Source organism: Streptococcus canis (assembly GCF_900636575.1).
Classification (GTDB): domain Bacteria; phylum Bacillota; class Bacilli; order Lactobacillales; family Streptococcaceae; genus Streptococcus; species Streptococcus canis.
Genome location: NZ_LR134293.1, coordinates 195001 through 252671, shown reverse-complemented (window position 1 = coordinate 252671; position 57671 = coordinate 195001). Strand labels below are relative to the sequence as shown.

Sequence of the window (57671 nt, the reverse complement as noted above, 5' to 3'; positions counted from 1 at the left end):
AGTTTAATTTATTCTTGATTAACTCTGATACTTGTTTATAACTCTTGAGAGACTCAAAGAAGAAAACACCGTGTTTATGAGCCTTTTTTAGCTCTCCAGTTTGTCGATTGATATCCTTGTCATGCCACGGACTCAAGATAAAGGGGACGTGTAATTCTTCAAGTACTTCAAGATAGTCAGCAGTGGCGCTTTCCTTGTAGAATAGGAACGTCCACTTGCTAGAACGTTGTTCTTTTGCCATTATTATCTCATTTCTATGATTACTGATTATTGGATAATTGGGGGGTCGTATTAACCCCCAATTATCTTTTTAAATGGGAAAGAGGGAGCTATTTGGCTACTGCTTAACGCAAGCCATAGCCCCCTCTTTTACCGTTTCTTGCCAATCAACCATAGGTTGTTACGTACCCGATTAGGTGCAGAGAAGTAGTAATCGGGATGTTGGCTAGCGACCTCTTCTTTGAGTTGGAAGGTCATATCACTCAAGACTTTTTGCCCCTGCTGGCCTCTTGGCACTTTGATGAAAACTTTGATTTCATCTTTTCGGATATCTACCACACTCTTATGAGCACAGCGATTGAAGCTACCATTGATTGGGTTATAGGTCGCAATAGTTTGGTTGTCAATCGTTGTAACCTTTTTTGATTTCTCCCGTTGTGTTAGAAAGTTGCGGAGCTTAAAGGTGTGGTAGATGGATTTGAAATGGTTGACTAGACTATCAAATCGCACACGCTTCATAACTTCAATCATTACGGATACAAATAATACTGTGAGTAGGTAGGTCATAGCCGTATAAGAGTAATAGCTTCCCATAGCTAGATAGATATTAACTTGTGAGAGGTTAAGAGCGATAGGAAGGGATAGGTTAAGTGAGTTTGCTAGAAAGTCGAGTAACCATCCGAGGAATCCTGTTAAAAGTGAAAACAGAATTAAGTAAATATTAAGGTTGTAAGTCCTCATGAAGAAAGATTTTTTTATCATCAGAGACTGCCTTTCTTAGTGTAATAGGTGGGACAGAGCAGTGGCAGAACTTGATAAGGATGTTCATTGTCAATCACCTGAATCAGTCCAGTGCCGTGTCCGATAGGTATAACAATAATTGGAATCTGATTTTTTAGTAGGTTAGTAGTGTACTTGTCAAGGTCGGGGATAACCAAGCGTTTTGAAATACCGACTTTCCACGGAAATAAGAGCCCACGCTGAACATGGATGTCATCAGTCTTGAGTGGGACAAAGTAAGTGGCATTCTGCTTTAATAGTGTGTAATGTGGATAGAGTGAAGCGTTGGCAATCAAAAAGATTTTGTTGTAGAGTTCATCATCTAGAATATAGGCACAGGGAAGTCTAGGAACAAAGATGAAACCATCCTCTTGAATCATGATATTGAAGCTATTTGTATAGCTCGTTTCTCCTTGCATGATAGCCCCGAGCCCCATATTGAGACTTTGAAGGAGATATTGAGCTAATTCTTTATTTGTTATTATTTGACCTCCTTGATTCTATCTGCTTTAAAGTAGACATTGTAGCGAACTTCTACGGCTTGGAGATTCTCAAACTGAACCAAACTCATGAAGACAGGAAGTTTTACCTTTTCTTCGAATTTGACTTGGAATGGTTCAAGTCCTTCTTGGGTAAACCATGCTTTATAAGCAATAATTTCTCCAGTAAGTTGCCCGTCTTCGAATTTGATTTGTGGCTCTAGTTCAGTGCTTAAACTGTGAACCGCTTGTTTGAAATCGATATACTCTTTTGCGGTAACAGCTGAATATCCAGCTTTACGTTTACGTGTTTTCATGACTAATACCTCTTTAATTAGTAAATCAGTAATCAGCAACTTACTGATAGTAAACTCATTTATTTGCAACTAAATGAGTAGTCATCAATAATCAAAGTTTTGCTGAGCTTTGATTTATTTCATTTTACAACAGTTTTTAGTTGTAAAAAATAGAGAGTTTTCATAAAATAATTACAATAAAACAACCACCAAATGGAGTTAGTATGTTTAATTACACAGTAGACTTAATTTACGAATCTTTAGTGCAAAGGTTAGAGAATCGAAGAGAAACTATTGCCTATGGAGAAGGGAAGGCACATCTTACATTTGATGACCTGTCAACTTGTATCGAACCAAACGGTAATGAAATTTCATACGATAAAGCTATGGTAAAGCACGTATTCGGTAAAAAGATATATAAAGATAAGAATCCGTACTTACTTCCACATTCGTGTGCAAGTCATTTGACTAATAGGCTTAGATTTAAGAGTGAAACACACCTTATTTGGGGTGAATTTGAAAAGGGAGAAAATTTTTTCGATATATTTTCTTCCCTATTTTATGATTGTATCTATGGTGAGGATGAATCTTTAAAGGAGATGGCAAATCGAATTTTGATTGATTATGTACCTTATGCTAAAACGTTATCACTATATGAGATGGCATTGAAACCCTCCAAATATGATATGGTGAAAATGGAAGGTACAGATTATTATATTCCTCTTCTCTTTTATGGTATTCCAGAGGACAAGGTTTTTTCAGACTATCCGAAACACCTAGACGAGGCAATAAATTTTCTGTATAAAAAATGTTCTATTGAATTTGAGAGAGAGTTTAGAGATTTCGTTGTAACAGATGGAGATACACTGAAGAAGATTGATAAGAAATTACTAAAGTTTATCAACGACAGATTACAACCATTACTATTAAAATATCAGCCGACCGAGTCATCACTCGGTCTTAGGGTAAAAAATATAATGGTCACTGATTGGCTTCTTATAGGAAAGCTGGTAACAGGACAAGTGGATAATAGGAATTATTATGGACGACTTTTACAGTCTTCCCTTCCCTATATTGATGAATTGGCCAAATTACAAGAAATGTTGAGATAGCAGACAAAACCACCTCGTTCAAAAATAAGGTGGTTACTAATTGTCTTCATTAACATATTCAAGTATTTCCTCTACTCTACGATCTAAAATAAAGCAGAGAGTATCTAATGTTTTTGTTGTTATTGATTCCCCCTTTTTTATTCTATGAAAGTCTTGCTCGAGATACCATGTTTAAAAATGAGTTCGTACTCTGTAATGTTTTCCCTACAACAAGAGAGACAAAAATATATTGATAAGAACTACTTTAAACTCAATAAGGAAAAATCAGTCGATGGACGAGACCATTATTTCTATTTTACTATTGATTTTAGTAAGGTAGAAGCGGAAGTGAGGAAATCCAGGTTAGTGTAAAATAAATCTCGGAAATGCTTTACAAAAGCAAAAAAGCTCTATATCCTAGGAAAATACCACATTAACCTAGAGGGATATAGAACTTATGACTATTATACCAGAGATTTCCGAGATTTTAAAGTCTAGTAAGCATTTATCTGAACTTGAAGAAGCCATTATATCTTTGATGAGAGATGAAATCAGTGCTAGTTTAAGTGCTAGTTTAGAAAGTTTGGATAAGGAACTGGTCCAAACTCATCTGTCAGAGGGCTGGGAGATAGACCGTCTTGAAGAGCGTCAACTAACGTTTTCGTTTGGAATGGTCAGTTTTAAAAGACGTCGTATTCGTAAGGCTGGTGAGAAGAGTTTCTTACCCTTAGATAAAGCTCTAGGCTTAGAACAACGTCAACGCTTTAGTCCAGAGATTAAAGAAAAAATCAGTGAGTTGGCAACAGGAATGCCCTTTCGTAAAGCCAGTGAGACGCTAGAGTTACTGACTGATATTGCCATGAGCCATCAAACGGTTCACAAAATCACTCAAGGTGTCGCTGAGAAGGTTTCTGACAGTCGTCTGGCTGATGTTCAACAGTTGAAGAAACCTAAAGTACTTTATATTGAAGCAGATGGTGTTTGGATTGGGAGTCAGGAAAAACAGAAGCCATTACTTATAGACACAAGAAAATCAAAGGAAGACGTCAAGCTATTCTAGCTCAGTTTGAACCTGAGCTTGTTCACCACGAATTAATTGGTGACAGCTGTACTTGTCCGGATTGTCATGGAACATTGACAGAGATTGGCTCGGTGGTTCAACGTCAAGAATTAGTCTTTATCCCAGCACAATTGAAACGTATAAATCATGTGCAACACGCTTATAAGTGCCAAACGTGTAGCGATAATAGCCTCAGTGACAAGATCATCAAAGCGCCTGTTCCCAAGGCACCATTAGCTCATAGCCTAGGCTCTGCTTCCATTATTGCCCATACCATTCATCAAAAGTTCACCCTTAAAGTTCCTAACTACAGTTAGGAAGAGGATTGGAATAAGTTAGGACTGTCCATTAGTCGCAAGGAAATCGCTAACTGGCATGTCAAGTCTAGCCAGTATTATTTTGAACCTCTTTATGACTTGCTTCGTGACATCTTATTAAGTCAAGAGGTCATTCATGCGGATGAAACTTCTTATAGAGTTCTTGAAAGTGACACACAGCTGCCTTATTACTGGACGTTTTTGTCTGGTAAGCATGAACAGAAAGGGATCACCCTTTACCATCATGATAAAAGGCGCAGTGGCTTAGTTGCCTAAGAGGTTCTCGGTCATTACTCAGGTTACGTGCATTGTGACATGCATGGGGCTTATCGTCAATTAGAGAGTGCCCAGCTCGTTGGTTGTTGGGCACATGTGAGACGGAAGTTCTTTGAGGCAAGTCCAAAGCAAGCTGATAAGACTTCTCTAGGGCGTAAAGGGTTTGTTTACTGTGACAAGCTGTTCGCCTTGGAAGCTGAATGGCGGGACTTATCCCCACAAGAGCGTCTGGTTAAACGCAAAGAAATCTTGACGCCATTAATGATCACCTTCTTTGATTGGTGTCGCGAGCAAGTTGTCCTTTCAGGATCGAAGCTGGGTCTCGCTATCGCTTATAGTCTCAAGCATGAAAGAACCTTTAAAACAATTTTGGAGGATGGCCATCTTGTCTTGTCTAACAATATGGCAGAGAGCTATCAAATCCTTAGTGATGGGCCGAAAAAATTGGTTGTTTTCTCAAAGTTTTGAAGAAGCCAAAGCGACAGCTATCGTCATGAGTTTGCTTGAAACGGCTAAGCGACATGGACTGAACTCGGAAAAATATATGAGTTACCTTCTAGACCACCTTCCTAATGAAGAAACTCTCGCAAAAAGAGAAGTGCTAGAAGCTTATTTGCCATGGGCTAAAGAAGTACAAACAAATTGTCAATAATCAAAACCTCCAGAGTCAATTGGAAATTTTGGAGGTTGTCAATATACCCTGTTATTGGACGGTTACGATTCAATAGTGGCACATTAGCTAGCTCATATTTCATAAGAAGATTTTCAAGAATGAAATGGAGAAATTAGAAGGCTTTAACATAGATTTATTAAGATGATAAGCAACTCCAACAGAACTGTAAAAAAGTATTGACAGGTAGGTATGAAATATCGTATACTAATAAAGCTGTCAGCGATGAATCTGCAAGGGAGTCAGTTGAAAAAACTTTAAAAAAAGGGTTGACAAACGGTCAGGAAGTTGATAGAATAAAATAGTTGTCTCGAAAGAGATGCAAGACCTTTGAGAACTGAATAAGACGAACCAAACGTGAGGGTGATATGGAGACATATTACCCGTCAAAGAAACGAGAAATAAATCTGTCAGCGACAGAAAGACGAGACAGAACAAACAGAAATTAAAGAGAGTTTGATCCTGGCTCAGGACGAACGCTGGCGGCGTGCCTAATACATGCAAGTAGAACGCTGAGGACAGGTGCTTGCACTAGTCTAAGGAGTTGCGAACGGGTGAGTAACGCGTAGGTAACCTACCTGATAGCGGGGGATAACTATTGGAAACGATAGCTAATACCGCATAAAAGTGCTTAACACATGTTAAGAACTTAAAAGGGGCAACTGCTCCACTATGAGATGGACCTGCGTTGTATTAGCTAGTTGGTGAGGTAAAGGCTCACCAAGGCGACGATACATAGCCGACCTGAGAGGGTGATCGGCCACACTGGGACTGAGACACGGCCCAGACTCCTACGGGAGGCAGCAGTAGGGAATCTTCGGCAATGGGGGGAACCCTGACCGAGCAACGCCGCGTGAGTGAAGAAGGTTTTCGGATCGTAAAGCTCTGTTGTTAGAGAAGAACGGTAATGGGAGTGGAAAACCCATTATGTGACGGTAACTAACCAGAAAGGGACGGCTAACTACGTGCCAGCAGCCGCGGTAATACGTAGGTCCCGAGCGTTGTCCGGATTTATTGGGCGTAAAGCGAGCGCAGGCGGTTCTTTAAGTCTGAAGTTAAAGGCATTGGCTCAACCAATGTATGCTTTGGAAACTGGAGAACTTGAGTGCAGAAGGGGAGAGTGGAATTCCATGTGTAGCGGTGAAATGCGTAGATATATGGAGGAACACCGGTGGCGAAAGCGGCTCTCTGGTCTGTAACTGACGCTGAGGCTCGAAAGCGTGGGGAGCAAACAGGATTAGATACCCTGGTAGTCCACGCCGTAAACGATGAGTGCTAGGTGTTAGGCCCTTTCCGGGGCTTAGTGCCGGAGCTAACGCATTAAGCACTCCGCCTGGGGAGTACGACCGCAAGGTTGAAACTCAAAGGAATTGACGGGGGCCCGCACAAGCGGTGGAGCATGTGGTTTAATTCGAAGCAACGCGAAGAACCTTACCAGGTCTTGACATCCCGATGCCCGCTCTAGAGATAGAGTTTTACTTCGGTACATCGGTGACAGGTGGTGCATGGTTGTCGTCAGCTCGTGTCGTGAGATGTTGGGTTAAGTCCCGCAACGAGCGCAACCCCTATTGTTAGTTGCCATCATTAAGTTGGGCACTCTAGCGAGACTGCCGGTAATAAACCGGAGGAAGGTGGGGATGACGTCAAATCATCATGCCCCTTATGACCTGGGCTACACACGTGCTACAATGGTTGGTACAACGAGTCGCAAGCCGGTGACGGCAAGCTAATCTCTGAAAGCCAATCTCAGTTCGGATTGTAGGCTGCAACTCGCCTACATGAAGTCGGAATCGCTAGTAATCGCGGATCAGCACGCCGCGGTGAATACGTTCCCGGGCCTTGTACACACCGCCCGTCACACCACGAGAGTTTGTAACACCCGAAGTCGGTGAGGTAACCTATTAGGAGCCAGCCGCCTAAGGTGGGATAGATGATTGGGGTGAAGTCGTAACAAGGTAGCCGTATCGGAAGGTGCGGCTGGATCACCTCCTTTCTAAGGAAAAGGAACACGTTAGGGACGTCTTATTTAGTTTTGAGAGGTCTTGTGGGGCCTTAGCTCAGCTGGGAGAGCGCCTGCTTTGCACGCAGGAGGTCAGCGGTTCGATCCCGCTAGGCTCCATTAGGATAGAGATATCCTAAAAACTGTCCATTGAAAATTGAATATCTATATCAAATTCCACGATCAAGAAATTGATTGTAAGAATAGTAACAAGAAATAAACCGAAAACGCTGTAAGTATTAAAGAGTTTTTTCTAGTTAAGATATACTAGTAAAAGATAAGGTTAAGTTAATAAGGGCGCACGGTGGATGCCTTGGCACTAGAAGCCGAAGAAGGACGTGACAAACGACGAAATGCTTTGGGGAGCTGTAAGTAAGCGCTGATCCAGAGATGTCCGAATGGGGGAACCCACTAACTAATGGTTAGTATCCATAACTGTTAAGGTTATGAGAAGGAAGACGCAGTGAACTGAAACATCTAAGTAGCTGCAGGAAGAGAAAGCAAAAGCGATTGCCTGAGTAGCGGCGAGCGAAACGGCAGGAGGGCAAACCGAGAAGTTTACTTTTCGGGGTTGTAGGACTGCGACGTGGGACTTTAAAAGGATAGAAGAATTACCTGGGAAGGTAAGCCAAAGAGAGTAAAAGCCTCGTATTTAAAATTTTTTTGAGCCCTAGCAGAATCCTGAGTACGGCGAGACACGCGAAATCTCGTCGGAATCTGGGAGGACCATCTCCCAACCCTAAATACTCTCTAGTGACCGATAGTGAACCAGTACCGTGAGGGAAAGGTGAAAAGCACCCCGGGAGGGGAGTGAAATAGAACCTGAAACCGTGTGCCTACAACAAGTTCGAGCCCGTTAATGGGTGAGAGCGTGCCTTTTGTAGAATGAACCGGCGAGTTACGATATGATGCGAGGTTAAGTTGAAGAGACGGAGCCGCAGGGAAACCGAGTCTTAATAGGGCGACTTAGTATCATGTTGTAGACCCGAAACCATGTGACCTACCCATGAGCAGGTTGAAGGTGCGGTAAGACGCACTGGAGGACCGAACCAGGGCACGTTGAAAAGTGCTTGGATGACTTGTGGGTAGCGGAGAAATTCCAAACGAACTTGGAGATAGCTGGTTCTCTCCGAAATAGCTTTAGGGCTAGCGTCGATGTTAAGTCTCTTGGAGGTAGAGCACTGTTTGGGTGAGGGGTCCATCTCGGATTACCAATCTCAGATAAACTCCGAATGCCAAGGAGATATAATCGGCAGTCAGACTGCGAGTGCTAAGATCCGTAGTCGAAAGGGAAACAGCCCAGACCACCAGCTAAGGTCCCCAAATATATGTTAAGTGGAAAAGGATGTGGGGTTGCACAGACAACTAGGATGTTAGCTTAGAAGCAGCTATTCATTCAAAGAGTGCGTAATAGCTCACTAGTCGAGTGACCCTGCGCCGAAAATGTACCGGGGCTAAAACATATTACCGAAGCTGTGGATTACCTTAAGAGGTAATGGTAGGAGAGCGTTCTATGTGTGAAGAAGGTGTACCGTGAGGAGGGCTGGAACGCATAGAAGTGAGAATGCCGGTATGAGTAGCGAAAGACAGGTGAGAATCCTGTCCACCGTAAGACTAAGGTTTCCAGGGGAAGGCTCGTCCGCCCTGGGTTAGTCGGGACCTAAGGAGAGACCGAAAGGTGTATCCGATGGGCAACAGGTTGATATTCCTGTACTAGTGTATATAGTGATGGAGGGACGCAGAAGGCTAACTAAAGCGTGCGAATGGAAGAGCACGTCTAAGCAGTGAGGTGTGATATGAGTCAAATGCTTATATCTATAACATTGAGCTGTGATGGGGAGCGAAGTTAAGTAGCGAAGTTAGTGATGTCACACTGCCAAGAAAAGCTTCTAGCGTTTAACTATACACTACCCGTACCGCAAACCGACACAGGTAGTCGAGGCGAGTAGCCTCAGGTGATCGAGAGAACTCTCGTTAAGGAACTCGGCAAAATGACCCCGTAACTTCGGGAGAAGGGGTGCTGACTGATGTCAGCCGCAGTGAATAGGCCCAAGCAACTGTTTATCAAAAACACAGCTCTCTGCTAAATCGTAAGATGATGTATAGGGGGTGACGCCTGCCCGGTGCTGGAAGGTTAAGAGGAGGGTTTAGCGTAAGCGAAGATCTGAATTGAAGCCCCAGTAAACGGCGGCCGTAACTATAACGGTCCTAAGGTAGCGAAATTCCTTGTCGGGTAAGTTCCGACCCGCACGAAAGGCGTAATGATTTGGGCACTGTCTCAACGAGAGACTCGGTGAAATTTTAGTACCTGTGAAGATGCAGGTTACCCGCGACAGGACGGAAAGACCCCATGGAGCTTTACTGCAGTTTGATATTGAGTATCTGTACCACATGTACAGGATAGGTAGGAGCCATAGAAATCGGGACGCCAGTTTCGATGGAGGCGATGTTGGGATACTACCCTTGTGTTATGGCTACTCTAACCCAGATAGGTAATCCCTATCGGAGACAGTGTCTGACGGGCAGTTTGACTGGGGCGGTCGCCTCCTAAAAGGTAACGGAGGCGCCCAAAGGTTCCCTCAGATTGGTTGGAAATCAATCGCAGAGTGTAAAGGTATAAGGGAGCTTGACTGCGAGAGCAACAACTCGAGCAGGGACGAAAGTCGGGCTTAGTGATCCGGTGGTTCCGTATGGAAGGGCCATCGCTCAACGGATAAAAGCTACCCTGGGGATAACAGGCTTATCTCCCCCAAGAGTTCACATCGACGGGGAGGTTTGGCACCTCGATGTCGGCTCGTCGCATCCTGGGGCTGTAGTCGGTCCCAAGGGTTGGGCTGTTCGCCCATTAAAGCGGCACGCGAGCTGGGTTCAGAACGTCGTGAGACAGTTCGGTCCCTATCCGTCGCGGGCGTAGGAAATTTGAGAGGATCTGCTCCTAGTACGAGAGGACCAGAGTGGACTTACCGCTGGTGTACCAGTTGTCTTGCCAAAGGCATCGCTGGGTAGCTATGTAGGGAAGGGATAAGCGCTGAAAGCATCTAAGTGCGAAGCCCCCCTCAAGATGAGATTTCCCATGATTTTATATCAGTAAGAGCCCTGAGAGATGATCAGGTAGATAGGTTAGAAGTGGAAGTGTAGTGATACATGAAGCGGACTAATACTAATAGCTCGAGGACTTATCCGAAGAAAGAGATTGACAAGCGTAGAAGGTTCTTGTTAGAATATAGGTATTCAATTTTGAGTGGACAGCCCTTATGAGAATAAGGAAGTTCAAAAGTTAAGTGACGATAGCCTAGGAGATACACCTGTACCCATGCCGAACACAGTAGTTAAGCCCTAGAACGCCTGAAGTAGTTGGGGGTTGCCCCCTGTTAGATACGGTAGTTGCTTAGCATTTATCCGCCATAGCTCAGTTGGTAGTAGCGCATGACTGTTAATCATGATGTCGTAGGTTCGAGTCCTACTGGCGGAGTAGTCGAAGAAGATAGGAAGAATCCTATCTTTTTTTGCATTTTGAGAGGAGTTATGGTAAGATAAGATAGGAAGTGTTGGGAAGCACCCTTAGCTCAACTGGATAGAGTACCTGACTACGAATCAGGCGGTTAGAGGTTCGACTCCTCTAGGGTGCATGATGAGAAAAGCACAACAGGACATTTTTGTCCTGTTGCTTTTTTGATGTTCTCTTTATACTAGGGATAGTAAAAAAGAAAAGGAGAATGGACATGTCGATAGAGACAGAAGTAGTGTTTGAGAAGGTGAAACCCATTATCTTGAAGTTGAAGCGTCATTATTATATTCAATTGTGGGAGAGAGAGGATTGGTTACAGGAAGGGTATTTGATATTGGTGAGTCTTCTAGAGCAGCATCCTGAATTACTTTGGGAAGACGAACGGTTGTATCGTTATTTTAAGACTAAGTTTTCCTCGTATTTGAAGGATGTCTTGCGTCAGCAAGAAAGTCAGAAGCGTCAGTTTCATAAAATGGCTTATGAGGAGATAGGTGATGTAGCACATGCGATTCCATCAGGTGGGTTATGGTTGGATGATTACGTGGCCTATAGGGAGGTGGTTGAGGTGTTAGAAGGGCAGTTGGGTGAAGAGGAGCGGTTACAGTTTCAGGCCTTGGTGAGAGGGGAACGGTTTAAGGGAAGGCAGGCCTTGCTTAGGAAGTTGCGTCCTTATTTTGAGGGATTTGAGAGAAGTTAGGGTAGGAGATAGGAGTGTTATAGGTTGGAGAGGGATCTCCAGCCTTTTGAGGTGTGTGGGACTAGGCTTGGTAAGGGACATCAGAGACCATCTATTTTGAAAACCACTTTTGTTACTGTTTGACTAAGGTAGTTTTGGGGATATTCATTTTGGAGTTGGAAAAGGTGTTGTATAGTACTCAGATAGCTTTATGTTCATCTTGACTGTCCATAACAAACATAACGGAAACTTCGCTTGAACCTTGGAAACCATTGAGAGATTTACATAATTCTCAGGAAGGGATTTTGTGGTGTTGCGGGAATCCCGATTTTCTTTATGCTCTAAGACAATTGGTACCAGGGTGAGAAAGGGGATGGTGTTTTGTATGATAATGAGGATGTTTCCTCGATAGGTAAGGAGTAGGATTTCATCATGAAAGACTGAGAAGCCTGCATAGGGCAGTTTCTGCCTTTCTTTGTAGGTGAATTTTTTAATGGAATGGGGATTGTGAATAACTCTTGAATGGACGACAAATATACTAGTAAAGTCCAGTGAATTTTTGTCCGCTTCGGCTGCCAGTCTGGCTCTATAAGAGACCCTATGATGTCAGAATCTCCCCATGAAAAGGTACGGATGTGGTTATCATGTGTGACACTAAAGAAGCTTGGGATAACTAAAATTCCATCTCGTTGATTTAGCTTTTCAATATGGCCATCACTGACAAGTAAGATTCTTGCATTTTGTCCTTCTTTGTTAACGAGTAAGCTGATTTCTCGAGGATGAAGATAGATAACTGTCAAGACAGCAGCTTGAAAGTAAGTGGCAATAAGTTTGGTGTTGTTATCTTCGCCAGTAGAAAGAAAGGTATCGTATCAAAAGAGATTCTCATCAATGGGGAATTTTACTAGGTTTTTTAAGGGGTTGATGATGCTAACACTAGCATTGCTATCTAAATCCTAAATTTTGGTAAATGGTCTGGCAGCGGTGACTAATCCAAGTAAGAGGTTTTTGAAAAACTTGTCTGAATTTGTAAGTTTAGTAGTAAGCAATTAAAGCATCTGTGACTTTGGTGTCATCTGGGGCTCGCTTTTCAGGTGCTGAGACCACCACTACTTTATGAGCTTTATTTTTCTACGATGGATAATATACTGGGCTGGGTTGATGCTAGGGAACTACCCTAAAATTTGATGATTTTCATAAGAGAAACTTTATAATGTTTGAATATTAGAAAAATAAGATTTGTCAGTAGTTTTTTGAAAGAAATAGTGATATGATAATTGTATGGGGACAGTTTGGAGAAAAATGGTTTCTCTTGCTTTTAAGAAATGATAAAATAGTAACATGACAAGATATAAAGCAACGATTTCTTACGACGGAACTCTCTTTTCTGGTTTTCAAAGACAGAGCCATGTGCGTACGGTACAAGAAGAAATTGAAAAGACCCTCCAAAAGTTGGCCAGTGGGCAACAAATCCTAATTCATGGAGCGGGACGGACGGATACTGGTGTGCATGCCTATGGTCAGGTGATCCATTTTGATTTGCCCCAGAAACGGGATTTGGAAAAATTGCGTTTTGCCTTGGACACGCAAACTCCAGATGATATTGATGTGATTAAACTAGAAATAGTGGCAGATGATTTTCACTGTCGTTACCAAAAGCATTCGAAAACTTATGAATTTCTGGTGGATTGTGGTCGGCCTAAAAACCCAATGATGCGTCATTATGCGACTCACTACCCGTATCCTCTTGATATGTCCAAGATGCAAGAGGCCATTAAGGATTTAGTGGGAACCCATGATTTTACAGGTTTTACGGCAGCAGGAACATCGGTAGAAAATAAGGTTCGCACAATTACGGAGGCAACTTTGATTCAGGATGACAAAACAGGTTTTTTGGTCTTTACCTTTTCAGGAAATGGTTTTCTTTATAAACAAGTCAGGAATATGGTAGGTACTTTACTAAAAATTGGAAATGGTCGCATGCCAGTTGAGCAGATTAAGGTGATTTTGACCTCCCAAAATCGTCAGCTAGCAGGTCCAACGCCCGCAGGGAACGGTCTTTATCTAAAGGAGATTCGCTATGAAGACTAATTACATTTTAGCCATGTCGGGGAATGACATTTTTAGTGGAGGGGGCTTGTATGCCGATTTGGCAACTTATACGCGGCATGATTTACACGGCTTTGTTGCAGTGACTTGCTTGACTGCCATGACAGATAAGGGGTTTGACATTTTTCCAACTCAGGGAGATATTTTCCGTTACCAATTGGAGAGTTTAAAGGATGTTCCTTTTTCTGCTATTAAAATTGGTCTTTTACCCAATTCAGAAATTTGTCAATTAGCACTGGACTTTGTCACGTCTCATTCAGATATTCCTCTGATATTGGATCCTGTGTTAGTTTGTAAGGAGACGCATGATGTGGAGGTCGCTGCTTTGTGTCAGGAGTTATTGCAGTTTTTCCCCCGTGCAACTATTGTAACGCCGAACTTGGTAGAAGCGCAGCTATTATCCCAAAAAGAGATTACTTGTTTAGAAGATATGAAAGCAGCTGCTAAAATCCTTTATCAGTTTGGGGCAAAGCATGTGGTTATTAAAGGTGGGAACCGTTTTAGTCAGGAAAAGGCTCTTGATCTTTTTTATGATGGTAAATCCTTCGAAGTATTGGATTATCCAGTACTTAAGCAAAATAATGTGGGTGCGGGCTGTACCTTTGCTTCGAGTATCGCTAGTCAGTTAGTTGTGGGGCAATCCCTATTAGAGGCTGTTCGGGCTGCAAAAGACTTCGTTTACCAAGCCATTTTACAATCGGATAGATATGGAGTGAAACAAGGAAATGCAAAAAAATAAGATAAGACAGCTGAGTTTATTGGCAGTGTTGACGGCCTTGACAGTTGTTTTAGGGCGATTTGTGATGGTTCCAACACCAACGGGATTTTTAACCCTTTTGGATGCTGGTATTTATTTTACCAGTTTCTATTTGGGAGCCACTCAAGGAGCTATTGTAGGCGGTTTATCAGGCTTTTTAATTGATTTATTGGCAGGTTATCCTCAGTGGATGATCCATAGCTTGATTGCGCATGGTGCTCAAGGTTACTTTGCTGGTTGGAGAGGTTATAAACGCTGGTTAGGTATTCTTTTAGGCTCTGCTATCATGGTTGTTTGGTATTTCTTAGGGTCTTTAATGCTTGGTTATGGCTTGGCAGGTTCTTTAGCTGGTATTTGGGGAAACGTGTTACAAAATACTTTTGGACTCTTAATTGGTTACCTTATTGTTAGAGCCATGACAAATTACCCAAAGAAGTAAGGAGGGAATGCTATGAACTTAGGCCTTTTAGAAGAAGAAACTAGGGCAATTATAATTGATATCATTGAGCGCTCTGCTATTCAACCAGGACAACTTTTTGTTTTAGGCCTGTCTTCCAGTGAAGTGCTGGGTGGTCGGATTGGTCAGCACTCTAGCTTAGAAGTGGGTCAGGTGATTGTTAAGACCGTTTTAGATGAGCTCAATAAGCGGGGGATTCATTTGGCAGTTCAAGGTTGTGAGCATGTCAATCGTGCTTTGGTTGTGGAATGTCAGGTGGCAGAAGCTAAGCAGTTAGAAATTGTGAATGTGATTCCCAATCTCCATGCTGGAGGTAGTGGTCAAGTAGCTGCTTTTCAATACATGGAAAATCCTGTGGAGGTAGAAACGATTGTTGCTCATGCTGGGATCGATATTGGAGATACTTCCATCGGTATGCATGTCAAGCGGGTTCAAGTTCCCTTGATTCCTTGCCAACGTGAGTTAGGTGGTGCTCATGTCACTGCCTTGGCCAGCCGTCCCAAATTAATTGGAGGTGCCAGAGCTGATTATTACCAGGATCCTATTCGAAAACACTAAAACCCATCTCTCTAAGCATGGAACAGGCCTTGTTCTTTTCTTGGAGAAATGGGTTTTTATGCTAATAGGTTACGGTTGGGGAGTGATAGGATAACTGATAGCCGTTGGCAAGTGAATACCTTCTTTGAGGAGAGCCTCTTGATAAAATTGGTAAAAAGTGTGGTAAATCATAAATTGTTGACCATTTTCGGTGAAAATGGTGATACGGAAAGTAAATTGCCCATTAGGGCTTGTTTGAGGCCCTAAAATATTTGGCTTGCCGACGATTTGAGGATAATTGGGTAATTCTCTCTCATTGACTGCTTCGATAATGCGAGTAACCTGGTTCAGGTCAACTGTTGAGTACAGAGGAATTTCAATTAAAGCTCGCATATTGCCACGTGATTTATTGCTAACAACGGTGATGCTTCGATTTGGAATGAAATGCAAGGTGCCGTCAAACCCTCGAATTTGAGTGGTACGAATCCCAACACCTGAGATACTTCCTTCGATGCCAGTAATTGCGACATTATCTCCCACTTCAAACTGATTTTCAAAGAGGATAAAAAAGCCATTGACCACATCGGATAAAAATCCTTGAGCGCCAAGACCAATAGCGACTCCAGCAATTCCAGCTCCGGCAAGGAGACTAGAAACAGGAATGCCAAACAGGCTGAGAATCCAGTAAATTAAGAGAAAATACAGGACGTAATTTAGCATGTTATGGGTTAGTTTGGACAAGGTTTTTTTTCGAGCCTCACTTTGTCTAGAATAGGAAAATGACTTGGTAATGGTTTTCTCAAAGAGGTAATTGCTGACGCGTTTGAGGACAGCGAAAAAGAGGAGGAGTAGGATAAGAGAAACCAATTTTGAAAAAATGGTTAAGCTGATGTTCTCAATGTGAAATTGCTCTAAATAATGCAGTATAAATGTCATAGCAAATCCTTTCTTCTAGTTAGTTTACCAAAAAAGAGGTAAACTTGAAAAGAGATAAGGGTGATTTCGTTTTTAATCTGACAAGTGGTGAATACAATTTATGGAGAAATCGTTTCTTGATTTATTTACCAAAAGTGTTACCAGTTTTCTATTATGATTTCACGCATAAAAAACTTTAAAAACGCTTTAAATTATGGTAGAATGAACTGTATCGAAATTATTTTAAGGAGAAATGACTTAATGTCTACATCATTTGAAAACAAAGCTACAAACCGTGGCGTGATTACATTTACAGTTGGTCAAGATAAAATTAAACCAGCTCTTGATCAAGCTTTTAATAAAATCAAAAAAGACTTGAATGCACCAGGTTTCCGTAAAGGACACATACCTCGTCCAGTCTTCAACCAAAAATTTGGTGAAGAAGTTCTTTATGAAGATGCTTTGAACATTGTATTGCCAGAAGCCTATGAGGCAGCTGTGGCAGAACTTGGACTTGATGTGGTTGCACAACCAAAAATTGATGTTGTGTCAATGGAAAAAGGTCAAGAGTGGACACTTACTGCTGAAGTGGTAACAAAACCTGAAGTAAAACTTGGCGACTACAAAAACCTTACTGTAGAAGTTGAAGCATCTAAAGAAGTAACTGATGAAGAAGTTGATGCTAAAATCGAACGCGAGCGTGCGAATCTTGCTGAATTAGTAGTTAAAGAAGATGCCGCTGCTCTTGGTGACACTGTTGTGATTGACTTTGTTGGGTCAGTTGACGGTGTTGAATTTGACGGTGGTAAAGGAGATAACTTCTCTCTTGAACTTGGTTCAGGACAATTTATTCCAGGCTTTGAAGACCAATTGGTTGGCGCTAAAGCTGGTGATGAAGTAGAAGTTAACGTGACTTTCCCAGAAGCTTACCAAGCAGAAGACCTTGCAGGTAAAGATGCTAAGTTCGTGACAACTGTTCATGAAGTTAAAGCAAAAGAAGTGCCAGAACTTGATGATGAACTTGCTAAAGACATCGACGAAGAAGTTGAAACACTTGCTGACTTGAAAGCAAAATACCGCAAAGAACTTGAAGCAGCTAAAGAAATCGCTTATGATGATGCGGTTGAAGGAGCTGCTATCGAATTGGCAGTTGCTAATGCTGAAATCGTTGAATTGCCAGAAGAAATGGTACATGACGAAGTTCATCGTTCAATGAATGAATTCATGGGCAACATGCAACGTCAAGGTATTTCTCCTGAAATGTACTTCCAATTAACTGGTACAAGCCAAGAAGACCTTCATAACCAATACCAAGCAGACGCTGACAAACGTGTGAAAACAAATCTTGTTATCGAAGCGATTGCTAAAGCAGAAGGTTTTGAAGCTTCTGACGAAGAAATCGAAAAAGAAATCAATGACCTTTCTACAGAATACAACATGCCAGTTGAGCAAGTACGTTCTCTTCTTTCAGCTGATATGTTGCAACACGACATCACAATGAAAAAAGCTGTTGAAGCTATCACAAGCTCAGCAACTGTTAAATAATGGCTTATTAAGAACTAGATTAGGAGTTGTTTCCTAGTCTGGTTTTTCTTTATCTGATAAAATGTATCCGTTAGGATTACGGAGGTTCTTTGGTTTTTAGCACTTTTTTAAACAAAGGAGAAGGAAGCTAAATTGGGTGATAAAAGCTTTGACGAATCACCTTTTTTAGCGTAAAATAGTAAGGAATGATAGAATAAGGAGAACTGCCTTGAAATTAGACGTATTTGCAGGACAAGAAAAAAGCGAACTTTCCATGATTGAAGTGGCACGTGCCATTTTGGAAGAGCGTGGTCGCGACAATGAGATGTACTTTAGCGATTTAGTCAATGATATTCAAAATTATTTAGGAAAATCTGATGCAGATATTCGTCATGCATTGCCATTTTTTTACACTGATTTAAATACGGATGGCTCATTTATTCCTCTTGGTGACAACAAATGGGGTCTTCGCTCATGGTATGCCATTGATGAAATTGATGAAGAAATCATTACTTTGGAAGATGATGAAGATGGCGCACATAAACGCAAAAAGAAACGTGTGAATGCCTTCATGGATGGTGATGAAGATGCCATTGACTACAATGATGATGATCCAGAAGATGAGGATTTCACAGAAGAAACAACTGAGATTGAATACGACGAAGAAGGTCCAGATGATGAAAAATCAGAAGTGGAATCTTATGATTCAGAATTGAACGAAATCATTCCAGAAGATGACTTTGAAGAAGTGGACATCAATGAGGAAGATGAAGAAGAGGAAGAAGACGAAGAGGAATAAGCGTCTGACTGGTTGAAGAGTATAAACTATCAAAAAAGGGTAATATGATTTGACAAAGTGCTCATTATAGTTTATATTATTATTCGGGCACCTCTTTAAGAGGTCAGGTAAAGCTCCCTAGTTAATAGGGGGCTATTTTTGTTTTTTCTACGATAATTAATCCTTGGTTTAAGATTGGTGTTGCCTTAGGGAACTAGGGTGCCCCCAGCCAGTGTTAAATCAGGTGAAAAGTTGGTTAATAGAAATAGTAGGTCATGCTTACTATTGGAAAATAATGAAGGAGTGTTATGACAAAATACATTTTTGTAACTGGTGGTGTGGTGTCATCAATCGGTAAAGGAATTGTAGCAGCAAGTCTTGGCCGTTTGCTTAAAAATCGTGGGTTAAAGGTGACGATTCAAAAATTTGATCCCTATATTAATATTGATCCCGGAACAATGAGTCCTTATCAACACGGAGAAGTGTATGTAACAGATGATGGTGCTGAAACTGACTTGGACTTGGGTCATTATGAGCGTTTTATTGATATTAACCTCAACAAATATTCTAATGTCACAACTGGTAAGATTTATAGTGAAGTTCTTCGTAAAGAACGTAAGGGTGAATATCTTGGAGCAACGGTTCAGGTAATTCCTCATATCACAGATGCACTGAAAGAGAAAATTAAACGCGCTGCCTCAACAACAGATTCTGATGTGATTATTACTGAAGTCGGTGGTACTGTTGGTGATATTGAAAGTTTGCCATTCTTGGAAGCTCTTCGTCAGATGAAAGCAGATGTTGGTTCTGAAAATGTGATGTACATTCACACCACCTTGTTGCCTTATCTAAAAGCAGCAGGAGAAATGAAGACCAAACCAACCCAACATTCGGTTAAAGAATTGCGTGGCTTAGGGATTCAACCGAATATGCTGGTTATTCGTACGGAAGAACCAGTTGAGCAAGGGGTTAAAAATAAATTGGCTCAGTTCTGTGACGTGAATCCAGAAGCAGTTATTGAATCGCTTGATGTGGAACACTTGTATCAAATTCCATTGAACTTGCAGGCCCAATCAATGGATCAAATCGTGTGTGATCATTTGAAACTGAATGCGCCACAAGCCGACATGACTGAGTGGTCAGCTATGGTGAACAAGGTGATGAACCTGACGAAAACAACAAAAATTGCCTTGGTTGGTAAATATGTTGAATTGCCAGATGCCTACTTATCTGTTGTTGAAGCCTTGAAACATTCTGGTTATGCCAACGATACAGCTATTGACCTTAAATGGGTCAATGCTAACGATGTGACGGCTGATAATGCAGCAGACTTGTTGGGAGATGTTGATGGTATTATTGTGCCAGGTGGTTTTGGTCAACGTGGGACAGAAGGTAAAATTCAAGCAATTCGCTATGCCCGTGAACATGATGTGCCAATGCTCGGTATCTGTTTGGGAATGCAATTGACCTGTGTTGAATTTGCTCGCCATGTCCTCAATATGGAAGGTGCTAATTCTTTTGAGTTGGAACCAAACACTAATTACCCGATTATTGATATTATGCGTGATCAAATTAATATTGAAGATATGGGGGGGACACTTCGTCTTGGTTTATACCCATGTAAATTGAAGCCAGCGTCAAGAGCAAAAGCAGCCTATCATAATCAAGAAGTAGTGCAACGTCGTCATCGTCACCGTTACGAATTTAACAACAAATTCCGTCCAGAATTTGAAGCAGCTGGCTTTGTTTTCTCAGGGGTGTCACCTGATAATCGCTTGGTTGAAATTGTAGAATTGCCAGAGAAAAAATTCTTTGTGGCAGCTCAATACCATCCAGAATTGCAAAGTCGTCCAAATCGTCCAGAAGAATTATACACAGCATTTGTAACAGCGGCTGTTGAAAATAGCAAAGAACTGTGATTAAGGTTTAACGCATTATATGTGGAGGTAGTTGTTTATGACAGCTATCGCTGAAATGAGGTCTCGTATGATGTCATTGTTATTACCCTTGCTTGAACGGGTAGGACTCATTATTTTGTTGGCTAATCTATTGATGATTAGCCCTTTTTATAAACGGTTGATGTATGACCGCCAATCCATCAAGGTAAGATGGGTTCTCATTGTGACCTTTAGTGTTTTTGCTATTATTAGTAATTTCACAGGGGTCTTGGTTTCTGAACAATTGGGCCTTGATAATGGGGGGCTGGTCAGCTTATCCTCCCATAATTCCATCGCTAATACAAGAACATTAACCATTGGGATGTCAGGGCTTATTGGTGGACCGTTTGTTGGTTTCTTTGTTGGTCTAATTTCGGGAACTGTGCGGTGGCTCCAAGGGGGAAGCGCACCGTATACCTACTTTATCTCTTCTTTGTTGATTGGTGGTCTGTCTGGTTTAGTCGGGCGATTAAGTCTGGCTCATAAACGTTATCCTCAAGTATGGCAGGGGAGCTTATGTGGTGCCTTGATGGAAGTGATTCAGATGCTTTGTATTTTGACCTTTTTGCCAAATAAGGTGCAAGCTTGGTCATTGATTCAAACGATTGCTTTACCGATGGTTTTTGTTAATGCTTTGGGAACAGGCATTTTTCTATCTATTATCCTTGGAACTCTAAGGCAAGAAGAAAGCATGAAGGCCATTCAAACACACGATGTCTTGGAATTGGCTAATAAAACCCTACCTTATTTTAGGCAAGGTTTAACCGAAGCGTCAGCTCAGAAGGCGGCCTTAGAAATCAAAACATTTATGCGCGTGTCAGCCGTCAGTGTTACCAATCGCCATGCTATCTTAGCTCATGTCGGGGCTGCCAGCGATCATCATATTCCGACAAGAGAAATCATTACCGATTTGTCTCGGCAAGTGATTGAGACGGGACACATTCATGCAGTTCGTCAAAAATCTCAAATTGGTTGTAGCCACCCAGACTGTCCTTTAGAGGCAGCCATTGTCGTGCCTTTGTTTGTTAAAAAAGAGGTGGTGGGGAGTTTTAAATTGTATTTTACAGATGCTTCCAGTTTAACTTATGTAGATGAGCAGCTTGCTAACGGCTTGGGTCATATTTTTTCATCTCAGTTGGAGTTAGGTCAGATGGCCCTAGAGCAAGGCCTCTTAAAGGATGCTGAAATCAAGTCCTTGCAGGCACAGGTCAATCCCCATTTTCTTTTTAATGCTATTAATACGATTTCAGCCTTGATTCGGGTGGATAGTGAGAAAGCAAGGCATTTATTGTTGCAGCTAGGGCATTATTTTAGGGCTAATCTCAACAGTACCAGGCATAATCTAGTATCTGTTGAAACCGAACTGAAACATTTGGAAGCTTATTTAACTATTGAGCAGGCTAGATTTCCTAATCGCTATGAAGTCATTATGGATATTCCCGAAAACCTAAAAAGCGCTGCTATTCCACCTTTTATGATTCAAATTTTGGTGGAAAATGCCTTGAAACATGCCTTTACAGGACGTAAGAAGGACAATAAGGTTTGGGTCATTGCTAGGCAGGAAGAGGCAGCTTATCTCAGTTTAAAGGTCATGGATAATGGTCAGGGCATTGCACCAGAAAAACTAACCTTACTGGGAAAAACCGTTGTTACTTCAGAAAAAGGGACAGGATCAGCCCTCGAAAATCTAAATAAGCGTCTAGTGAGTTTATATGGCAACCAAGCCTTGTTTGAGGTAAGGTCAGATAAGTCGGGGACCAGTTTCTTGTTAAGAATTCCCCTTGATCAATTAAAGGAGAAGATGTCATGAAAGTTGTGATTATTGATGATGAACCCTTGGCTAGAATGGAATTAGCTTATCTGATTGAAGCAACTCATTTGGTTGATGCCATTTATCAGGGAGAGTCCATCGAGGATGCGTTTCAACTCATCTTGACTCATCAGCCAGATGTATTGTTTTTGGATATTCATTTGACAGACGAGAGTGGTTTGGATTTGGCCAAGCGCTTGAGTCAGGTCCCCAATGCTCCCTTGATTATTTTTGCAACAGCCTACGATAATCATGCGGTAGAAGCTTTTGAGGTCAACGCCCTCGATTATGTGTTGAAACCTTTTGAGCAAGCCCGTATTCAAAGAGCCATCGAAAAGGCAAAGCTAGCCCTTGATGTCCAGCGCGTTAGTAAATCAAGCGAAGCAGAAGTTTCCCACTCTAATCGCTTAACGCTAGAAGTCGATGAGCGTATTTACCTCTTGCCTTTTGATGATATTTTGTATTGTGAAGTCCAGGGCAAGGAAACGACTGTTTATACCAAAACAACCCACTATACGAGTCATACCAGTCTAGCGGCAATTGAGAAGGTTTTAACAACAGAATCGTTTTTGAAAGTGCATCGTAGCTACCTCATTAATACGCAAGCGATAAAAGAAATTCAACCTTGGTTTAATCAAACCTATCAACTAACCATGTTAAATGGTGGCAAGGTACCTGTTAGCAGATCTTATCTGAAAACCTTCCGTCAGCAACTGGGACTTTGATACTGTATTTGGCGACCATATGACTGCATTTGGTACCAGATAGAAAGCGTTTTATTCCCAAAAGAGCCGATTGGGCTCTTTTTTCGTTATACTAAACCTATCAAAAGCAAGTGATTAACAGATCAAGAAGGAGATGACTCAGATGACAAAAAACTATTCTATGATTTACCAAAGTGTTGTAATTGGAACCATTGTTCTCATTTCAAAGGTGTTAGAAACCCTCTCCCCAATTAAATTACCAGCTTCTGTTATTGGACTGGTTCTGTTATTTGTAGCTTTGTCAACCAAAATTATTGCCTTAAATCAGGTGGAAAAAGTAGCTGATTTATTAGTTGGCAATATTGGACTCTTCTTTGTTCCTGCTGGGATTTCTGTTATTAATTCCCTAGGCATTTTAAAAGAACATTTTATCTTAAACATGCTTTTAATTTTTATCTCAACCTTGTTATTATTAGTTGGAACTGGTTGGATGACCCAATTACTAATGGGCGCTGACCTTAAAAAACCAGCCTTGAGCAAACCAGATCTTTTGACCAAAGGGACCTTTCAAGATGAACGTCACCTTGTCGCTAGTAACATTTTAGCCAAATAGCTGGAAAGGAATAAGTCATGGCAACATTTGTTAATATTTTAAGGGTTTCGCCTATATTTGGTGTTCTCTTATCTGTGGGAACATTCTTTATAGGACAGATTTTATTTAAGAAATCAAAGGGCTTCTTTCTCTTTGCACCCCTTTTTGTTGCTATGGTCCTTGGAATTGCGACCTTGAGTGCGACAGGTATTAGTTTTTCGGAATACAACAAGGGAGGACAGATTATTAGTTTCTTTTTGGAACCTGCAACCATCTGCTTTGCCATTCCTCTCTATCGTAAACGAGACATTTTAAAACGCTACTGGCTTCAGATTATTGGAGGAATTACCTTGGGTAGTATTGTGGCGGTATATGGTATTTATCTGGTATCTAGTTTGTTTCATCTAGGGAAGGTGGTTGTTGCTTCGATGCTGCCTCAGGCTGCCACAACAGCCATTGCCATGCCAACAGCAGTTGCTATGGGTGGTTCAGCAGAATTAACCTCATTGGCTTGTATCTTGAATGGTGTCATTATCTACGCTCTTGCGAAACCTTTGATCCAATTATTTAAGATTAAGGATCCCATTGCTCGGGGTTTAGCGCTAGGAACCGCAGGGCATGCGCTTGGTGTTTCAGCAGCCAAAGATTTTGGCCAAGTAGAAGAATCCATGGGTTCCATTGCTCTAGTGGTGGTCGGTATTATTGTCACCGTAGTTGTTCCGATTATGGGAAGTATTCTTCTTTAAAAAAATAGTTACCTCCTATTCCTTCTAAAGCATGCTCTCGTCTTTAGGAGGATTTTTTTGTTAATGACCAGTTTATCATCAAATAAAAAGAAAAAGTCTTATTTTTAGCATAAAGCTTTCTTTTTGGAAGATTTTCTTGTAGAATATTTAATATGAAAACTATTCGATTATCAAAGTATTTAGGAATCTTATTCCTGTTAGTAACCCTTGCTAGCGTTGGTGCTAGTTTTTATTTCTTCCATGTAGCTCAAGTGCGTGAGGAAAAATCCTTTATTAATAATAAAAAACGCAGTGCAGATAATCCCCTCTATTCGGCCGAAAAGGCCTTCGATGCCTTACCACGTGAAAAACGTTACATGACCAATCGTGGTTTTAAGCAAGTAGCATGGTATTTACCAGCAGCTCAGAAAACCCAAAAAACAGCTGTCGTTATTCATGGCTTTGCTAACAATAAGGCAAACATGAAACCTTATGCTATGCTCTTTCACGATCTGGGCTATAATGTCCTGATGCCAGACAATGAGGCTCATGGAGAAAGCCAAGGAAACTTGATTGGCTATGGCTGGAATGACCGCCTTAATGTCATGGCTTGGACAGACCAATTGATCAAGGAAAAACCAGACAGTCAAATCACACTTTTTGGTCTTTCCATGGGAGCTGCGACAGTGATGATGGCAAGTGGTGAAAAGCTACCTGCACAAGTCACTTCCCTCATTGAAGATTGCGGTTACACCAGTGTTTGGGACGAATTGAAGTTTCAGGCTAAGGTCATGTATAACTTGCCTGCCTTTCCATTGCTCTACGAAGTTTCTGCCTTGTCTAAGATTCGAGCAGGATTTAGTTACGCAGAAGCGAGTTCAGTGAAACAACTGGCTAAAAACAAACGTCCAGCCTTATTTATCCATGGAGATAAGGATGATTTTGTTCCTACAAAAATGGTTTATGACAATTACAAAGCCACTAAAGGGCCTAAGGAACTCTTGATTGTTAAAGGGGCGAAACACGCCAAATCCTTTGAAACAAACCCAGAACAATACCAGAAAAAAATTGCTGCATTTTTACAAAAAATTGATCAATAAGTATTGACAGCCATACTCATAGTTGCTATAATAATCTATGTTACTGATGAGTAGCGGGGATGGCGGAATTGGCAGACGCGCAGGACTAAGGATCCTGTGACCGCTTTAGGTCGTGTGGGTTCAAGTCCCACTCTCCGCATAATGTAAGGGGTGAATCATTGATTCATCTCTTTTCATTTGGTCAAGAGCAGGTTTAGGAGGAAGAGATTTGTAGAGCCAAACTTTTAATAATCTGTTTTGGGAAAACGCTTTAAACTTGTGAAGGACTAGAAATTTATGGAAAATTGTGCTAGAATGAACAATGTAAACGGGGAGTTATCCCGAAAAATAAGAGGAGGCCTTACAAATGGCAATCGTTTCAGCAGAAAAATTTGTCCAAGCAGCTCGTGAAAACGGATATGCTGTTGGTGGATTCAACACAAACAACTTAGAGTGGACTCAAGCAATCTTGCGTGCAGCAGAAGCTAAACAAGCTCCAGTTCTTATCCAAACATCAATGGGTGCAGCAAAATATATGGGTGGTTACAAAGTATGTCAATCACTTATCGCTAACCTTGTTGAATCAATGGGTATCACTGTTCCTGTTGCTATTCACCTTGACCATGGTCACTACGAAGATGCGCTTGAGTGTATCGAAGTGGGTTATACTTCAATCATGTTTGACGGGTCACACCTTCCAGTTGAAGAAAACCTTGCTAAAACTGCAGAAGTTGTTAAAATTGCACATGCTAAAGGTGTTTCAGTTGAGGCCGAAGTTGGTACAATCGGTGGTGAAGAAGACGGTATCATTGGTAAAGGTGAGCTTGCTCCAATCGAAGATGCTAAAGCAATGGTTGAAACTGGAATTGACTTCTTGGCTGCTGGTATCGGTAATATCCACGGTCCATACCCAGAAAACTGGGAAGGTCTTGCTCTTGACCACTTAGAAAAATTAACAGCAGCTGTACCAGGATTCCCAATCGTATTGCACGGTGGTTCTGGTATTCCTGATGATCAAATCAAAGAAGCAATTCGTCTTGGTGTTGCTAAAGTTAACGTTAATACTGAAAGCCAGATCGCTTTCTCTAACGCAACTCGTGAATTTGCACGTAACTACGAAGCTAACGAAGCAGAATACGATGGTAAAAAATTATTTGACCCACGTAAATTCTTGGCTCCAGGTATGAAAGCTGTTCAAGGCGCTGTTGAAGAACGTATTGACGTTTTCGGATCTGCAAACAAAGCTTAATTCGTAAAATTAATAAGATGACTCACGTGTAAGTGTGAGTTATTTTGGCTCTATAATTTCTGTAGTGGGTAACTCTACTTTGGAGATTATAGGCCTTTTTTCATCCAGACAAAAAGTCCCTTATGACTTATCAAGAAAAGTTACGAAATCACCCATTAGAAAGTCTCATATGGAACAACTCTATCATACTACACAATTGATTGGAGCAAAAGATAACAAATATGACATTAGATAAAGATTTTAAAGGTGAGACGCACATTGAAGTCTGATTATGAGTCTAAATGTTATCCGACTTGTGGGGAAAAACAGCTAACCTATGACTTCCAGAATCCGTCGAAAATTCCATTTCATGAAATCAATGGCTTTCCTAGTCTAATGCCAAATTTCAAGTGTAAGTTAGCCAGTCTGTAAAAACTCTTTAGGAGATTTGTAATCAAGTAGTTTCTTTGAGTAGTTATTAATCCCATTTTCAATAAATGCGACTTGTTGTTGAGTCGCATTTTTACTTCCCTTTGGTAACCAACGCCGAATGAGTCTGTTATGATTTTCATTTGTTCCTCTCTCTCAAGAGGAATAGGGGTGGGCATAGTAAATGTTTTCAGGGTCAAAAACTTCTGCAAACAACTGAACTCAGTACCATTATCAGCTGTGATTGAGTTAATCTGATAGACTTTCAGAATAGACTTCAAGGCTTGATTCACTGAAGAAGCCGACTTATCAGGAATAAGTCGAATGATTTGGTAGCGGCTTTTTCTGTCAGTTAGTGTCAATAAGCACTCGTTTTTTGCCCGAGTTTGAATAACCGTATCAATTTCAAAATCACCGCTATGCTCACGATTGTTAATGCTTTCAGGTCGTTCCTCAATAGACTTTCCAGCCGGCTTAAAATTGGGACTGGCTTGCTTTTTCTTAGCTTTCTCTTTTCGAGGATAAAGCCTGTCAGCCTTGGTCAAGCCTAGTTGTCCATGATGAATCCAGTAATATATCGTTGAAATAGGAACGTTGACACCTTTTGCCTTAACCATCATCTCAGGAGAGTATTTTTGTTTGATGTAGTGAACAATCTTTTCTTTGAGTTCCTTCGTTAGGGTGACCTGCTTAACGGAGCGTTTACGGTTATTGTCATAAACTTCTTGGGCAAAGTCAGCAGAGTAAACTTGTTCATATTTCCCCTGACGTACTTGTTGTCTAACTTGCCCGCGTTTGACTTCGTTGTGAATGGTTTGAGGAGCTTTAGCCAATCTTCTCGCTATTTCACGATTGGACTATCCTTCTAGAAGCCAACGGTCAATCATTCTACGCTCAGCTAGTGTCAACTGTTTACTTTTGGGTGTATAATAGTCTTGCATCTCAGAGTCTTTCTAATTGTTGTTGCGGTGATGACAATTATACCTCTCTGAGATGTTTTTTGATACCCTTAGGTGGCTAACTTCAGTTTAGAACTTTCCTTTAGGCAGTTAAGAGAATTCTTGACAAGAAAATGAAAAATAACTTGTCAAACCAAATACCCTATGATAAAATAGACAAGTATGTGGTGCTAGCACATCCGTAAACATATTCTACGTAGGAGGAAACAGATCAAAATGGCTAAAGTATGTTATTTTACAGGACGTAAAACCGTTTCTGGGAACAACCGTTCACATGCGATGAACCAAACAAAACGCACAGTTAAACCAAATCTTCAAAAAGTAACTATCCTTGTTGATGGTAAACCTAAAAAAGTTTGGGCTTCTGCTCGTGCGCTTAAATCTGGTAAAGTAGAACGCATCTAATAGAAATAAGCCTTAGGGCTTTTTTTCTTAGTCTATTTTTAAGTTCTTTAACAATACAGAAAAGAGGGATACGACCTGAACTGCTCTATCTCTTTTACATTAACTTTGGATTATGGTAAAATAATATGGACAATAACTTTTTGAGGTAGTAAATATGACTGTAAAAATCAATACAAAAGATGGTCTAATCGAACTATCCGACGATGTTATCGCAACTGTCGTTGGTGGGTCAGCAACGGAAATTTTTGGCGTTGTTGGAATGGCTAGCAAAAGTGCAATTAAGGACAATTTTCAATCGCTACTTCGCAAAGAAAACTATGCCAAGGGTGTCGTAGTGAAGTCAACAGATAGGGGTATTTCTGTTGATGTCTATACTGTTATGAGTTATGGTGTGAAAATTAGTGAAGTCTCTAAAAATATCCAAGAACGTGTGACATTTAACCTTGAAAGTCAATTAGGATTGACTGCTGATATGGTTAATGTTTACGTGCAAAATATTAAGGTTGTAGGAGAAAATTAGTGTCAAATATTACAACAAGCTTATTCCAAGAAATGGTCCAAGCTGCGGCAACTCGTCTTGGTAAACAAGCAGAATATGTCAATTCCTTAAACGTTTTCCCTGTGCCAGATGGTGATACAGGAACAAACATGAGTATGACCATGGATAATGGTGCCAAAGAAGTTGCGGATAAACCTGCGTCAACTGTTGGTGAGGTTGGGCAAGTTTTGTCAAAAGGCCTTCTGATGGGTGCGCGTGGTAATTCTGGCGTTATCACGTCTCAATTGTTCCGTGGTTTCAGTCAAAGCGTTAAGGGGAAAGATGAGCTCACAGGTAAAGATTTGGCACAAGCCTTTCAAATGGGTGTGGAAGTTGCCTACAAGGCAGTCATGAAGCCTGTTGAAGGAACAATCTTGACCGTATCTCGCGGTGCAGCGACTGCAGCCTTGAAAAAAGCAGACCTTACCGATGATGCAGTGGAAGTTATGCAAGCAGCTTTAGATGGTGCCAAAGGTGCCCTTGCTAAGACCCCTGATTTATTACCAGTCCTTAAAGAAGTTGGTGTGGTTGACTCAGGTGGTCAAGGACTTGTTTTCATCTATGAAGGTTTCCTATCTGCCTTAAATGGTGACTATGTGGCTTCAGAAGATTTTAAAGCGACTCCTGCTAACATGTCTGAAATGATCAATGCTGAGCACCATAAATCCGTTGTTGGTCATGTGGCTACAGAAGACATTACCTACGGTTATTGTACTGAAATCATGGTTGCCCTTAAACAAGGACCAACTTATGTAAAAGAATTCAACTACGATGAGTTTCAAGGTTACCTTAGCGGTCTAGGAGATTCTCTGTTAGTGGTCAATGATGATGAGATTGTTAAGGTTCACGTCCACACTGAGGATCCAGGACTTGTGATGCAAGAAGGTCTTAAATATGGTTCACTTATCAAGATTAAAGTGGATAATATGCGTAACCAGCATGAAGCACAGGTTCAAAAGACAGATACCGAAGAAAGCAAACCAGAAGCAAAAGATTTCGGATTAATTGCAGTTGTAGCCGGAGATGGCTTATCTGAGATTTTCAAGGCACAAGGTGTTGATTATGTGATTTCTGGTGGCCAAACCATGAACCCATCCACAGAAGATATTGTCAAAGCTATTGAAGCAGTTAATGCCAAACAAGTCATTATCTTGCCAAACAATAAAAATATCTTTATGGCTGCCCAATCTGCTGCAGAAGTAGTTGATATTCCTGCTGCTGTTGTTGAAACGCGCACCGTTCCACAAGGCTTTACCAGCTTGTTAGCCTTTGATCCTTCAAAATCTTTGGAGGAAAATGTGGCAGATATGTCAGCTAATCTTTCTGACGTGGTCAGTGGCAGCGTCACCTTGGCAGTTCGTGACACCACCATTGATGGTTTAGAAATCCATGAAAATGATTTCTTGGGAATGGTTGATGGTAAAATCATCGTTTCCAATCCAGACATGGAAGCAACTCTGAAAGCTGCCTTTGCCAAAATGATTGACGAAGATAGCGAAATTGTTACCATCTTTGTTGGTGAAGAAGGTGACCAAGTGTTAGCAGAAGAACTTGCTGAGTATTTAGAAGACACCTACGAAGATGTGGAAGTTGAGATTCACCAAGGAGATCAGCCTGTTTACCCATATCTCATGAGTGTGGAATAATCAAATAAGATAAAAAGAGGAGTTAGGCAAAGATCTGACTCTTTTTGTCTTTTTTATCAGAAAAGATAAAAAAGAGTCATTCGCATAGACAAGAGATAGGGCAGGAAAATGATCCTGTCAAAAAAGTCTATCAAAAACTAAAGATTTGATTTGACAAAGAAGAGAAAAACATTATAATTGTCTTATAACAATAAGCCAAGAACTGAAAGCTTTCCAGTCTCAAACACGTTACAAGGAGGAGATTTTATGTTAGGAACACTTATCTTTATTGCTTTTGTGGTTATTTTAATCCTAGCTGTTGTAGCTAGTACCCTTTATGTTGTTCGTCAACAATCTGTCGCTATCGTTGAACGTTTCGGGAAATACCAAAAAACGGCGACCAGTGGCATTCATGTCCGACTTCCATTTGGAATTGACAAGATTGCGGCGCGTGTGCAGTTGCGTCTTTTGCAATCAGAAATCATTGTTGAAACCAAAACCAAGGACAATGTGTTTGTGACCCTGAATGTTGCTACTCAGTACCGTGTGAATGAGCAAAATGTGACAGATGCTTACTACAAATTAATGAAACCTGAATCTCAAATCAAGTCTTACATTGAAGATGCCTTGCGTTCCTCAGTTCCTAAGTTAACCTTGGATGAATTGTTTGAGAAAAAAGATGAAATTGCCTTGGAAGTGCAACACCAAGTGGCAGAAGAAATGTCAACCTATGGTTACATTATTGTTAAAACCTTGATTACCAAGGTGGAGCCTGATGCCGAAGTCAAACAGTCAATGAACGAAATCAATGCAGCCCAACGTAAACGTGTAGCTGCTCAAGAATTGGCAAACGCAGATAAAATTAAAATTGTGACAGCAGCAGAAGCAGAGGCAGAAAAAGATCGCTTGCACGGAGTAGGGATTGCCCAACAACGTAAGGCCATTGTTGATGGCTTGGCTGAGTCTATTCAAGAGCTTAAAGAAGCTAATATTTCTTTAAATGAAGAACAAATCATGTCCATCTTGTTGACCAACCAATACCTAGATACCCTCAACACCTTTGCAGCTAAGGGTAATCAAACCCTGTTCTTGCCAAATACACCAAATGGGGTAGAGGATATTCGCACCCAAGTCTTGTCAGCTTTAAAAACAAGATAAATGAGAAAACAGATTGGTCAGACCAGTCTGTTTTTTACGATATTAGGAAAGCAGACTATCAAAAAACGACTAAGACGGAGGGAAGTGTCTTAGTCGTTTTTTTGTCTGACTTACATTTGGAGAGATAAAAATAGAATCCTATTTTTTGCCGTAACGTTTGTACTCGTGAATAATTTTCAGAGCACGTTTTCTGGTTTTAATATTGGGACTTTTCAGTCTTCTGTAAGCTGACGCTAAGTCAGTTTTTTCTGCCATATTATCCTCCTAATATAGAAATTATTAACGTTAACAAAAAAAGTATATCATAAAATAGTTAACCAGTAAAGTATTTTGTTGCAAATTATTTTTGAATTGAAAAAAGGCCCAACTGATATGAAAGCAGTTGGGTTCTTCGATCATTTTAAGAAGCGCTGTAAAAATTCTCTGGTACGATCTTGTGTAGGATTCTCGAAAATTTGTTGGGGACTTCCTTCTTCAGCAATCAAGCCCTTATCCATGAAAATGATACGGTCGGAGACATCACGAGCGAATTCCATTTCATGGGTAACGATAATCATGGTCAAACCTGATTTTGCCAAGTCCTGCATGGTTTTGAGAACTTCGCCAACCATTTCAGGATCAAGAGCTGATGTTGGTTCATCAAAGAGCATGGCTTCTGGATTAACAGATAGGGCTCTGGCAATGGCTACCCGTTGTTTTTGACCGCCAGATAATTGTTTTGGTTTGGCTTGCCAGTACTGTTCTGTCATGCCAACTGCATTGAGGTTTTCCTTGGCAATGTGCTCTGCTTCTGCACGGTCTCTTTTGAGAACAGTGGTTTGAGCGACAATGGCGTTTTCTAAAACGTTGAGGTTCTCAAACAAGTTAAAGGATTGAAAAACCATGCCTAATTTTTCACGGTAGTGGGTCAAGTTGTAGTGTTCGGCAAGGACATCTTCGCCATGAAAAAGAATCTGACCGGCGCTTGGCTCTTCCAACAGATTGATTGAGCGCAGGAGGGTTGATTTTCCAGAACCAGAAGAACCGATAATGGAAATCACTTCTCCCTTGTTAACAGAAAGGGAAATATCCTTGAGTACTTCGTTGTTTCCATAAGATTTTTTGAGGTTTTTGATTTCAATAATTGGGTTAGACATTTGGGACCTCCGCAACCTGCATTTGGTTTGCTCCAGTGGTGTACGTATCGGCATCGAAACGACGTTCAATATAACGAAGGATACGTGTCACCGTGAAGGTAAGGACAAAGTAGATAATGGCGATAATCGTAAAGGTTTGGAAGTATTGATAAGTTTGTGTAGCTACCGTATTTCCTGAGAAGTAAAGTTCCACAACAGAAATAACATTCAAGACAGAAGTATCTTTGATGTTGATGACAAACTCGTTACCTGTTGCTGGTAAAATGTTGCGAACAACTTGTGGCAGCACAATTTTACGCATGGTTTGACTGTGAGTAAACCCAAGAGCAGTCGCTGCTTCAAATTGGCCTTTATCAACAGCGAAAATACCTCCGCGGACAATTTCACTCATATAGGCACCAGTATTGATGGAAACGATAAAAATAGCTGCTAGGGTACGGTCAATTGAAATACCAAAGGCTTGGGCTGTTCCGTAGTAGATAACCATAGATTGAACAATCATCGGTGTGCCACGGAAAATTTCGATATAAATATTGAGGAACCAGCCAAAGAGTTTTTGTCCAAAGGCAGCTACTTTATGCTTAGCTTTAGGAGCTGTACGGAAAATACCGATTAATAATCCAATGAAGAGACCTGTAATGGTCCCGACCATAGAAATCAGTAAGGTCATGCCTGTTCCGCGTAAGAACTGTTTCCAGTTACCTTTAAAGATAGTCCACATTTGGCTTAGGAATGATGGTTTAGCGTCGCTAGCTTTCTTTTCCATAGGTTGTTTGGTAACCATATCATCCATCAGAGCCATACGATCATTTTGAGAAAACTCTTCAAGCACTTGGTTGACAGTGGCAATGCGATTGTCATTTTTTTTCATTCCGACAGCGATAGCAGCGTCTGATTCAGAAACAGTGAACCCTTTTTTTAGCACGATCATTTTGAATTTGCTGTTGGCTGCTTCAGCAGTCATGGCTTCAGGTCGTTCAGAAATATAAGCATCAATAACATTTGAAGTGAGGGCTTGACGCATTTGAGAGAAGTCTCCCATTGGAGTTTGCAATTTAGCGTCTTTTAGTTGATTTAAGAGGTTGACATGCCAAACACCTTGCTGGGCAGTAACTTTTGCCTCAGGAAAGTCATCAATGCTAGTAGCGCCAGCGTATTTCCCATCGGCAGCAACTACTAAAACAGGTTGGCTAGTGTAGTAACTGTTTGAAAAGATGATTTCCTTTTTGCGTTCTTCTGTAGGGCTCATTCCAGCAGCAATCATATCAATTTTTCCAGAAGTTAATGCTGGGATTAAACCTGTCCAAGAAGTTTTAACAACGAGTAATTCTTTGTTCATGGCCTTAGCGATTTTTTTAGCGACTTGGACATCATAACCGTTGGCATATTGGCTAGTTCCTTCTATAGGAACAGCCCCATTTGAAGCATCATCTTGAGTCCAGTTAAAAGGGGCATAAGCTGCCTCCATTCCGACTCTTAAATATTGGTCTGCTTGAGCCTGGCTCATTCCTCCAAAAAGAAGGGCCAAGGCAACCAAACAGCTAAGGATTAGCTTTTTCATATAGGTCTCCTGTTTCAAAAATACTATTCAGACCTATTTTACAGCAATTTGCATCCTATTTCAATATATTCTCAGAAAAATAGGCTAAATTATGAAAAAATATTCAAAAAAATGAGTAAAAATAAAACGGAAAGGTTTGGTTTAGGTTTTGTCATCTCTTTAAAATATGGTAAAATGAGGGCAGAAAGAGGGTGTTGTCATGAAAAACTCTGATGATGCTTGGGCTCTGCTTCAGCCTTATAGGGATAGGAGTAAAAGCAGCTAATGTTGATTATAGCATCACTAGCGCTGAACTAAGTATAAAACAAATCTAAAAAATAATTAAAGAAAGGGTTTATACTAGCGGGAGCTATCCACTAATATAAATATAAGAAAACATGTTAATTATCGAATTGCTTAAAGCCATTTTCTTTGGCATTATAGAGGGAATCACAGAATGGTTGCCAATTTCAAGCACCGGTCACCTCATCTTAGTGCAGGAATTTGTTCGCTTAAACCAAGATAAGGCATTTACAGAAATGTTCAATATTGTTATCCAATTGGGAGCCATTCTTGCGGTTATGTTGATTTATTTTGAACGTTTGAACCCTTTTCAGCCAGGAAAAACGGCTAGGGAAGTTCAACTCACTTGGCAATTATGGTTAAAGGTAGTGATTGCTTGTATTCCCTCTATTCTAATAGCAGTTCCTCTTGATAACTGGTTTGAGGCTCATTTCTATTTTATGATACCAATTGCTATTGCCCTTATTGTTTATGGGATTGCCTTTATCTGGATTGAAAAACGAAATGCTCAGGTAGAACCTCAGATTAAAGACCTCTCTCGGATGACCTATAAAACGGCTTTTCTGATTGGTTGTTTTCAGGTCTTGAGTATTGTGCCTGGTACTAGCCGTTCAGGAGCAACCATTTTAGGAGCTATCATTCTAGGTACTAGTCGAACAGTGGCCGCTGATTTTACTTTCTTTTTGGCTGTCCCAACTATGTTTGGATACAGTGGCTTAAAGGTTATGAAATTTTTCCTTGATGGGTATCATCTTGGCTTTGCACAGGCCCTTATTCTTTTAGTGGCTAGCCTGACCGCCTTTGTGGTTAGTTTATTGGCGATTAGGTTCTTGACAGATTATGTTAAGAAACATGATTTCACTATTTTTGGGAAATACCGTATTGTGTTAGGAAGTCTTTTACTTATTTATAGTTTCTTTAAATTTATTTTTTAAAATGACATAGTGTTTATGATATGGCGGCAGACCTTGGGGATTGTCGCTTTTGACTTCCTCTTATTAGAAGGGGCTTAGTCATAAATTGCGAAATTACGGCATTTCTAGTATAATAAAATGACTACGCGTGCGAGGTATTGATAATGGAAATGAAACAAATTAGCGAGACAACGCTGAAAATAACAATTAGTATGGATGATTTAGAAGAAAGAGGAATGGAGTTAAAAGATTTTCTCATTCCCCAAGAAAAAACGGAAGAGTTCTTTTATTCTGTTATGGATGAACTAGATCTTCCAGATAATTTTAAAGATAGTGGCATGCTTAGTTTTCGAGTAACACCAAGAAAAGACCGGCTAGATGTTTTTGTAACCAAATCTGAGCTTAATAAGGAGCTTAACTTTGAAGATTTGGCAGATTTGGGTGATATTTCTCAAATGACACCTGAAGATTTTTTCAAAAGTTTGGAGCAATCCATGCGTGAAAAAGGGGATGTCAATGCGCATGAGAAATTGGAAAAAATTGAAGAAATCATGGAAGACGTGGTCGAAGCAACCTTAACTGGTCAGGCTGAGGCAACAGATGAAACGCATGAGGTCGATCCAGAACCATTGGATTATGTGCACTATGTTTTGGACTTTGATACCCTTCCAGAGGCGATAACCTTCGCCAAAACCATTGATTTCCCTATTGAAGCTTCAGAATTATACAAGGGTGACAGCCGTTACCACATGACCATTTTATTGGACGTTCAACAGCAGCCGTCATATTTTGCGAATGTTATGTATGCAAGGTTAATTGAGTATGCAACCCCTGGGTCAAAAACAAGAGCCTACTTGCAAGAGCATGGCTTACAATTGATTCTAGATGGCGCTGTTGAGCAATTACGAAAGATTGAGTTGGGATAAAATAGTATGTTTTCATTTACAATAGATTATGTCCTCGTTCTGATAGGAGCTTTGTTAATGTCCTTATGCTTAACCCCTCTTGTCCGCTTTTTAGCCTTTCGTGTGGGTGCAGTGGATAATCCCAATGCCAGAAGGGTCAATAAGGTACCTATGCCAACAAGTGGCGGCTTAGCTGTTTTTACTTCCTTTTTAGTAGCAAGCTTGGGACTAATGCCGATTGCTTCTAAAGGCGCCATTTTTGGTGGTCAGACCTACTTCAGTTACATTTTACCAGTTGTTATTGGTGCTATGGTTATCACCGTCACAGGATTTTTGGATGATTTGTATGAATTAAGCCCTAAATTAAAGATGCTGGGAATTGTAGTGGGAGCTATCATCATTTGGGCTTTTACCGATTTTAAGTTTGATAGCTTTAAGATTCCTTTTGGAGGTCCCCTCTTAGCTTTCGGTCCTTTTCTGACCTTTTTTTTGACAGTCTTGTGGATTATTTCCATTACCAATGCCATTAACCTAATTGATGGTTTAGATGGTTTGGTTAGTGGGGTTTCCATTATTAGTCTGGTAACGATGGCTATTGTCTCTTATTTCTTTTTGCCTCAGACAGACTTCTTTTTGACGGTAACGATTTTAGTCTTGATTGCTGCTATTGCAGGATTTTTCCCCTATAATTACCACCCAGCTATTATTTATCTGGGGGACACAGGAGCTCTCTTTATTGGCTTCATGATTGGGGTCTTATCTCTTCAAGGCTTGAAAAATGCAACGGCGGTAGCTGTGGTAACACCTGTGATTATTCTTGGGGTGCCAATTATGGATACCATCGTGGCTATTATTCGGCGTAGTTTATCAGGTCAAAAATTCTACGAGCCAGATAAGATGCACCTGCATCATCGACTCTTATCAATGGGATTTACCCATCGAGGGGCTGTTTTAGTGGTTTATGGTATTGCTATGCTTTTTTCACTCATTTCCTTACTTTTAAATGTATCTAGTCGTGTAGGGGGTGTTCTATTGATGTTAGGACTCTTATTTGGTTTAGAAGTTTTTATCGAAGGTCTGGAGATTTGGGGCGAAAAGCGGACGCCTCTGTTTAATCTCTTGAAATTTATTGGGAATAGTGATTACCGCCAAGCGACTCTTCTCAAGTGGAAAGAAAGACATGAATTGAAACGCTAGAAAAGCCTTGTAGGGCTTTTTTTGCTATAATAGAGATAGTGGCCGTTAAGGCAAAAGCAAAGATGGTTATGCCATTCCTTGCTCAATATAGTAACAAATGACAGAGAAAATAAGAGGTATATCATGTCAGTTCTTGAAATTAACAATTTGCATGTTTCGATAGAGGATAAAGCGATTTTAAAAGGGGTTAATCTGACACTTAAAACAGGTGAAATTGCAGCCATTATGGGACCTAATGGGACCGGGAAGTCCACCCTTTCAGCGGCTATTATGGGAAATCCCAACTATGAAGTGACCCAAGGGGAGATTTTGCTGGACGGTGTCAATATTCTCGAGTTGGAAGTTGATGAGCGTGCGAGGCTGGGACTTTTCCTAGCCATGCAATACCCATCAGAAATTCCAGGAATCACTAATGCCGAATTTATGCGTGCAGCAATGAACGTCGGCAAGGCAGATGAAGATAAGATTTCTGTCCGAGACTTTATCACCAAGCTTGATGAGAAGATGGCCCTATTAGGTATGAAAGAAGAAATGGCAGAGCGTTACCTTAATGAAGGTTTCTCAGGTGGTGAGAAAAAACGCAATGAAATTCTTCAATTACTCATGTTAGAACCTAAGTTTGCTTTGCTAGATGAGATTGATTCCGGTCTTGATATTGACGCCCTAAAAGTGGTTTCAAAAGGGGTTAATGAGATGCGTGACAAAGAATTTGGCGCGATGATTATTACTCACTACCAACGCTTGCTGAATTACATCACGCCAGACCTTGTCCATGTGATGATGGATGGTCGTATTGTCTTGTCTGGTGATGCTACCTTGGCCACTCGCCTTGAAAAAGAAGGCTATGCAGGTATCGCAGAAGAATTAGGCATCGAGTACAAGGAAGATATTTAAATAGGTCTTGAGAGAGAACTGGCCTAGCTCTTGTTTAGTTCTTTAGGTGCTAGTTCTATTCGTGACCCACTTAAAAACCAGAGACAAAGGATTAAGAGATGACAAAAGAAAAACTAGTGGCTTTTTCGCAAGCCCACGCTGAACCTATTTGGCTACAAGAACGGCGTTTAGCGGCTTTGGCAGCCATACCAGATTTGGAGTTACCAACCATCGAAAGGGTTAAATTTCACCGTTGGAATCTAGGGGACGGTAGCTTAACAGAAAATGAAAGTCTAGCTAGTGTTCCAGATTTTATAGCTATTGGAGATAACCCGACCCTTGTTCAGGTGGGGACGCAAACAGTCTTAGAACAGCTACCAATGGCATTAATTGACAAGGGAGTTGTGTTTACCGATTTCTACACAGCGCTTGAAGAAATCCCAGAGGTAATTGAAGCGCATTTTGGTCAGGCATTAGCTTTTGATGAAGATAAATTAGCAGCTTACCACACAGCTTATTTTAACAGTGCAGCAGTGCTTTATGTTCCAGACCACTTAGAAATCGCAGCACCCATTGAAGCTATTTTCTTGCAAGATAGTGACAGTGACGTTCCTTTTAATAAACATGTGCTTGTGATTGCTGGAAAAGAAAGTAAGTTTACCTATTTAGAACGCTTTGAGTCCATCGGCAATGCCAGTCAAAAGGCCAGCGCTAATATCAGTGTAGAAGTGATTGCTCAAGCAGGCAGCCAGATTAAATTCTCGGCTATAGACCGTCTAGGCTCCTCAGTGACAACCTATATTAGCCGTCGTGGGCATTTAGCTAAGGCTGCCAATATTGAGTGGGCCTTAGCTGTTATGAATGAAGGCAATGTCATTGCTGATTTTGATAGTGATTTGATTGGTCAAGGCTCACAAGCTGATTTGAAAGTCGTTGCAGCATCAAGTGGTCGTCAGGTACAAGGTATTGACACGCGCGTGACCAACTATGGTCAACATACGGTCGGTCATATTTTACAGCATGGTGTGATTTTGGAACGTGGCACATTAACGTTTAACGGGATTGGTCATATTCTCAAAGGTGCCAAGGGAGCTGATGCCCAACAAGAAAGTCGTGTTTTGATGCTTTCTGACCAAGCTAGAGCTGATGCTAATCCAATCCTCCTAATTGATGAAAATGAGGTGACAGCAGGCCACGCTGCTTCTATCGGTCAGGTTGACCCTGAAGATATGTATTACTTGATGAGTCGAGGACTGGATCAAGAAACAGCAGAACGATTGGTTATTAGAGGATTCCTAGGAGCGGTTATCGCTGAAATTCCTATTTCATCAGTACGCCAAGAGATTATTAAGGTTTTAGATGAGAAATTGCTCAATCGTTAAGACCTACTGCTAAAAAGAAAGAGGTTAATATTGCTAGACGCAAAAGACATCAAACAAGACTTTCAAATCTTAAACCAGCAAGTCAATGATGAACCCCTTGTTTATTTGGATAATGCCGCCACCACACACAAACCGGCGGTTGTCCTTGAGGCTTTACAAGCCTATTACCAAGAAGATAATGCTAATGTCCACCGAGGAGTTCATACCTTGGCTGAACGTGCAACTCACAAATATGAGGCCAGTCGCCAGCAGGTTGCTGACTTTATTCATGCCAAATCAAGCAAGGAAGTGCTCTTCACCAGAGGAACAACAACCAGTTTGAATTGGGTTGCTCGGTTTGCAGAGCAGGTCTTGACACCAGAAGATGAGGTGTTGATTTCGATTATGGAGCATCATGCCAATATCATTCCTTGGCAACAAGCCTGTCAAAAAACAGGAGCAAGGTTAGCCTATGTTTATTTAAAAGACGGTCAACTTGACATGGACGATTTGGCAAACAAATTGACGACAAAAACACGCTTTGTTAGCCTAGCCCATGTCTCTAATGTTCTTGGCTGTATCAATCCAATTAAAGAAATTGCCAAATTGGTACATGCTAAGGGAGCCTATCTTGTTGTTGACGGTGCCCAATCGGTTCCGCACCTGGCTATCGATGTTCAAGACTTGGATTGTGATTTCTTCGCTTTTTCAGCTCATAAGATGTTGGGGCCAACAGGTTTGGGTGTTCTCTACGGAAAAGAAGAACTTTTGAATCAAATGGAGCCTCTTGAATTTGGTGGAGAAATGATTGACTTTGTTTACGAACAAGAGGCTACTTGGAAAGAATTACCTTGGAAGTTTGAAGCGGGGACACCCCATATTGCAGGAGCTATTGGTTTAGGTATGGCTATTTCTTACCTTCAAAAACTAGGAATGGCTAATATACATGCGCACGAAGCAGAGCTAATAGCCTATGTTTTGCCTAAACTAGAAGCTATTGAAGGGCTTACCATATATGGACCAAGCCAGCCTGGTGCAAGATCTGGTCTGATTTCTTTTAATCTGGATGATTTGCACCCTCATGACTTGGCGACAGCCTTGGACTATGAAGGTGTTGCGGTAAGAGCGGGCCACCACTGCGCCCAACCCCTTCTTCATTATTTAGCAGTTCCAGCAACTGTTAGAGCAAGTTTCTATCTTTATAACACCAAGGAGGATTGTGACCGCTTGGTTGAAGCAATTCTAAAAGCAAAGGATTTTTTCGATGGCACTCTCTAAATTGAATCATCTGTACATGACTGTGGTAGCGGATCATGCAAAGCATCCACATCATCATGGACAGCTAGATGGCGTAGAGGCTGTTCAACTGAATAATCCTACTTGTGGTGATGTGATTTCTTTGACCGTTAAGTTTGACGGAGATAAAATTGAAGATATTGCTTTTGCAGGCAATGGCTGTACCATTTCTACAGCTTCATCAAGCATGATGACAGATGTTGTTATTGGTAAAAGCAAAGCAGAAGCTCTTGCGCTAGCTGATATTTTTTCAGAGATGGTACAAGGACAGGAAAATCCTGTTCAAAAAGAGCTAGGTGAAGCAGAATTATTGGCGGGAGTTGCTAAATTTCCGCAGCGTATCAAATGCTCTACCCTAGCTTGGAATGCTCTCAAGGAAGCCGTCCAACGAAGTGACGATGCTCAGCACCTCACTGACTAAAATGTAAAGGAAGATAAAGATGTCTGATATAAATGAGAAAGTAGAGCCAAAGCCAATCGACTTAGGGGACTACCAATTTGGATTTCATGATGATGTAGAGCCTATTTATTCAACGGGGAAGGGACTGAGTGAGGCGGTTGTTCGGGAATTATCAGCTGCTAAAAATGAACCCGAATGGATGTTGGAATTCCGCTTGAAATCACTAGAAACCTTTAATAAAATGCCAATGCAAACCTGGGGAGCAGATTTGTCTGATATTAATTTCGATGATATTATCTACTACCAAAAAGCATCGGATAAGCCAGCTCGTTCTTGGGATGATGTTCCTGATAAAATCAAAGAAACGTTTGAACGTATTGGGATTCCAGAAGCAGAACGTGCTTATTTAGCAGGGGCTTCAGCCCAATATGAGTCTGAAGTGGTTTATCACAACATGAAGGACGAATTTGAGAAGTTGGGAATTATTTTCACCGATACCGATTCAGCCCTCAAAGAATATCCTGATTTGTTCAAACAATACTTTGCCAAACTGGTTCCACCAACAGATAACAAACTTGCAGCTCTCAATTCAGCTGTTTGGTCTGGTGGCACCTTTATTTACGTTCCTAAAGGGGTTAAGGTAGATATTCCCCTGCAAACTTATTTCCGCATTAACAATGAAAATACTGGTCAGTTTGAGCGGACATTGATTATTGTTGATGAAGGGGCAAGTGTTCATTATGTTGAAGGGTGTACGGCTCCCACTTATTCAAGTAACAGTCTGCATGCTGCTATCGTTGAAATCTTCGCGCTTGACGGTGCATACATGCGTTATACCACCATTCAAAACTGGTCAGACAACGTGTATAATCTAGTGACAAAACGTGCACGCGCCCTTACGAATGCAACAGTGGAGTGGATTGATGGCAATCTAGGAGCTAAAACTACCATGAAGTACCCTTCCGTTTACCTTGATGGGCCAGGTGCGCGTGGCACCATGCTGTCTATTGCTTTTGCTAATGCAGGGCAACACCAAGATACAGGGGCTAAGATGATTCACAACGCTCCGCACACATCGTCATCAATCGTGTCAAAATCAATTGCCAAGTCTGGTGGTAAAGTAGATTATCGTGGTCAAGTGACCTTTAACAAGCAATCTAAAAAATCCGTCTCCCATATTGAATGTGATACCATCTTGATGGACGATATCTCTAAATCAGATACTATCCCATTTAATGAAATTCACAATTCACAGGTAGCTTTAGAACATGAAGCCAAAGTGTCTAAGATTTCTGAAGAACAACTCTACTATCTCATGAGCCGTGGCTTATCAGAAAGTGAAGCAACAGAGATGATTGTCATGGGATTTGTGGAGCCTTTTACCAAAGAATTACCGATGGAATACGCGGTCGAACTCAATCGATTGATTTCCTACGAAATGGAAGGTTCTGTCGGCTAATCTCGTTTCTCCTATCCAGTGAGAAACCCTTTTGGATAGGATTTTCCTTAAGTTGAAGTACTAACCCAGAGAGGTTAGTTTTTTAAGTTGTTTTTTGGCCAATACCTTCTGGCATCTCAATCCATTTACCAGAACGATACATTTTCACTGCATTTGACTTGAATTTATCATTACATTTCATACCCCCCTTTTTTTTCACTGGGCAGTCCAGAGAAAAGGGGACAAAGATGCCAATCAACCACTGTGTCTTGCAATTCTAGCTTAAATAAAATTAGGAGTTGGACTTTTTGCCCAGCTCCTTTTAAGTTGTTTTTTTGACCGGTAAAGCACAGTTAAGCTAGGTCTCTGTTGAGTTTGGTTAGAGCTAGTTGAGGAAGAAAACCATAAGAAAAGCCCCTTGCTACTGTAAAAAGTAGGGGGCTTATAAAAAGAATAGTTATGAGCGCCCCATCATAAAGGCGATAAGGGCAAGTAAGATGATAATGACCATACAAATTCCTAGACAAATGAGTAGGAAGGTCTGATTGTGGTGAATAAACTCTTCAACCTTTTCTAAAGCGGAATGATTATTAGCCTTTTTGAGGCGGTGTTGCTTAGGAGTTGTTTTGGTTGCCTTTTTGGGAACCAATTTTTCTAGCTTCTTACGAGCTGCTTTTGTCAGGTTTTTACTATCAGCAAAGCCCTTTTCAGTTAAGGCGTTAACAAAGGGATGACGGTAAAATTCACCATTTTGGTCAGACCAATCCCCTACCCCCATGACAATGGTAATGAGTCGAGTCTTGCCTCTCTTGGCAGTTACCATAGCATTGAAGGCAGCGCTAGGGCTTGAACCTGTCTTTAAGCCGTCCACACCTTCCATGCCAAATTGATTGTCAGGAAGAGAATGGTTATAGGTATGGAATTCTTCCTCATAAGGGGTGCCCACCATGGTGTGGACGACAGATTTATTGGTAAATTCGATAATTTGAGGATATTTCTTTAAGAAAAAATAGAGGAGTTTGGCTAAATCTCTAGCAGTCGTGACATTGGAAGCTGACAAGTCATATTTTGTTGGATTGTAATAGCCTTGAAAGGCTTGGGCTACTGCTCCACTAGCATTTGAAAAGTGCGTATTGGTCATGCCTAATTTTTTGGCAGTGTCATTAATCCGATCAATAAAAGCAGAGGCGTCATTATTGGATAGGTAATTAGCAATCATAACTGTCGCTGCATTTGAAGAAGGGACAGCTGTCATAGTAATGAGATCACGAATAGGGTATGCTACGCCAGCTACGATATTATTGTTACTGATTTCATAAATTTTGGCAATAGCTTGATCGGTTTCGGTAGCCGTGATAGTGGTATCCATGGTAATTTTACCCTTAGCCAGCTCCTCAAACAAAATGTAAAGAGTAAACATTTTAGACATGCTAGCAGGATCTCTGGGAATATCAATATTATCTTGCCAAAGAATATCGGAACTTGTTGCATCAATAACAATGGAAGATTTAGGTCGATTTACCTCGCTAATCGTATAACCAGCTCGCCTTGTGATATCTATGACATCTTCAGCGTGGCTGACAGGCATTATTAAAAAACAAATCAAGGTGACAATAGTGAATAGAATTCTTTTGGTCAATTTTAGGCTCCTTTAAATATTATGCAATTTTATTATATCACTTCACTAATACAACGGAAAGCCTTTTTAGGGAAATTATACAGGCTGGTTTGCTCATTGAAGAATCTCATAAAACTAAAAAAAAGACTGAAGAAAGCGTAAATTCTCCAGTTGATATTATATTAATAGTAGAAAATTACAAAGAACGGTTGACGTAACGTACAAAATGATTCCACCAAACCCTTAAAAAGAAGCTTTGAGAAATATTTTTTTGAGCAACCAGATTGACAGACGGCGTTTCACCAAGATAGCCTTTTCCGATTAAGTGTGGATCTTGGAGGGTAGCCTTGGCTAAGACTTGTCCTTTCCTTAGAGGAGCAGTTGGGGTATCTGTTTTTTTGGTGATATGAAACGCCTTTTTAAGCTTACTATTAGCTGGTTTGATAAGCGATAAGTTTTTTTGAGCAACGAGTTGAACGGTCTTATGAGGACTGTCTAAGATAGGCAATGGCTTGATTTGTCCCTCTTTACCCTTACTAAGAAGTTGGACTTTCTGGAAAGTTGTCAAGAGGTATTGGAGAAGTTGAGTGGTAGCCCCAAAAACAGCTAAATCATCACCTTGGCTATGCTCAGCATTTAAAACGACTGTGATTACTCTCATCTGATTTTCGATACTGGTAGCAACAAAAGAAGCACCGCCTTTTTCGGAATACCCAATAAAAAGACCGTCAACCCCCTCGCGGTAATAAGGCATTCCCTTGAGCATATAGTTGTAACTATAAATGGTTTGCCCAGCAAAAGTAGCAGATGGCTTACTGGTCAGCTTTAAGACATCTGGAAATTCTAGCAGGAGATGTCTTGCGACAATAGCAAGATCAGTGGCACTAAAGAGATTCTCATCTTCAGCCACGGTTTTAGGATAACTATTTTCTCCTAAAACATGATTTGGTAAGCCTGTGGCGTTGACTAGTTTAGCATCCGAAATTCCCCAGTCTCTCAGTTGCTTTTTCATTTTATCAACAAACTTAGGTTCAGTTCCTCCAATTTTTTCAGCTAAAGCAATAGCAGGGCTATTAGCATTTGTAACAATCAAAGCCGTTAAAAGTTCTTTGACCGTGTACTTCCGAGCATCAAGAGGAACGTTGCTGATACTATAGTTAGTAGTCAACTCATAGGGGTAGTTTGAAATGGTTACGGGGTCACTCCACTTTAGTTTGCCATCGGCAACATGTTTGTAGACCAAGTAGGTGGTTAAGAGTTTACTGATCGAAGCGACAGGAACAGCTTCATTGGCATCTTTTTCGTATAAAATTTTCCCACTGTCCACTTCGACAGCAATAGCGTGCTTAGCAGCTACTGAAAAATCGTCACTTTTTACAGAACCAGTTCCCAAAGCTAGACTGATTAGCAGCAAGAAAAACAAACGTTTTATCATATCTTATCTATCCTTATCAAGTATCTTTTTTTAATTATACCATATCTCACCTCCAAGTCAGAGAAGAGCTTTAAAAAGAAAAACGAAATAATAAAACGCTATCATGAGAGTAGGAAGCTTCATTAAAATAATTAACAATCCAATAATAAAAGGCTTTGCAGAAGCTTCACGAAAGAAAAAGAATAAAATGAGGAAAATTCTACGAAATATTCAGATAATTTTTTGCTACATTATTTTCTTTAAGAAAGTTTTATGATATAATGTTTTCAATTAACAATTTCATTTAGCAATTAGCCAAAAAATGAAAAATAAAGTTTAGGGGTGACTTTTATGAAGAAAAGTAGATGGTTAGCAACTCTAGGTGTTGCGGTATTATCAGTATCCGTTTTAGCAGCCTGCGGTAGTAAAAATGCTTCAGGTGGTTCAGATGCGACAAAAACGTACAAATATGTTTTTGTTAATGATCCAAAATCATTGGACTATATTTTGTCTAATGGTGGCGGAACAACTGATGTGGCAACGCAAATGGTCGATGGTCTTTTGGAAAATGACAAGTATGGTAACTTGGTACCATCACTTGCTAAAGATTGGAAAGTTTCAAAAGATGGCCTAACCTATACTTACACCCTTCGTGATGGTGTCTCTTGGTACACTGCTGATGGTGAAGAATACGCACCTGTAACAGCAGAAGATTTTGTGACTGGTCTTAAACACGCAGTGGATGGCAAGTCTGAAGCTTTATATGTTGTTGAAGATTCCATCAAAAACCTAAAAGCTTATAAAAATGGTGAAGTCGATTTCAAAGAGGTTGGTGTTAAAGCCCTTGACGACAAAACCGTTCAATACACCTTGAACAAACCTGAAAGTTATTGGAACTCCAAAACAACTTACAGTGTTCTTTTCCCAGTCAATGAAAAATTCTTGAAATCACAAGGTAAAGATTTTGGAACAACAGACCCATCGTCAATCCTAGTTAACGGTGCTTACTTCTTGAGTGCCTTCACCTCAAAATCATCTATGGAATTTCATAAAAATGAAAACTACTGGGATGCTAAGAATGTTGGGATAGAATCTGTTAAATTGACTTACTCAGATGGTTCAGACCCAGGCTCTTTCTACAAGAACTTTGACAAGGGTGAGTTCACTGTTGCACGACTTTATCCAAATGACCCTACTTACAAATCAGCTAAGAAAAACTATGCTGATAACATTACTTATGGCATGTTGACTGGTGATATTCGTCATTTAACATGGAACTTGAACCGTACTTCCTTCAAAAACACTAAGAAAGACCCTGCACAACAAGATGCTGGTAAGAAAGCTCTTAACAACAAGGACTTCCGTCAAGCTATCCAGTTTGCCTTCGACCGTGCGTCATTCCAAGCACAAACTGCAGGTCAAGATGCCAAAACAAAAGCCTTACGTAACATGCTTGTGCCACCAACTTTTGTGACAATTGGGGAAAATGACTTTGGTTCAGAAGTTGAAAAAGACCTTGCTACTATGGGTGATGAGTGGAAAGACGTTAACTTAGACGATGCTCAAGATGGATTTTATAATCCAGAAAAAGCAAAAGCTGAGTTTGCAAAAGCCAAAGAAGCTCTTACAGCTGAAGGGGTAACCTTCCCAGTTCAATTAGATTACCCTGTTGACCAAGCAAACGCAGCAACTGTTCAGGAAGCCCAATCTTTCAAACAATCCGTTGAAGCATCTCTTGGTAAAGAAAATGTCATTGTCAATGTTCTTGAAACAGAAACCTCAACTCACGAAGCCCAAGGCTTCTATGCTGAGACCCCAGAACAACAAGACTACGACATCATTTCATCATGGTGGGGTCCAGACTACCAAGACCCACGTACCTACCTTGACATCATGAGTCCAGTGGATGGTGGATCTGTTATCCAAAAACTTGGAATTAAAGCAGGTGAAAGCAAAGATGTTGTGGCAGCTGCAGGCCTTGATACCTACCAAACTTTACTTGATGAAGCAGCAGCGATTACAGACGACAACGATGCGCGCTACAAGGCTTACGCAAAAGCACAAGCCTACCTTACTGATAGTGCTGTAGATATTCCAGTTGTGGCATTGGGTGGCACTCCTCGAGTTACTAAAGCTGTTCCATTTAGCGGTGCCTTTGCCTGGGCAGGTGCTAAAGGTCCTGCTTCTGTATATTATTACAAAGGAATGAAACTTCAAGACAAACCTGTCACAGCAAAACAATACGAAAAAGCAAAAGAAAAATGGTTGAAAGCAAAGGCTAAGTCAAACGCAGAATATGCTGAGAAATTAGCTGATCACGTTGAAAAATAAAACGATGTTCAAACAGAACTTTCTCGTTTAATTGAGAAAGTTCTTTTGAACTATTGAGGATAACTATGAAAAAATACATCTTAAACCGTATCTTACGATCGTTAGTGTCGGTAGTTTTGGTAACGGCCTTAACATACACCATCGTATATACTCTAGTCCCTGTCGGTCTTATCTTTAAACAAGATCCTAACTACAATAAGATGACGACGACGCCAGACAAAAAGGCTGATTACGAAAACTTAACCTTCCAACGTATGGGGTATATTAATTACTTTTCAAGCAAAGAATTGAAAGATAATGCTTCTAAAGTAGATAGTAGTGTAACAACAGAAGCCACTAGTGCTAACAAGGCTATTTATGAGAAATATATTGATTCGCTTGGCAATGGTTGGCAGTTAAAACGCTTCCCTGTCAGCAAAAAATTTTATGCTACTCGTCATATTCCTATTTACGAACGTGTTTGGAACTTCTTCTCAAACCTAGTTGTTATTGACCACCCTTGGAAGATCCAAGACGAGGACAATCCTAATTTAGCCAGATATATTCGTCTTGAAAATGATAAATCGATTGGTTGGGCTTTAGTGGGGTCAGGGACACAACACAAATACCTTGTCTATGCTAACGGTAAGTTTCCTTATCTTCACCAAAACTTCGTTACCCTAAACTTAGGAACATCTTACCCAACATACAGTAACATTCCAGTTCTTCAAGTCATTTCACAAGGACAAGGTCGAACAGCTCTTCAAGATGTGACCTTCCCATCAGGTGTAACTAAGAAATCGTCAGTGGATATTTATAGCCGTAGCTACAAAAATCCAAAATCATTGGATGATATTACCAAGGTAAATTATGGTAAGGGAGATTCCTACACTAAAACTATTAATAATTATGTGGATCCTTCAATGATTCATAATTCATTTGTTATTGGATTCTTTGGCGTTATGTTTTCCTATATTGTTGGTTTACCACTTGGTTTATTTATGGCTCGCTTTAAAAATACCTACTTTGACCGTTTTTCAACAGCAACCATGACCTTCATGCTTGCTTTACCAAGTATTGCTGTGATCTATGTTGTTCGCTTCCTAGGAAGCATGGTTGGTTTACCAGATAGTTTCCCAATGCTTGGAGCATCTAACCCTAAATCTTATATTTTACCAGCCCTTATTTTAGGAATTTTAAATATTCCAACTACAGTTATCTGGTTCCGTCGCTACCTTGTTGACCTTCAGGCCAGTGACTGGGTGCGTTTTGCGCGCTCAAAAGGGTTGTCAGAATCTGAAATTTACAGAGGGCATCTCTTTAAAAATGCTATGGTCCCAATTGTGTCAGGGATTCCGGCAAGTATTATTCTTACCATCGGTGGAGCAACCTTAACAGAGACTGTCTTTGCCTTCCCGGGTATGGGTAAAATGTTGATTGATTCTATTAAATCAGCCAACAACTCAATGATTGTTGGATTAACCTTTATCTTTACCGTCTTGTCAATTATCTCACTCTTACTAGGAGATATTGCTATGACACTTGTCGATCCACGTATTAAATTATCAACTAAAAAAGGAGGTAAGTAATGGAAACGATTGATAAATCTAAATTTCGATTTGTTGAGCGCGATAGTAGAGCCTCCGAAGTAATTGATGCCCCAGCTTATTCTTATTGGAAGTCAGTATTCCGTCAATTTTTCTCTAAAAAATCAACGATTTTCATGTTAATGATTTTAGTGACAATTTTATTGATGAGTTTTATTTACCCAATGTTCGCTAACTATGACTTTGGTGATGTAAGCAATATTAACGACTTTTCAAAACGCTATATTTGGCCAAATGCTGACTATTGGTTTGGAACAGATAAAAATGGTCAATCCTTATTTGATGGTGTCTGGTATGGTGCCCGTAACTCTATCTTAATTTCTGTTATTGCAACACTGATTAACGTCACCGTTGGGGTTATTTTAGGTGCTATTTGGGGAGTCTCCAAAGCATTTGATAAAGTTATGATTGAAATTTATAACGTTATTTCAAATATCCCTTCCATGCTCATTATCATTGTTTTGACCTATTCATTAGGTGCAGGTTTCTGGAATTTGATTTTAGCTTTCTGTATTACTGGCTGGATTGGTGTTGCCTACTCCATTCGTGTTCAGATTTTGCGTTACCGTGATTTGGAATATAACCTTGCTAGTCAAACCTTGGGAACACCAATGTACAAGATTGCTGTTAAGAACCTCCTACCTCAATTGGTTTCAGTTATCATGACCATGTTGTCACAAATGCTACCAGTTTATGTATCCTCTGAGGCCTTCTTATCCTTCTTTGGGATTGGTTTACCAACTACCACTCCAAGTCTAGGACGTTTGATTGCTAATTATTCAAGCAATTTAACAACAAATGCCTACCTCTTCTGGATTCCTTTAGTTACTTTGATTTTAGTATCGTTACCATTGTATATTGTCGGACAAAACTTGGCTGATGCCAGTGACCCACGTTCACATAGATAGGAGTTAAAATGACAAAAGAAAATAATGTAATCTTAACTGCCAAAGATGTGGTGGTGGAATTTGATGTGCGGGATCGTGTTTTAACGGCGATTCGTAACGTCTCATTGGAACTTGTCGAAGGAGAAGTGCTTGCTTTTGTAGGGGAATCAGGTTCAGGTAAATCTGTTTTAACCAAGACCTTTACAGGAATGTTAGAATCCAATGGACGCATTGCCAATGGTTCTATTGTTTATCGTGGACAAGAATTGACAGATTTAAAAACAAATAAAGAGTGGGCGAAAATCCGTGGTTCAAAGATTGCGACGATTTTCCAAGACCCAATGACCAGTCTTAGTCCCATTAAAACTATTGGTAGTCAAATCACAGAAGTGATTATTAAGCACCAAAAAGTAAGCCATGCCAAGGCAAAAGAAATGGCGCTTGATTACATGAATAAAGTAGGAATTCCAAACGCTAAAAAACGTTTTGAAGACTACCCATTTGAATATTCAGGAGGAATGCGTCAACGTATTGTTATCGCAATTGCTTTAGCCTGTCGTCCAGATATTCTTATCTGTGATGAGCCTACAACAGCCCTTGATGTAACCATTCAAGCTCAAATCATTGAGTTATTGAAGTCGCTTCAACGAGAATATCATTTCACCATTATCTTTATCACACATGACTTAGGTGTTGTCGCAAGTATTGCAGACAAAGTGGCTGTCATGTATGCAGGTGAAATTGTCGAATTCGGTACCGTTGAAGAAATTTTCTATGACCCACGCCACCCCTATACGTGGAGTCTATTGTCAAGCTTACCGCAATTAGCTAATGAATCAGGAGAACTTTATTCCATTCCAGGAACTCCTCCATCGCTTTACTCGCCAATTATCGGAGATGCCTTTGCCCTTCGCTCAGAATATGCTATGGTCTTGGATTTTGAAGAAACACCACCTGCTATTAGTGTTTCTGATACCCATTGGGCTAAAACATGGTTATTACACCCCGAGGCTCCAAAAGTTCAAAAACCAGAAGTCATTCAAGATTTGCATCAAAAAATCTTAAAGAAGATGTCACGACAGGAGGAAGGAAATGTCTGAGAAGTTAGTCGAAGTTAAAGACCTAGAAATTTCCTTCGGAGAGGGAAAGAAAAAATTTGTTGCGGTTAAGAATGCCAATTTCTTCATTAAAAAAGGGGAAACCTTCTCTTTAGTTGGAGAATCTGGTAGCGGAAAAACAACTATTGGTCGGGCCATTATTGGCTTGAATGATACCAGTTCAGGGCAAATTCTTTACGATGGTAAAGTAATTAATGGTAGAAAATCCAAATCAGATGCCAATGAGCTGATACGTAAAATTCAAATGATTTTCCAAGATCCTGCTGCTAGTTTAAATGAACGTGCAACTGTTGATTATATCATTTCGGAAGGTCTCTATAACTTTAATCTGTTTAAAACAGAGGAAGAACGTAAAGAAAAAATTAAGACGATGATGACTGAAGTTGGCCTGCTGTCAGAGCATCTGACTCGCTACCCACATGAATTTTCGGGAGGTCAACGCCAGCGGATTGGTATTGCCAGAGCCTTAGTGATGAATCCTGAATTCGTTATTGCTGATGAGCCTATCTCAGCTTTAGATGTCTCTGTTCGAGCACAAGTCCTAAATCTTCTTAAAAGAATGCAGGCAGAAAAAGGGCTCACTTATCTTTTCATCGCCCATGACCTTTCCGTTGTTCGATTCATTTCAGATCGTATTGCGGTTATTCATAAAGGGGTTATTGTGGAGGTTGCAGAAACAGAAGAATTATTTAATAATCCTATCCATCCTTACACAAAATCTCTGCTGTCAGCCGTTCCTATTCCTGATCCGATTTTAGAACGTCAAAAAGAACTTGTTGTTTATAATCCAGATCAGCATGATTATACCGTAGATAAGCCATCAATGGTTGAAATCAAACCAAATCACTTTGTTTGGGCAAACCAAGCAGAAATTAAAAAGTATCAAAAAGAATTGTAAAAAGAGGATTTTCCTCTTTTTTTGATTAGTGACTTTAGTCCGTCTCGCTCCAAAGGTGCGAAACAAAAAAACACCCACTATGCGGGTGCGCATCAGATGTCATACAAAAAATCTCCAAACGCGATACAATAAAGGTGTTCAAGCCAATTGTAAAGCGAAAGGAGACAATAATATGGCACAAAAGGCACATAGTTTATCACACACAAAGTGGATGTGTAAATATCACATTGTGTTTACACCTAAGTATAGACGAAAAGTTATTTATAATCAATATAGAAACAGTTTAGGCGAGATATTTCGCCGATGATGCAGTTACAAAGGAGTGGAAATTATAGAAGGACATCTGATGCCAGACCATGTTCATATGTTAGTGAGCATTCCACCACGAATAAGTGTATCAAGTTTCATGGGGTATTTAAAAGGTAAAAGTGCTTTAATGATGTTTGATAAACACGCCAACTTAAAATACAAATTTGGGAATCGACATTTTTGGGCAGAGGGCTATTACGTGAGTACAGTTGGTCTCAATGAAGCCACCATAAAGAAATATATTCAAGAGCAGGAAAAACATGATATAGCACTTGATAAGTTGAGTGTGAAAGAATATGAGGATTCCTTTAGGGATAGTGGCAAGTAGTACAACTGCCTCTTTAAGAGGCTAGTGACGAGTCAAGAGCAGCGAGGCTTGAACAAAGTGAAAGCCAGCGTCTTTAGGCGCTGGCTGGTGATGTGGGCTTATAGCCCCGGTTCAAACCACCCGTTAGACGGGTGGTCATGATTAGTGACTTTAGTCCGTCTCGCTCCAAAGGTGCGAAACAAAAAAACACCCACTATGCGGGTGCACATCAGATGTCATATACAAAATCTCCAAACGCGATACAATAAAGGTGTTCAAGCCAATTGTAAAGCGAAAGGAGAAAAAATATGGCACAAAAGGCTCATAGTTTATCACACGCCAAATTTCAAGTTCAAGTTAGCCAGTCTGTAAAAACTCTTTAGGAGATTTGTAATCAAGTGGTTTCTTTGGGTAGTTATTAATCCAATTTTCAATAAATGCGACTTGTTGTTGAGTCGCATTTTTACTTCCCTTTGGTAACCAACGCCGAATGAGTCTGTTGTGATTCTCGTTAGTTCCACGCTCCCAAGAAGAATAGGGGTGGGCATAGTAAATGTTTTCAGGGTCAAAAATCTCTGCTAAGCGACTAAATTCAGTACCATTATCAGCAGTGATAGAGCGAATCGGATAATCTTTTAGAATCCCTTCCAAAGCCTTGTTTACCGAATTAGCCGACTTATCTGGAATGAGTCGGATGATTTGGTAGCGGCTTTTTCTGTCTGTCAGCGTCAGTAGACACTCGTTTTTTGCCCGAGTTTGAATAACCGTATCAATTTCAAAATCACCGCTATTCTCACGCTTATTAATGCTCGTTGGTCGTTCCTCAATAGACTTTCCAGCCGGCTTAAAATTGGGGCTAGCTTGCTTTTTTGAAGCTACATTCTTTCGAGGATACAGCATGCCAGCCTTGGTCAATCCTAGTTGTCCATGATGAATCCAGTAGTAAATGGTGGAGATGGGAACGGGTATCCCTTTTGCCTTAACCATCATCTCAGGAGAGTATTTTTGTTTGATGTAGTGAGTCATCTTTTCTTTGAGTTCCTTCGTTAGAGTCATCTGTTTAACGGAGCGTTTACGGTTATTGTTATAAACATCTTGGGCAAAGTCAGCAGAGTAAACTTGTTCATATTTCCCCTGACGTACTTGTTGTCTAACTTGCCCGCGTTTGACTTCGTTGTGAATGGTTTGAGGAGCTTTAGCTAATCTTCTAGCGATTTCACGATTTGACTGTCCTTCTAGAAGCCAATGGTCAATCATTCGACGCTCAGTTAGTGTCAACTGTTTACTTTTTGGTGTATAATAGTCTTGCATCTCAGAGTCTTTCTAATTGTTGTTGTGGTGATGACAATTATATCTCTCTGAGATGTTTTTTGATACCCTTAGGTGGCTAACTTCATTTTAGAACTTAAAGAACTTTCCTAAGACTACTTACCTTCTCTTTTTTTAAAAAATTAGCAAATATAGTTGACAAAGACTATTTACCTATCGTATACTAATAAAGCTGTCAGCGATGAATCTGCAAGGGAGTCAGTTGAAAAAACTTTAAAAAAAGGGTTGACAAACGGTCAGGAAGTTGATAGAATAAAATAGTTGTCTCGAAAGAGATGCAAGACCTTTGAGAACTGAATAAGACGAACCAAACGTGAGGGTGATATGGAGACATATTACCCGTCAAAGAAACGAGAAATAAATCTGTCAGCGACAGAAAGACGAGACAGAACAAACAGAAATTAAAGAGAGTTTGATCCTGGCTCAGGACGAACGCTGGCGGCGTGCCTAATACATGCAAGTAGAACGCTGAGGACAGGTGCTTGCACTAGTCTAAGGAGTTGCGAACGGGTGAGTAACGCGTAGGTAACCTACCTGATAGCGGGGGATAACTATTGGAAACGATAGCTAATACCGCATAAAAGTGCTTAACACATGTTAAGAACTTAAAAGGGGCAACTGCTCCACTATGAGATGGACCTGCGTTGTATTAGCTAGTTGGTGAGGTAAAGGCTCACCAAGGCGACGATACATAGCCGACCTGAGAGGGTGATCGGCCACACTGGGACTGAGACACGGCCCAGACTCCTACGGGAGGCAGCAGTAGGGAATCTTCGGCAATGGGGGGAACCCTGACCGAGCAACGCCGCGTGAGTGAAGAAGGTTTTCGGATCGTAAAGCTCTGTTGTTAGAGAAGAACGGTAATGGGAGTGGAAAACCCATTATGTGACGGTAACTAACCAGAAAGGGACGGCTAACTACGTGCCAGCAGCCGCGGTAATACGTAGGTCCCGAGCGTTGTCCGGATTTATTGGGCGTAAAGCGAGCGCAGGCGGTTCTTTAAGTCTGAAGTTAAAGGCATTGGCTCAACCAATGTATGCTTTGGAAACTGGAGAACTTGAGTGCAGAAGGGGAGAGTGGAATTCCATGTGTAGCGGTGAAATGCGTAGATATATGGAGGAACACCGGTGGCGAAAGCGGCTCTCTGGTCTGTAACTGACGCTGAGGCTCGAAAGCGTGGGGAGCAAACAGGATTAGATACCCTGGTAGTCCACGCCGTAAACGATGAGTGCTAGGTGTTAGGCCCTTTCCGGGGCTTAGTGCCGGAGCTAACGCATTAAGCACTCCGCCTGGGGAGTACGACCGCAAGGTTGAAACTCAAAGGAATTGACGGGGGCCCGCACAAGCGGTGGAGCATGTGGTTTAATTCGAAGCAACGCGAAGAACCTTACCAGGTCTTGACATCCCGATGCCCGCTCTAGAGATAGAGTTTTACTTCGGTACATCGGTGACAGGTGGTGCATGGTTGTCGTCAGCTCGTGTCGTGAGATGTTGGGTTAAGTCCCGCAACGAGCGCAACCCCTATTGTTAGTTGCCATCATTAAGTTGGGCACTCTAGCGAGACTGCCGGTAATAAACCGGAGGAAGGTGGGGATGACGTCAAATCATCATGCCCCTTATGACCTGGGCTACACACGTGCTACAATGGTTGGTACAACGAGTCGCAAGCCGGTGACGGCAAGCTAATCTCTGAAAGCCAATCTCAGTTCGGATTGTAGGCTGCAACTCGCCTACATGAAGTCGGAATCGCTAGTAATCGCGGATCAGCACGCCGCGGTGAATACGTTCCCGGGCCTTGTACACACCGCCCGTCACACCACGAGAGTTTGTAACACCCGAAGTCGGTGAGGTAACCTATTAGGAGCCAGCCGCCTAAGGTGGGATAGATGATTGGGGTGAAGTCGTAACAAGGTAGCCGTATCGGAAGGTGCGGCTGGATCACCTCCTTTCTAAGGAAAAGGAACACGTTAGGGACGTCTTATTTAGTTTTGAGAGGTCTTGTGGGGCCTTAGCTCAGCTGGGAGAGCGCCTGCTTTGCACGCAGGAGGTCAGCGGTTCGATCCCGCTAGGCTCCATTAGGATAGAGATATCCTAAAAACTGTCCATTGAAAATTGAATATCTATATCAAATTCCACGATCAAGAAATTGATTGTAAGAATAGTAACAAGAAATAAACCGAAAACGCTGTAAGTATTAAAGAGTTTTTTCTAGTTAAGATATACTAGTAAAAGATAAGGTTAAGTTAATAAGGGCGCACGGTGGATGCCTTGGCACTAGAAGCCGAAGAAGGACGTGACAAACGACGAAATGCTTTGGGGAGCTGTAAGTAAGCGCTGATCCAGAGATGTCCGAATGGGGGAACCCACTAACTAATGGTTAGTATCCATAACTGTTAAGGTTATGAGAAGGAAGACGCAGTGAACTGAAACATCTAAGTAGCTGCAGGAAGAGAAAGCAAAAGCGATTGCCTGAGTAGCGGCGAGCGAAACGGCAGGAGGGCAAACCGAGAAGTTTACTTTTCGGGGTTGTAGGACTGCGACGTGGGACTTTAAAAGGATAGAAGAATTACCTGGGAAGGTAAGCCAAAGAGAGTAAAAGCCTCGTATTTAAAATTTTTTTGAGCCCTAGCAGAATCCTGAGTACGGCGAGACACGCGAAATCTCGTCGGAATCTGGGAGGACCATCTCCCAACCCTAAATACTCTCTAGTGACCGATAGTGAACCAGTACCGTGAGGGAAAGGTGAAAAGCACCCCGGGAGGGGAGTGAAATAGAACCTGAAACCGTGTGCCTACAACAAGTTCGAGCCCGTTAATGGGTGAGAGCGTGCCTTTTGTAGAATGAACCGGCGAGTTACGATATGATGCGAGGTTA

43 protein-coding genes, 5 tRNA genes, 5 rRNA genes and 7 pseudogenes (2 of these 60 only partly in view) are annotated in these 57671 nt (G+C 40.9%); 47 read left to right on the top strand and 13 right to left on the bottom strand.

Going from position 1 to position 57671, the window contains the following annotated elements; translation table 11 throughout:
• The 4 genes and pseudogenes from EL097_RS01300 to EL097_RS01285 form a co-directional block, all read right to left on the bottom strand.
• A protein-coding gene (locus EL097_RS01300) for a replication protein (RefSeq protein ID WP_003046556.1) crosses the window boundary here: on the bottom strand, positions 1-241 show its 5' end (the start). The gene continues 347 nt to the left of window position 1, outside the view; the window shows 241 of its 588 coding nt (coding positions 1-241); its start codon is at positions 239-241; its stop codon lies beyond the left edge, outside the window.
• A 128-nt stretch (positions 242-369) separates the two neighbouring features.
• Complete coding sequence (locus EL097_RS01295; RefSeq protein WP_003046559.1) at positions 370-981, bottom strand: hypothetical protein; 612 nt, start codon at positions 979-981, stop codon at positions 370-372.
• A gap of 113 nt (positions 982-1094) precedes the next feature.
• A pseudogene (locus EL097_RS01290) lies at positions 1095-1436 on the bottom strand (cell division protein FtsK); the annotation flags it as partial.
• Positions 1437-1480: 44 nt separating this feature from the next.
• Complete coding sequence (locus tag EL097_RS01285; protein WP_099982923.1) at positions 1481-1795, bottom strand: hypothetical protein; 315 nt, start codon at positions 1793-1795, stop codon at positions 1481-1483.
• A gap of 203 nt (positions 1796-1998) precedes the next feature.
• Between EL097_RS01285 and EL097_RS01280 the strand changes: the two genes are divergently transcribed.
• Positions 1999-2886, top strand: a complete 888-nt coding sequence (locus EL097_RS01280; RefSeq protein WP_003046569.1) for a gluzincin family metallopeptidase — start codon at positions 1999-2001, stop codon at positions 2884-2886.
• Positions 2887-2922: 36 nt separating this feature from the next.
• On the opposite strand, the pseudogene EL097_RS01275 reads toward EL097_RS01280, so the two are convergent.
• Positions 2923-3116: pseudogene (locus tag EL097_RS01275) on the bottom strand (helix-turn-helix domain-containing protein).
• A gap of 4 nt (positions 3117-3120) precedes the next feature.
• On the opposite strand from EL097_RS01275, the pseudogene EL097_RS10795 reads away from it, so the two are divergent.
• The 14 genes and pseudogenes from EL097_RS10795 to EL097_RS01195 all read left to right on the top strand — a co-directional run.
• Positions 3121-3237: pseudogene (locus tag EL097_RS10795) on the top strand (DUF5960 family protein); the annotation flags it as partial.
• An 85-nt stretch (positions 3238-3322) separates the two neighbouring features.
• Complete coding sequence (locus EL097_RS01270) at positions 3323-3925, top strand: UPF0236 family transposase-like protein (protein WP_003046571.1); 603 nt, start codon at positions 3323-3325, stop codon at positions 3923-3925.
• Positions 3847-5170, top strand: a pseudogene (gene tnpC / locus EL097_RS10790) (IS66 family transposase). Before EL097_RS01270 ends, tnpC begins: the two are co-directional and overlap by 79 nt.
• 462 nt (positions 5171-5632) lie before the next feature.
• Positions 5633-7181, top strand: a 16S ribosomal RNA gene (locus tag EL097_RS01250).
• Positions 7182-7234: 53 nt separating this feature from the next.
• Positions 7235-7307: transfer RNA gene (locus EL097_RS01245), tRNA-Ala, on the top strand.
• Between the two features lie 161 nt (positions 7308-7468).
• Positions 7469-10371: ribosomal RNA gene (locus EL097_RS01240) — 23S ribosomal RNA — on the top strand.
• 93 nt (positions 10372-10464) lie between these two features.
• Positions 10465-10580, top strand: a 5S ribosomal RNA gene (rrf, locus tag EL097_RS01235).
• Together the 16S, 23S and 5S rRNA genes with 3 tRNA genes alongside form the textbook arrangement of a ribosomal RNA operon.
• 5 nt (positions 10581-10585) lie before the next feature.
• Positions 10586-10659, top strand: a tRNA-Asn gene (locus EL097_RS01230).
• A gap of 83 nt (positions 10660-10742) precedes the next feature.
• Positions 10743-10816 (top strand) — tRNA-Arg (locus EL097_RS01225).
• An 87-nt stretch (positions 10817-10903) separates the two neighbouring features.
• Positions 10904-11392, top strand: a complete 489-nt coding sequence (locus tag EL097_RS01220; RefSeq protein ID WP_039994770.1) for a hypothetical protein — start codon at positions 10904-10906, stop codon at positions 11390-11392.
• Between the two features lie 1320 nt (positions 11393-12712).
• Positions 12713-13462, top strand: a complete 750-nt coding sequence (truA, locus tag EL097_RS01210) for a tRNA pseudouridine(38-40) synthase TruA (RefSeq protein ID WP_003046579.1) — start codon at positions 12713-12715, stop codon at positions 13460-13462.
• The gene (locus EL097_RS01205) at positions 13452-14219 is read left to right on the top strand and encodes a bifunctional hydroxymethylpyrimidine kinase/phosphomethylpyrimidine kinase (protein WP_003046582.1); all 768 of its coding nucleotides are present in this window, start codon (positions 13452-13454) and stop codon (positions 14217-14219) included. Before truA ends, EL097_RS01205 begins: the two co-directional genes overlap by 11 nt.
• Entirely contained in the window at positions 14206-14676 is a 471-nt protein-coding gene (locus EL097_RS01200) for an ECF transporter S component (RefSeq protein ID WP_003046585.1), read from the top strand. Before EL097_RS01205 ends, EL097_RS01200 begins: the two co-directional genes overlap by 14 nt.
• 12 nt (positions 14677-14688) lie before the next feature.
• Positions 14689-15252, top strand: coding sequence for a TIGR01440 family protein (locus EL097_RS01195; protein ID WP_003046588.1), 564 nt, complete (start codon positions 14689-14691; stop codon positions 15250-15252).
• Between the two features lie 69 nt (positions 15253-15321).
• Here EL097_RS01195 and EL097_RS01190 read toward each other — a convergent pair whose 3' ends face one another.
• Positions 15322-16167 carry a mechanosensitive ion channel family protein gene (locus EL097_RS01190; RefSeq protein ID WP_003046591.1) on the bottom strand — a complete coding sequence of 282 codons (846 nt, stop codon included), beginning with the start codon at positions 16165-16167 and terminating at the stop codon, positions 15322-15324.
• A 240-nt stretch (positions 16168-16407) separates the two neighbouring features.
• Between EL097_RS01190 and tig the strand changes: the two genes are divergently transcribed.
• From tig to EL097_RS10785, 11 genes and pseudogenes are all read left to right on the top strand, one after another.
• A complete protein-coding gene (gene tig, locus EL097_RS01185) occupies positions 16408-17691 on the top strand; it encodes a trigger factor (RefSeq protein WP_003046593.1) in 1284 nt (427 codons plus the stop codon).
• 208 nt (positions 17692-17899) lie between these two features.
• Positions 17900-18469 carry a DNA-directed RNA polymerase subunit delta gene (gene rpoE / locus EL097_RS01180; RefSeq protein WP_003046595.1) on the top strand — a complete coding sequence of 190 codons (570 nt, stop codon included), beginning with the start codon at positions 17900-17902 and terminating at the stop codon, positions 18467-18469.
• Between the two features lie 287 nt (positions 18470-18756).
• Positions 18757-20367, top strand: a complete 1611-nt coding sequence (locus EL097_RS01175; protein WP_003046597.1) for a CTP synthase — start codon at positions 18757-18759, stop codon at positions 20365-20367.
• Positions 20368-20434: 67 nt separating this feature from the next.
• The gene (locus tag EL097_RS01170; RefSeq protein ID WP_039994936.1) at positions 20435-22195 is read left to right on the top strand and encodes a sensor histidine kinase; all 1761 of its coding nucleotides are present in this window, start codon (positions 20435-20437) and stop codon (positions 22193-22195) included.
• Positions 22192-22920 carry a LytR/AlgR family response regulator transcription factor gene (locus EL097_RS01165; RefSeq protein ID WP_003046603.1) on the top strand — a complete coding sequence of 243 codons (729 nt, stop codon included), beginning with the start codon at positions 22192-22194 and terminating at the stop codon, positions 22918-22920. The genes EL097_RS01170 and EL097_RS01165 overlap by 4 nt, the downstream gene beginning before the upstream one ends.
• Before the next feature lie 142 nt (positions 22921-23062).
• Entirely contained in the window at positions 23063-23512 is a 450-nt protein-coding gene (lrgA, locus tag EL097_RS01160; protein WP_003046606.1) for an antiholin-like murein hydrolase modulator LrgA, read from the top strand.
• Positions 23513-23529: 17 nt separating this feature from the next.
• Positions 23530-24237 (top strand): antiholin-like protein LrgB, encoded by a 708-nt coding sequence (gene lrgB / locus EL097_RS01155; protein WP_003046609.1) that lies wholly within the window; start codon positions 23530-23532, stop codon positions 24235-24237.
• Positions 24238-24389: 152 nt separating this feature from the next.
• A complete protein-coding gene (locus EL097_RS01150; protein ID WP_003046611.1) occupies positions 24390-25316 on the top strand; it encodes an alpha/beta hydrolase in 927 nt (308 codons plus the stop codon).
• A gap of 53 nt (positions 25317-25369) precedes the next feature.
• A tRNA-Leu gene (locus EL097_RS01145) sits at positions 25370-25455 on the top strand.
• Positions 25456-25662: 207 nt separating this feature from the next.
• Positions 25663-26544 carry a class II fructose-bisphosphate aldolase gene (locus tag EL097_RS01140; protein ID WP_003046614.1) on the top strand — a complete coding sequence of 294 codons (882 nt, stop codon included), beginning with the start codon at positions 25663-25665 and terminating at the stop codon, positions 26542-26544.
• Positions 26545-26713: 169 nt separating this feature from the next.
• Positions 26714-26940 (top strand): annotated as a pseudogene (locus tag EL097_RS10785) (ISL3 family transposase); the annotation flags it as partial.
• Here the strand turns inward: EL097_RS10785 and EL097_RS01135 are convergent.
• Positions 26941-27893, bottom strand: a pseudogene (locus EL097_RS01135) (IS30 family transposase).
• 234 nt (positions 27894-28127) lie between these two features.
• On the opposite strand from EL097_RS01135, the gene rpmB reads away from it, so the two are divergent.
• From rpmB to EL097_RS01115, 4 genes are all read left to right on the top strand, one after another.
• Positions 28128-28316: a 50S ribosomal protein L28 gene (gene rpmB / locus EL097_RS01130; RefSeq protein WP_002982870.1), complete on the top strand. Its 189-nt coding sequence runs from the start codon at positions 28128-28130 to the stop codon at positions 28314-28316.
• A 154-nt stretch (positions 28317-28470) separates the two neighbouring features.
• The gene (locus EL097_RS01125) at positions 28471-28836 is read left to right on the top strand and encodes an Asp23/Gls24 family envelope stress response protein (RefSeq protein ID WP_003046621.1); all 366 of its coding nucleotides are present in this window, start codon (positions 28471-28473) and stop codon (positions 28834-28836) included.
• A complete protein-coding gene (locus tag EL097_RS01120) occupies positions 28836-30500 on the top strand; it encodes a DAK2 domain-containing protein (RefSeq protein WP_003046624.1) in 1665 nt (554 codons plus the stop codon). The genes EL097_RS01125 and EL097_RS01120 overlap by 1 nt, the downstream gene beginning before the upstream one ends.
• A 246-nt stretch (positions 30501-30746) precedes the next feature.
• Positions 30747-31637: an SPFH domain-containing protein gene (locus EL097_RS01115; RefSeq protein WP_003046627.1), complete on the top strand. Its 891-nt coding sequence runs from the start codon at positions 30747-30749 to the stop codon at positions 31635-31637.
• Positions 31638-31775: 138 nt separating this feature from the next.
• Here EL097_RS01115 and EL097_RS01110 read toward each other — a convergent pair whose 3' ends face one another.
• The 3 genes from EL097_RS01110 to EL097_RS01100 form a co-directional block, all read right to left on the bottom strand.
• Entirely contained in the window at positions 31776-31892 is a 117-nt protein-coding gene (locus EL097_RS01110; protein ID WP_003046630.1) for a putative metal homeostasis protein, read from the bottom strand.
• 140 nt (positions 31893-32032) lie between these two features.
• A complete protein-coding gene (locus EL097_RS01105) occupies positions 32033-32773 on the bottom strand; it encodes an amino acid ABC transporter ATP-binding protein (RefSeq protein ID WP_003046632.1) in 741 nt (246 codons plus the stop codon).
• Positions 32766-34334 (bottom strand): ABC transporter substrate-binding protein/permease, encoded by a 1569-nt coding sequence (locus EL097_RS01100; RefSeq protein WP_003046635.1) that lies wholly within the window; start codon positions 34332-34334, stop codon positions 32766-32768. The genes EL097_RS01105 and EL097_RS01100 overlap by 8 nt, the downstream gene beginning before the upstream one ends.
• A gap of 377 nt (positions 34335-34711) precedes the next feature.
• Here EL097_RS01100 and EL097_RS01095 point away from each other — a divergent pair, with 377 nt between their 5' ends.
• The 8 genes from EL097_RS01095 to sufB all read left to right on the top strand — a co-directional run bounded on the left by EL097_RS01095 (position 34712) and on the right by sufB (position 43021).
• Positions 34712-35551, top strand: a complete 840-nt coding sequence (locus EL097_RS01095) for an undecaprenyl-diphosphate phosphatase (RefSeq protein WP_003046638.1) — start codon at positions 34712-34714, stop codon at positions 35549-35551.
• A gap of 143 nt (positions 35552-35694) precedes the next feature.
• Positions 35695-36456: an adaptor protein MecA gene (gene mecA, locus EL097_RS01090; protein ID WP_003046641.1), complete on the top strand. Its 762-nt coding sequence runs from the start codon at positions 35695-35697 to the stop codon at positions 36454-36456.
• Positions 36457-36462: 6 nt separating this feature from the next.
• The gene (locus tag EL097_RS01085; RefSeq protein WP_039994771.1) at positions 36463-37632 is read left to right on the top strand and encodes a glycosyltransferase family 4 protein; all 1170 of its coding nucleotides are present in this window, start codon (positions 36463-36465) and stop codon (positions 37630-37632) included.
• Between the two features lie 123 nt (positions 37633-37755).
• The gene (gene sufC / locus EL097_RS01080) at positions 37756-38526 is read left to right on the top strand and encodes a Fe-S cluster assembly ATPase SufC (protein ID WP_129544908.1); all 771 of its coding nucleotides are present in this window, start codon (positions 37756-37758) and stop codon (positions 38524-38526) included.
• A gap of 98 nt (positions 38527-38624) precedes the next feature.
• On the top strand, positions 38625-39887 hold the full coding sequence (gene sufD, locus EL097_RS01075) for a Fe-S cluster assembly protein SufD (RefSeq protein WP_003046650.1): 1263 nt from the start codon (positions 38625-38627) through the stop codon (positions 39885-39887).
• 30 nt (positions 39888-39917) lie between these two features.
• Positions 39918-41144 (top strand): cysteine desulfurase, encoded by a 1227-nt coding sequence (locus EL097_RS01070; protein WP_003046653.1) that lies wholly within the window; start codon positions 39918-39920, stop codon positions 41142-41144.
• A complete protein-coding gene (gene sufU, locus EL097_RS01065) occupies positions 41131-41583 on the top strand; it encodes a Fe-S cluster assembly sulfur transfer protein SufU (RefSeq protein ID WP_129544907.1) in 453 nt (150 codons plus the stop codon). Before EL097_RS01070 ends, sufU begins: the two co-directional genes overlap by 14 nt.
• 19 nt (positions 41584-41602) lie before the next feature.
• Positions 41603-43021, top strand: coding sequence for a Fe-S cluster assembly protein SufB (sufB, locus tag EL097_RS01060; RefSeq protein ID WP_003046659.1), 1419 nt, complete (start codon positions 41603-41605; stop codon positions 43019-43021).
• 436 nt (positions 43022-43457) lie between these two features.
• Here sufB and EL097_RS01050 read toward each other — a convergent pair whose 3' ends face one another.
• Both EL097_RS01050 and pbp3 read right to left on the bottom strand, forming a co-directional pair.
• A complete protein-coding gene (locus tag EL097_RS01050; protein WP_003046666.1) occupies positions 43458-44639 on the bottom strand; it encodes a D-alanyl-D-alanine carboxypeptidase family protein in 1182 nt (393 codons plus the stop codon).
• Between the two features lie 175 nt (positions 44640-44814).
• The gene (gene pbp3, locus EL097_RS01045; RefSeq protein ID WP_003046669.1) at positions 44815-46053 is read right to left on the bottom strand and encodes a D-alanyl-D-alanine carboxypeptidase PBP3; all 1239 of its coding nucleotides are present in this window, start codon (positions 46051-46053) and stop codon (positions 44815-44817) included.
• Positions 46054-46383: 330 nt separating this feature from the next.
• On the opposite strand from pbp3, the gene EL097_RS01040 reads away from it, so the two are divergent.
• The 6 genes and pseudogenes from EL097_RS01040 to tnpA all read left to right on the top strand — a co-directional run bounded on the left by EL097_RS01040 (position 46384) and on the right by tnpA (position 53489).
• Entirely contained in the window at positions 46384-48363 is a 1980-nt protein-coding gene (locus EL097_RS01040; protein WP_099983240.1) for a peptide ABC transporter substrate-binding protein, read from the top strand.
• 65 nt (positions 48364-48428) lie between these two features.
• The gene (locus EL097_RS01035; RefSeq protein WP_003046676.1) at positions 48429-49931 is read left to right on the top strand and encodes an ABC transporter permease; all 1503 of its coding nucleotides are present in this window, start codon (positions 48429-48431) and stop codon (positions 49929-49931) included.
• Positions 49931-50857: an oligopeptide ABC transporter permease OppC gene (gene oppC / locus EL097_RS01030; protein ID WP_003046679.1), complete on the top strand. Its 927-nt coding sequence runs from the start codon at positions 49931-49933 to the stop codon at positions 50855-50857. Before EL097_RS01035 ends, oppC begins: the two co-directional genes overlap by 1 nt.
• A gap of 8 nt (positions 50858-50865) precedes the next feature.
• Complete coding sequence (locus EL097_RS01025) at positions 50866-51936, top strand: ABC transporter ATP-binding protein (protein WP_003046682.1); 1071 nt, start codon at positions 50866-50868, stop codon at positions 51934-51936.
• A complete protein-coding gene (locus EL097_RS01020; protein ID WP_003046685.1) occupies positions 51929-52852 on the top strand; it encodes an ATP-binding cassette domain-containing protein in 924 nt (307 codons plus the stop codon). The genes EL097_RS01025 and EL097_RS01020 overlap by 8 nt, the downstream gene beginning before the upstream one ends.
• 172 nt (positions 52853-53024) lie before the next feature.
• Positions 53025-53489 (top strand): annotated as a pseudogene (tnpA, locus tag EL097_RS01015) (IS200/IS605 family transposase).
• A gap of 336 nt (positions 53490-53825) precedes the next feature.
• Here the strand turns inward: tnpA and EL097_RS01005 are convergent.
• Positions 53826-54779, bottom strand: a complete 954-nt coding sequence (locus EL097_RS01005) for an IS30 family transposase (protein ID WP_003046689.1) — start codon at positions 54777-54779, stop codon at positions 53826-53828.
• Between the two features lie 418 nt (positions 54780-55197).
• Between EL097_RS01005 and EL097_RS01000 the strand changes: the two genes are divergently transcribed.
• From EL097_RS01000 to EL097_RS00990, 3 genes are all read left to right on the top strand, one after another.
• Positions 55198-56746, top strand: a 16S ribosomal RNA gene (locus tag EL097_RS01000).
• Between the two features lie 53 nt (positions 56747-56799).
• Positions 56800-56872: transfer RNA gene (locus EL097_RS00995), tRNA-Ala, on the top strand.
• Positions 56873-57033: 161 nt separating this feature from the next.
• Positions 57034-57671 (top strand): 23S ribosomal RNA (locus tag EL097_RS00990) (it continues 2265 nt past the right edge of the window).

Excerpts from the sequence above, each read along its gene's own strand:
- EL097_RS01295 (WP_003046559.1), bottom strand. The coding sequence starts at position 981 with ATGATAAAAAAATCTTTCTTCATGAGGACTTACAACCTTAATATTTAC.
- EL097_RS01285 (WP_099982923.1), bottom strand. The coding sequence starts at position 1,795 with ATGAAAACACGTAAACGTAAAGCTGGATATTCAGCTGTTACCGCAAAA.
- EL097_RS01280 (WP_003046569.1), top strand. The coding sequence starts at position 1,999 with ATGTTTAATTACACAGTAGACTTAATTTACGAATCTTTAGTGCAAAGG.
- EL097_RS01270 (WP_003046571.1), top strand. The coding sequence starts at position 3,323 with ATGACTATTATACCAGAGATTTCCGAGATTTTAAAGTCTAGTAAGCAT.
- EL097_RS01220 (WP_039994770.1), top strand. The coding sequence starts at position 10,904 with ATGGACATGTCGATAGAGACAGAAGTAGTGTTTGAGAAGGTGAAACCC.
- truA (WP_003046579.1), top strand. The coding sequence starts at position 12,713 with ATGACAAGATATAAAGCAACGATTTCTTACGACGGAACTCTCTTTTCT.
- EL097_RS01205 (WP_003046582.1), top strand. The coding sequence starts at position 13,452 with ATGAAGACTAATTACATTTTAGCCATGTCGGGGAATGACATTTTTAGT.
- EL097_RS01200 (WP_003046585.1), top strand. The coding sequence starts at position 14,206 with ATGCAAAAAAATAAGATAAGACAGCTGAGTTTATTGGCAGTGTTGACG.
- EL097_RS01195 (WP_003046588.1), top strand. The coding sequence starts at position 14,689 with ATGAACTTAGGCCTTTTAGAAGAAGAAACTAGGGCAATTATAATTGAT.
- EL097_RS01190 (WP_003046591.1), bottom strand. The coding sequence starts at position 16,167 with ATGACATTTATACTGCATTATTTAGAGCAATTTCACATTGAGAACATC.
- tig (WP_003046593.1), top strand. The coding sequence starts at position 16,408 with ATGTCTACATCATTTGAAAACAAAGCTACAAACCGTGGCGTGATTACA.
- EL097_RS01175 (WP_003046597.1), top strand. The coding sequence starts at position 18,757 with ATGACAAAATACATTTTTGTAACTGGTGGTGTGGTGTCATCAATCGGT.
- EL097_RS01170 (WP_039994936.1), top strand. The coding sequence starts at position 20,435 with ATGATGTCATTGTTATTACCCTTGCTTGAACGGGTAGGACTCATTATT.
- EL097_RS01165 (WP_003046603.1), top strand. The coding sequence starts at position 22,192 with ATGAAAGTTGTGATTATTGATGATGAACCCTTGGCTAGAATGGAATTA.
- lrgA (WP_003046606.1), top strand. The coding sequence starts at position 23,063 with ATGACAAAAAACTATTCTATGATTTACCAAAGTGTTGTAATTGGAACC.
- lrgB (WP_003046609.1), top strand. The coding sequence starts at position 23,530 with ATGGCAACATTTGTTAATATTTTAAGGGTTTCGCCTATATTTGGTGTT.
- EL097_RS01150 (WP_003046611.1), top strand. The coding sequence starts at position 24,390 with ATGAAAACTATTCGATTATCAAAGTATTTAGGAATCTTATTCCTGTTA.
- EL097_RS01140 (WP_003046614.1), top strand. The coding sequence starts at position 25,663 with ATGGCAATCGTTTCAGCAGAAAAATTTGTCCAAGCAGCTCGTGAAAAC.
- rpmB (WP_002982870.1), top strand. The coding sequence starts at position 28,128 with ATGGCTAAAGTATGTTATTTTACAGGACGTAAAACCGTTTCTGGGAAC.
- EL097_RS01125 (WP_003046621.1), top strand. The coding sequence starts at position 28,471 with ATGACTGTAAAAATCAATACAAAAGATGGTCTAATCGAACTATCCGAC.
- EL097_RS01115 (WP_003046627.1), top strand. The coding sequence starts at position 30,747 with ATGTTAGGAACACTTATCTTTATTGCTTTTGTGGTTATTTTAATCCTA.
- EL097_RS01110 (WP_003046630.1), bottom strand. The coding sequence starts at position 31,892 with ATGGCAGAAAAAACTGACTTAGCGTCAGCTTACAGAAGACTGAAAAGT.
- EL097_RS01105 (WP_003046632.1), bottom strand. The coding sequence starts at position 32,773 with ATGTCTAACCCAATTATTGAAATCAAAAACCTCAAAAAATCTTATGGA.
- EL097_RS01100 (WP_003046635.1), bottom strand. The coding sequence starts at position 34,334 with ATGAAAAAGCTAATCCTTAGCTGTTTGGTTGCCTTGGCCCTTCTTTTT.
- EL097_RS01095 (WP_003046638.1), top strand. The coding sequence starts at position 34,712 with ATGTTAATTATCGAATTGCTTAAAGCCATTTTCTTTGGCATTATAGAG.
- mecA (WP_003046641.1), top strand. The coding sequence starts at position 35,695 with ATGGAAATGAAACAAATTAGCGAGACAACGCTGAAAATAACAATTAGT.
- EL097_RS01085 (WP_039994771.1), top strand. The coding sequence starts at position 36,463 with ATGTTTTCATTTACAATAGATTATGTCCTCGTTCTGATAGGAGCTTTG.
- sufC (WP_129544908.1), top strand. The coding sequence starts at position 37,756 with ATGTCAGTTCTTGAAATTAACAATTTGCATGTTTCGATAGAGGATAAA.
- sufD (WP_003046650.1), top strand. The coding sequence starts at position 38,625 with ATGACAAAAGAAAAACTAGTGGCTTTTTCGCAAGCCCACGCTGAACCT.
- sufU (WP_129544907.1), top strand. The coding sequence starts at position 41,131 with ATGGCACTCTCTAAATTGAATCATCTGTACATGACTGTGGTAGCGGAT.
- sufB (WP_003046659.1), top strand. The coding sequence starts at position 41,603 with ATGTCTGATATAAATGAGAAAGTAGAGCCAAAGCCAATCGACTTAGGG.
- pbp3 (WP_003046669.1), bottom strand. The coding sequence starts at position 46,053 with ATGATAAAACGTTTGTTTTTCTTGCTGCTAATCAGTCTAGCTTTGGGA.
- EL097_RS01040 (WP_099983240.1), top strand. The coding sequence starts at position 46,384 with ATGAAGAAAAGTAGATGGTTAGCAACTCTAGGTGTTGCGGTATTATCA.
- EL097_RS01035 (WP_003046676.1), top strand. The coding sequence starts at position 48,429 with ATGAAAAAATACATCTTAAACCGTATCTTACGATCGTTAGTGTCGGTA.
- oppC (WP_003046679.1), top strand. The coding sequence starts at position 49,931 with ATGGAAACGATTGATAAATCTAAATTTCGATTTGTTGAGCGCGATAGT.
- EL097_RS01025 (WP_003046682.1), top strand. The coding sequence starts at position 50,866 with ATGACAAAAGAAAATAATGTAATCTTAACTGCCAAAGATGTGGTGGTG.
- EL097_RS01020 (WP_003046685.1), top strand. The coding sequence starts at position 51,929 with ATGTCTGAGAAGTTAGTCGAAGTTAAAGACCTAGAAATTTCCTTCGGA.
- EL097_RS01005 (WP_003046689.1), bottom strand. The coding sequence starts at position 54,779 with ATGCAAGACTATTATACACCAAAAAGTAAACAGTTGACACTAACTGAG.